Source organism: Bradyrhizobium sp. 2S1 (assembly GCF_011516625.5).
Taxonomy (GTDB): domain Bacteria; phylum Pseudomonadota; class Alphaproteobacteria; order Rhizobiales; family Xanthobacteraceae; genus Bradyrhizobium; species Bradyrhizobium septentrionale.
In genome coordinates this window covers 4,467,389-4,523,274 of the sequence record NZ_CP147717.1, presented here as the reverse complement: position 1 = coordinate 4,523,274, position 55,886 = coordinate 4,467,389, and the positions used below count along the sequence as shown (strand labels likewise).

General features: G+C 63.9%; 54 protein-coding genes and 4 pseudogenes (2 of these 58 running past the window's edge). 35 read left to right on the top strand and 23 right to left on the bottom strand.

The genetic code is table 11. The features are described from left to right. Together HAP54_RS21345 and HAP54_RS21340 are read left to right on the top strand one after the other, a co-directional pair. A protein-coding gene (locus HAP54_RS21345; RefSeq protein WP_414645783.1) for a response regulator crosses the window boundary here: on the top strand, positions 1-477 show its 3' portion. It extends 228 nt beyond the left edge of the window; the window shows 477 of its 705 coding nt (coding positions 229-705); its start codon lies beyond the left edge, outside the window; its stop codon occupies positions 475-477. Between the two features lie 9 nt (positions 478-486). Next, the gene (locus HAP54_RS21340; protein ID WP_166303587.1) at positions 487-1,872 is read left to right on the top strand and encodes an ATP-binding protein; all 1,386 of its coding nucleotides are present in this window, start codon (positions 487-489) and stop codon (positions 1,870-1,872) included. A gap of 38 nt (positions 1,873-1,910) precedes the next feature. Here the strand turns inward: HAP54_RS21340 and HAP54_RS21335 are convergent, their stop codons facing one another. Beyond that, positions 1,911-3,947 carry a TonB-dependent siderophore receptor gene (locus tag HAP54_RS21335; protein WP_224741842.1) on the bottom strand — a complete coding sequence of 679 codons (2,037 nt, stop codon included), beginning with the start codon at positions 3,945-3,947 and terminating at the stop codon, positions 1,911-1,913. 406 nt (positions 3,948-4,353) lie between these two features. On the opposite strand from HAP54_RS21335, the gene HAP54_RS21330 reads away from it, so the two are divergent. Beyond that, a complete protein-coding gene (locus tag HAP54_RS21330) occupies positions 4,354-4,599 on the top strand; it encodes a hypothetical protein (RefSeq protein WP_166303584.1) in 246 nt (81 codons plus the stop codon). A gap of 211 nt (positions 4,600-4,810) precedes the next feature. On the opposite strand, the gene HAP54_RS21325 is transcribed toward HAP54_RS21330, so the two are convergent. After that, complete coding sequence (locus tag HAP54_RS21325; protein ID WP_166303581.1) at positions 4,811-5,368, bottom strand: DUF3617 domain-containing protein; 558 nt, start codon at positions 5,366-5,368, stop codon at positions 4,811-4,813. Positions 5,369-5,412: 44 nt separating this feature from the next. Then, positions 5,413-5,712 carry a hypothetical protein gene (locus tag HAP54_RS21320; protein ID WP_166303579.1) on the bottom strand — a complete coding sequence of 100 codons (300 nt, stop codon included), beginning with the start codon at positions 5,710-5,712 and terminating at the stop codon, positions 5,413-5,415. 164 nt (positions 5,713-5,876) lie between these two features. Here HAP54_RS21320 and HAP54_RS21315 point away from each other — a divergent pair, with 164 nt between their 5' ends. Next, the gene (locus tag HAP54_RS21315; protein WP_166303576.1) at positions 5,877-6,371 is read left to right on the top strand and encodes a hypothetical protein; all 495 of its coding nucleotides are present in this window, start codon (positions 5,877-5,879) and stop codon (positions 6,369-6,371) included. Positions 6,372-6,485: 114 nt separating this feature from the next. Next, entirely contained in the window at positions 6,486-7,172 is a 687-nt protein-coding gene (locus tag HAP54_RS21310) for a ribonuclease T2 family protein (protein ID WP_224741843.1), read from the top strand. 83 nt (positions 7,173-7,255) lie between these two features. Here the strand turns inward: HAP54_RS21310 and HAP54_RS21305 are convergent, their stop codons facing one another. After that, entirely contained in the window at positions 7,256-7,534 is a 279-nt protein-coding gene (locus HAP54_RS21305) for a hypothetical protein (protein WP_166293492.1), read from the bottom strand. Between HAP54_RS21305 and HAP54_RS21300 the strand changes: the two genes are divergently transcribed. Next, the gene (locus HAP54_RS21300; protein ID WP_166303573.1) at positions 7,481-8,341 is read left to right on the top strand and encodes a 23S rRNA (adenine(2030)-N(6))-methyltransferase RlmJ; all 861 of its coding nucleotides are present in this window, start codon (positions 7,481-7,483) and stop codon (positions 8,339-8,341) included. The two genes, HAP54_RS21305 and HAP54_RS21300, sit on opposite strands and share 54 nt — an antisense overlap. A gap of 260 nt (positions 8,342-8,601) precedes the next feature. Continuing rightward, positions 8,602-8,814 carry a cold-shock protein gene (locus tag HAP54_RS21295; protein ID WP_016844477.1) on the top strand — a complete coding sequence of 71 codons (213 nt, stop codon included), beginning with the start codon at positions 8,602-8,604 and terminating at the stop codon, positions 8,812-8,814. Positions 8,815-9,086: 272 nt separating this feature from the next. Here the strand turns inward: HAP54_RS21295 and HAP54_RS21290 are convergent, their stop codons facing one another. Next, positions 9,087-9,710: an outer membrane protein gene (locus tag HAP54_RS21290; protein WP_166303570.1), complete on the bottom strand. Its 624-nt coding sequence runs from the start codon at positions 9,708-9,710 to the stop codon at positions 9,087-9,089. Positions 9,711-9,973: 263 nt separating this feature from the next. Between HAP54_RS21290 and uvrC the strand changes: the two genes are divergently transcribed. The 7 genes and pseudogenes from uvrC to HAP54_RS21255 all read left to right on the top strand — a co-directional run bounded on the left by uvrC (position 9,974) and on the right by HAP54_RS21255 (position 16,131). After that, positions 9,974-12,058, top strand: coding sequence for an excinuclease ABC subunit UvrC (gene uvrC, locus HAP54_RS21285; protein WP_166303567.1), 2,085 nt, complete (start codon positions 9,974-9,976; stop codon positions 12,056-12,058). Between the two features lie 206 nt (positions 12,059-12,264). Continuing rightward, positions 12,265-12,879, top strand: a complete 615-nt coding sequence (gene pgsA / locus HAP54_RS21280; RefSeq protein WP_029081939.1) for a CDP-diacylglycerol--glycerol-3-phosphate 3-phosphatidyltransferase — start codon at positions 12,265-12,267, stop codon at positions 12,877-12,879. Continuing rightward, complete coding sequence (gene moaD / locus HAP54_RS21275) at positions 12,876-13,127, top strand: molybdopterin converting factor subunit 1 (RefSeq protein ID WP_166303564.1); 252 nt, start codon at positions 12,876-12,878, stop codon at positions 13,125-13,127. Before pgsA ends, moaD begins: the two co-directional genes overlap by 4 nt. Positions 13,128-13,135: 8 nt before the next feature. Beyond that, positions 13,136-13,603: a molybdenum cofactor biosynthesis protein MoaE gene (locus HAP54_RS21270; protein ID WP_166303561.1), complete on the top strand. Its 468-nt coding sequence runs from the start codon at positions 13,136-13,138 to the stop codon at positions 13,601-13,603. Continuing rightward, positions 13,603-14,574: a 50S ribosomal protein L3 N(5)-glutamine methyltransferase gene (prmB, locus tag HAP54_RS21265; RefSeq protein WP_166303558.1), complete on the top strand. Its 972-nt coding sequence runs from the start codon at positions 13,603-13,605 to the stop codon at positions 14,572-14,574. Before HAP54_RS21270 ends, prmB begins: the two co-directional genes overlap by 1 nt. Continuing rightward, positions 14,575-15,264 (top strand): annotated as a pseudogene (locus HAP54_RS21260) (EAL domain-containing protein); the annotation flags it as partial. Positions 15,265-15,279: 15 nt separating this feature from the next. Then, positions 15,280-16,131, top strand: coding sequence for a TIGR01459 family HAD-type hydrolase (locus HAP54_RS21255; RefSeq protein ID WP_029081934.1), 852 nt, complete (start codon positions 15,280-15,282; stop codon positions 16,129-16,131). 201 nt (positions 16,132-16,332) lie between these two features. On the opposite strand, the gene HAP54_RS21250 is transcribed toward HAP54_RS21255, so the two are convergent. Together HAP54_RS21250 and HAP54_RS21245 are read right to left on the bottom strand one after the other, a co-directional pair. Further along, positions 16,333-17,279, bottom strand: a protein-coding gene (locus HAP54_RS21250; protein ID WP_166303555.1) for an IS630 family transposase whose coding sequence is annotated in 2 segments (ribosomal slippage) — positions 16,333-16,940 and positions 16,940-17,279 — 948 coding nt in all. Because the reading frame shifts where the segments join, the coding sequence is not laid out codon by codon here. 164 nt (positions 17,280-17,443) lie between these two features. Beyond that, positions 17,444-17,839: a response regulator gene (locus tag HAP54_RS21245; protein WP_016844467.1), complete on the bottom strand. Its 396-nt coding sequence runs from the start codon at positions 17,837-17,839 to the stop codon at positions 17,444-17,446. A gap of 213 nt (positions 17,840-18,052) precedes the next feature. Here HAP54_RS21245 and HAP54_RS21240 point away from each other — a divergent pair, with 213 nt between their 5' ends. The 8 genes from HAP54_RS21240 (at position 18,053) to arfB (ending at position 27,982) form a co-directional block, all read left to right on the top strand. After that, positions 18,053-19,024 (top strand): bifunctional riboflavin kinase/FAD synthetase, encoded by a 972-nt coding sequence (locus tag HAP54_RS21240; RefSeq protein WP_166303552.1) that lies wholly within the window; start codon positions 18,053-18,055, stop codon positions 19,022-19,024. Beyond that, the gene (locus HAP54_RS21235) at positions 19,021-19,572 is read left to right on the top strand and encodes a sugar O-acetyltransferase (protein WP_166303549.1); all 552 of its coding nucleotides are present in this window, start codon (positions 19,021-19,023) and stop codon (positions 19,570-19,572) included. The genes HAP54_RS21240 and HAP54_RS21235 overlap by 4 nt, the downstream gene beginning before the upstream one ends. Positions 19,573-19,785: 213 nt before the next feature. Next, positions 19,786-22,788: an isoleucine--tRNA ligase gene (gene ileS, locus HAP54_RS21230; RefSeq protein WP_166303546.1), complete on the top strand. Its 3,003-nt coding sequence runs from the start codon at positions 19,786-19,788 to the stop codon at positions 22,786-22,788. Between the two features lie 166 nt (positions 22,789-22,954). Next, positions 22,955-23,452 (top strand): signal peptidase II, encoded by a 498-nt coding sequence (gene lspA / locus HAP54_RS21225; RefSeq protein WP_166308204.1) that lies wholly within the window; start codon positions 22,955-22,957, stop codon positions 23,450-23,452. Positions 23,453-23,552: 100 nt separating this feature from the next. Further along, on the top strand, positions 23,553-24,284 hold the full coding sequence (locus tag HAP54_RS21220) for a hypothetical protein (protein ID WP_166303543.1): 732 nt from the start codon (positions 23,553-23,555) through the stop codon (positions 24,282-24,284). A 165-nt stretch (positions 24,285-24,449) separates the two neighbouring features. Further along, positions 24,450-25,841 carry a M16 family metallopeptidase gene (locus HAP54_RS21215; protein WP_175619468.1) on the top strand — a complete coding sequence of 464 codons (1,392 nt, stop codon included), beginning with the start codon at positions 24,450-24,452 and terminating at the stop codon, positions 25,839-25,841. Further along, positions 25,838-27,202, top strand: coding sequence for a M16 family metallopeptidase (locus HAP54_RS21210; RefSeq protein ID WP_166303537.1), 1,365 nt, complete (start codon positions 25,838-25,840; stop codon positions 27,200-27,202). The genes HAP54_RS21215 and HAP54_RS21210 overlap by 4 nt, the downstream gene beginning before the upstream one ends. A 360-nt stretch (positions 27,203-27,562) precedes the next feature. Further along, positions 27,563-27,982 (top strand): alternative ribosome rescue aminoacyl-tRNA hydrolase ArfB, encoded by a 420-nt coding sequence (gene arfB / locus HAP54_RS21205; RefSeq protein ID WP_166303534.1) that lies wholly within the window; start codon positions 27,563-27,565, stop codon positions 27,980-27,982. A gap of 57 nt (positions 27,983-28,039) precedes the next feature. On the opposite strand, the gene HAP54_RS21200 is transcribed toward arfB, so the two are convergent. After that, entirely contained in the window at positions 28,040-28,507 is a 468-nt protein-coding gene (locus HAP54_RS21200; RefSeq protein WP_224741845.1) for a hypothetical protein, read from the bottom strand. Between the two features lie 225 nt (positions 28,508-28,732). Between HAP54_RS21200 and HAP54_RS21195 the strand changes: the two genes are divergently transcribed. From HAP54_RS21195 to HAP54_RS21180, 4 genes are read left to right on the top strand one after another with little or no spacing between them, the layout of a single operon-like run. Next, a complete protein-coding gene (locus tag HAP54_RS21195) occupies positions 28,733-29,053 on the top strand; it encodes a c-type cytochrome (RefSeq protein ID WP_029081924.1) in 321 nt (106 codons plus the stop codon). Further along, positions 29,054-29,449, top strand: coding sequence for a VOC family protein (locus HAP54_RS21190; protein ID WP_166303531.1), 396 nt, complete (start codon positions 29,054-29,056; stop codon positions 29,447-29,449). Between the two features lie 47 nt (positions 29,450-29,496). Continuing rightward, positions 29,497-30,045 carry a gluconate 2-dehydrogenase subunit 3 family protein gene (locus HAP54_RS21185; protein ID WP_166303529.1) on the top strand — a complete coding sequence of 183 codons (549 nt, stop codon included), beginning with the start codon at positions 29,497-29,499 and terminating at the stop codon, positions 30,043-30,045. Between the two features lie 29 nt (positions 30,046-30,074). Continuing rightward, positions 30,075-31,646 carry a GMC family oxidoreductase gene (locus HAP54_RS21180; protein ID WP_166303526.1) on the top strand — a complete coding sequence of 524 codons (1,572 nt, stop codon included), beginning with the start codon at positions 30,075-30,077 and terminating at the stop codon, positions 31,644-31,646. Positions 31,647-31,835: 189 nt separating this feature from the next. On the opposite strand, the gene HAP54_RS21175 is transcribed toward HAP54_RS21180, so the two are convergent. Further along, positions 31,836-32,159, bottom strand: coding sequence for a ribbon-helix-helix domain-containing protein (locus HAP54_RS21175; protein ID WP_166303523.1), 324 nt, complete (start codon positions 32,157-32,159; stop codon positions 31,836-31,838). A 231-nt stretch (positions 32,160-32,390) separates the two neighbouring features. Here HAP54_RS21175 and mutL point away from each other — a divergent pair, with 231 nt between their 5' ends. After that, a complete protein-coding gene (gene mutL / locus HAP54_RS21170) occupies positions 32,391-34,208 on the top strand; it encodes a DNA mismatch repair endonuclease MutL (protein WP_166303520.1) in 1,818 nt (605 codons plus the stop codon). Positions 34,209-34,409: 201 nt separating this feature from the next. On the opposite strand, the gene rsmD is transcribed toward mutL, so the two are convergent. Continuing rightward, the gene (rsmD, locus tag HAP54_RS21165; RefSeq protein ID WP_166303517.1) at positions 34,410-34,964 is read right to left on the bottom strand and encodes a 16S rRNA (guanine(966)-N(2))-methyltransferase RsmD; all 555 of its coding nucleotides are present in this window, start codon (positions 34,962-34,964) and stop codon (positions 34,410-34,412) included. Between the two features lie 6 nt (positions 34,965-34,970). Then, positions 34,971-37,121, bottom strand: coding sequence for a pseudouridine synthase (locus tag HAP54_RS21160; protein ID WP_166303514.1), 2,151 nt, complete (start codon positions 37,119-37,121; stop codon positions 34,971-34,973). 127 nt (positions 37,122-37,248) lie between these two features. On the opposite strand from HAP54_RS21160, the gene HAP54_RS21155 reads away from it, so the two are divergent. Continuing rightward, on the top strand, positions 37,249-37,707 hold the full coding sequence (locus tag HAP54_RS21155; protein WP_166303511.1) for a nucleoside deaminase: 459 nt from the start codon (positions 37,249-37,251) through the stop codon (positions 37,705-37,707). Positions 37,708-37,852: 145 nt separating this feature from the next. Here HAP54_RS21155 and HAP54_RS21150 read toward each other — a convergent pair whose 3' ends face one another. Continuing rightward, on the bottom strand, positions 37,853-38,758 hold the full coding sequence (locus tag HAP54_RS21150) for an alpha/beta fold hydrolase (RefSeq protein ID WP_166303505.1): 906 nt from the start codon (positions 38,756-38,758) through the stop codon (positions 37,853-37,855). A 123-nt stretch (positions 38,759-38,881) separates the two neighbouring features. On the opposite strand from HAP54_RS21150, the gene HAP54_RS21145 reads away from it, so the two are divergent. Then, positions 38,882-40,114, top strand: a complete 1,233-nt coding sequence (locus HAP54_RS21145) for an acyl-CoA dehydrogenase family protein (RefSeq protein WP_166303502.1) — start codon at positions 38,882-38,884, stop codon at positions 40,112-40,114. 123 nt (positions 40,115-40,237) lie between these two features. On the opposite strand, the gene purD is transcribed toward HAP54_RS21145, so the two are convergent. The 4 genes from purD to HAP54_RS21125 all read right to left on the bottom strand — a co-directional run bounded on the left by purD (position 40,238) and on the right by HAP54_RS21125 (position 43,019). Further along, positions 40,238-41,515, bottom strand: a complete 1,278-nt coding sequence (gene purD / locus HAP54_RS21140; protein ID WP_166303499.1) for a phosphoribosylamine--glycine ligase — start codon at positions 41,513-41,515, stop codon at positions 40,238-40,240. A gap of 109 nt (positions 41,516-41,624) precedes the next feature. Further along, complete coding sequence (locus HAP54_RS21135) at positions 41,625-41,924, bottom strand: winged helix-turn-helix domain-containing protein (RefSeq protein WP_166303496.1); 300 nt, start codon at positions 41,922-41,924, stop codon at positions 41,625-41,627. A gap of 4 nt (positions 41,925-41,928) precedes the next feature. Then, positions 41,929-42,480 carry a hypothetical protein gene (locus HAP54_RS21130; protein ID WP_166303493.1) on the bottom strand — a complete coding sequence of 184 codons (552 nt, stop codon included), beginning with the start codon at positions 42,478-42,480 and terminating at the stop codon, positions 41,929-41,931. Beyond that, a complete protein-coding gene (locus HAP54_RS21125; RefSeq protein ID WP_166303490.1) occupies positions 42,477-43,019 on the bottom strand; it encodes a DUF2306 domain-containing protein in 543 nt (180 codons plus the stop codon). Before HAP54_RS21125 ends, HAP54_RS21130 begins: the two co-directional genes overlap by 4 nt. A gap of 150 nt (positions 43,020-43,169) precedes the next feature. On the opposite strand from HAP54_RS21125, the gene xseA reads away from it, so the two are divergent. Further along, the gene (xseA, locus tag HAP54_RS21120; RefSeq protein WP_166303487.1) at positions 43,170-44,795 is read left to right on the top strand and encodes an exodeoxyribonuclease VII large subunit; all 1,626 of its coding nucleotides are present in this window, start codon (positions 43,170-43,172) and stop codon (positions 44,793-44,795) included. On the opposite strand, the pseudogene HAP54_RS21115 reads toward xseA, so the two are convergent. After that, positions 44,792-45,145 (bottom strand): annotated as a pseudogene (locus HAP54_RS21115) (dienelactone hydrolase family protein); the annotation flags it as partial. The gene xseA and the pseudogene HAP54_RS21115 overlap by 4 nt on opposite strands. Before the next feature lie 63 nt (positions 45,146-45,208). Here HAP54_RS21115 and HAP54_RS21110 point away from each other — a divergent pair. Further along, the gene (locus HAP54_RS21110; protein ID WP_166297236.1) at positions 45,209-46,540 is read left to right on the top strand and encodes an IS1182 family transposase; all 1,332 of its coding nucleotides are present in this window, start codon (positions 45,209-45,211) and stop codon (positions 46,538-46,540) included. A 381-nt stretch (positions 46,541-46,921) separates the two neighbouring features. Here the strand turns inward: HAP54_RS21110 and HAP54_RS21105 are convergent, their stop codons facing one another. Further along, the gene (locus tag HAP54_RS21105) at positions 46,922-47,647 is read right to left on the bottom strand and encodes a LuxR family transcriptional regulator (protein WP_166308198.1); all 726 of its coding nucleotides are present in this window, start codon (positions 47,645-47,647) and stop codon (positions 46,922-46,924) included. 966 nt (positions 47,648-48,613) lie between these two features. Between HAP54_RS21105 and HAP54_RS21100 the strand changes: the two genes are divergently transcribed. Beyond that, the gene (locus HAP54_RS21100) at positions 48,614-48,871 is read left to right on the top strand and encodes a hypothetical protein (protein WP_156929091.1); all 258 of its coding nucleotides are present in this window, start codon (positions 48,614-48,616) and stop codon (positions 48,869-48,871) included. 369 nt (positions 48,872-49,240) lie between these two features. Further along, a complete protein-coding gene (locus HAP54_RS21095; protein ID WP_029085042.1) occupies positions 49,241-49,690 on the top strand; it encodes a hypothetical protein in 450 nt (149 codons plus the stop codon). A 597-nt stretch (positions 49,691-50,287) separates the two neighbouring features. Here the strand turns inward: HAP54_RS21095 and HAP54_RS21090 are convergent. The 5 genes and pseudogenes from HAP54_RS21090 to HAP54_RS21070 all read right to left on the bottom strand — a co-directional run bounded on the left by HAP54_RS21090 (position 50,288) and on the right by HAP54_RS21070 (position 55,180). Then, positions 50,288-51,627: pseudogene (locus HAP54_RS21090) on the bottom strand (IS1380 family transposase). A gap of 375 nt (positions 51,628-52,002) precedes the next feature. Further along, a pseudogene (locus HAP54_RS21085) lies at positions 52,003-53,397 on the bottom strand (IS3 family transposase). Positions 53,398-53,449: 52 nt separating this feature from the next. Continuing rightward, the gene (locus tag HAP54_RS21080; protein ID WP_224741846.1) at positions 53,450-54,004 is read right to left on the bottom strand and encodes a zinc ribbon domain-containing protein; all 555 of its coding nucleotides are present in this window, start codon (positions 54,002-54,004) and stop codon (positions 53,450-53,452) included. A 92-nt stretch (positions 54,005-54,096) separates the two neighbouring features. Then, positions 54,097-54,384 (bottom strand): hypothetical protein, encoded by a 288-nt coding sequence (locus HAP54_RS21075; RefSeq protein WP_224741847.1) that lies wholly within the window; start codon positions 54,382-54,384, stop codon positions 54,097-54,099. A gap of 265 nt (positions 54,385-54,649) precedes the next feature. Continuing rightward, complete coding sequence (locus tag HAP54_RS21070; RefSeq protein WP_029085158.1) at positions 54,650-55,180, bottom strand: GNAT family N-acetyltransferase; 531 nt, start codon at positions 55,178-55,180, stop codon at positions 54,650-54,652. A gap of 109 nt (positions 55,181-55,289) precedes the next feature. Here HAP54_RS21070 and HAP54_RS21065 point away from each other — a divergent pair, with 109 nt between their 5' ends. Together HAP54_RS21065 and HAP54_RS21060 are read left to right on the top strand one after the other, a co-directional pair. Next, entirely contained in the window at positions 55,290-55,694 is a 405-nt protein-coding gene (locus tag HAP54_RS21065; protein WP_156929116.1) for a hypothetical protein, read from the top strand. Between the two features lie 2 nt (positions 55,695-55,696). Next, positions 55,697-55,886, top strand: the start of a protein-coding gene (locus HAP54_RS21060; protein WP_166303481.1) for a hypothetical protein. 461 nt of this gene lie beyond the right edge of the window; only the first 190 of its 651 coding nucleotides appear in the window; its start codon is at positions 55,697-55,699; the stop codon falls past the right edge of the window.

The following is a 55,886-nucleotide window of genomic DNA, read 5'->3' as shown; positions in this document are numbered from 1 at the left end:
TTCATCCGCAGTTCCTCGACGGTGCCGATCATCATGCTGACCGCCCGCCACGAGGCGGAAGCCCGCATCGAGGGCCTGCAAATCGGCGCCGACGATTATGTCGCCAAGCCGTTCGAGCCGCGCGAGCTCGTGCTTCGCATCGGCAATATCCTCAAGCGCACCACGCCGCCGCAGGTCGTAACCGTCGAGCAGATCGCGTTCGGCCCCTACATCTTCCACATCGAGCGCAGCGAGCTGCGCCAGGGCGAGGAAATTATCCATCTCACCGATCGCGAGCGCGAGATGCTGCGCATCCTCGCGAGCGCGCCCGGCGAGACCGTGCCGCGCGCCGAATTGACCTCTGGCGGCACCGTCAATGAGCGCGCGGTCGACGTGCAGATCAACCGCCTGCGCCGCAAGATCGAGCACGATCCCGCCAATCCGCTGTTCCTGCAGGCGGTGCGCGGCATCGGCTATCGCCTGGTGGCCTCGCCGTAAGATGCAGCCATGAGCACGCTCGACACCGGCCTGACCCTGATCAAGAACGCCTCGCAGCGCGTCTCGAAGGCGAACGGCTGGATGGGCAATGCGTTCAAGAGCTGGATGCCAACCGGCCTCTACGCCCGCGCGCTGCTGATCATGATCGTGCCGATGGTGATCCTGCAGACCGTGGTCGCGTTCGTGTTCATGGAGCGGCACTGGAACACGGTGACGCGGCGGCTGTCGGCCGCGGTGGTATCCGACATTGCCGCGCTGATCGACGTCTACAAGACCTATCCGCAGGACAAGGATCGCGCGCAGCTGCGCCGCATCGCCCAGAAGCTGCAGCTGGTGGTCGACTTCCTCCCCACCGGCGACATGCCGCCGCCGGGACCGAAGCCGTTCTTCTCGCTGCTCGACCAGACGCTCTCGGTGCAGCTCGGCCGCCAGATCAGCCGTCCGTTCTGGATCGACACCGTCGGCAAGTCCAACCTGGTCGAGATCCGCGTGCAGCTCGACGATTCGGTGATCCGGATCTTCGCCCAGCGCAGCGCGGCCTACGCCTCCAATTCGGAGATCTTCATCTTCTGGATGCTCGGCACCTCGACGATTCTGTTGATCGTCGCAGTGCTGTTCCTGCGCAACCAGATCAAGCCGATCCTGCGGCTTGCCGACGCCGCCGAAAGTTTCGGCAAGGGCCGCGAAGCGCCGAACTTCCGGCCGCGCGGCGCGCGCGAGGTGCGGCGCGCGGCGCAGGCCTTCATCGAGATGAAGGCGCGCGTCGAGCGCTCGATCGAGCAGCGCACCGCCATGCTCGCCGGCGTCTCGCATGATCTGCGCACCATCCTGACCCGCTTCAAGCTCGAGCTCGCCTTGATCGGCGAAGGCCCCGAGATCGACGCGATGCGCAAGGACGTCGACGAGATGTCGATGATGCTGGAGGATTATCTCGCCTTTGCGCGCGGCGATTCCGGCGAGGTCGCGCAGCCGACGGACATGGCGCTGGCGCTTGAGGAATTGCGCAGCGACGCCGAGCGCCACGGCCACACCGCAACCGTCGCATTCCACGGCCTGCCGGTCGTCACGGTGAAGCCGGCCTCGTTCAAGCGCTGCCTCGGCAACCTTGTCTCCAACGCGGCGCGCCACGCCAACACCATCTCGATCACCGGCCACCGCGACCATCGCTATCTCAACGTCACGATCGACGACGACGGGCCCGGCATCCCCGCCGCGATGCGCGAGGAAGTGTTCAAGCCGTTCCTGCGGCTCGACGATGCGCGCAACCAGGACGAGGGCGGCAGCGGGCTTGGCCTTGCGATCGCCCGCGACATCGCCCGCTCGCATGGCGGCGACATCTTGCTCAGCGAAAGCCCGATGGGCGGCTTGCGGGCGGCGGTGCGGGTGCCGGTGTAGCAAAGCTCTGCCTTCGGCTCGAAGCTCAGGAATGGCCGCTACCAGCGATAGGACAAGGTGCCGATGACCTGACGCCGTTCGCCGGCATAACAATAGCCGGACTGGCAGGTCTGATAGTGCTTGTCGAACAGGTTGGTCGCGTTCAGCCGCATCGTGGCTCCGAGCAATCGCCGGTCCAGCTTGCCGAGATCGTAATCGATCACGGCATCGAACAACGTTGTCGCCGCATTCTGGAACGTGTTCTGGTCGTTGCCGAAGTTGGTCCCGATGTAACGGACACCCAGGCCGAGCCCGAGCCCTTCGACGGGGACACCGGACTGGAACGTGTATTTGCCAAAGGCGGCGAAGGAATTCCGCGGAATGCCGGAGAGCTCATGGCCGGTCGTATCGGGATTGCCCTGGGTGATCACCACGTTGAGATGGGTGTAGGCAGCGGTGAGATCGAATCCCTGCTTGAGCGCGAGCTTCGCCTCGAGCTCCACGCCCTTCGATTCGACCTGACCGGTTGCCGCCTGGAATGCCATGTTGTTGGGATCGGTGCGCAGCACATTGTCCTGCGTGATGTCAAACACCGCGGCGGTCAGCAGCACCGGAACGTGCGGCATCTGGTACTTGATGCCCGCTTCCGTCTGCTCGCCGGTGGTCGGCTTGAACGGCAATCCCGATGCGTCGACGCCGACCTGCGGGCTGAATGCCGTCGCGTAGCTGACATAGGGCGCAAGGCCATTGTCGAAGACATAGCTGAGGCCCGCGCGGCCTGTAAAGGCTGTCGCCTTTTGCGTTGACGGCACGCCGTCCAGACCCGCGGTCGTCGTCTGCGACACCCAGCTCTGACGGCCATTGAGTGTCAGAACGAAGCCGCCGAGCTTCGCCTGCTCCTGAGCGTAGACCCCGACCTCGTCGGTCGACTGCTTGTTGAAGATCGAGAATGCCGGCGTCGCGATGGCCTGGGCGCCGTAGTTCATGGTCAGGAGATTGAGATCGGGTGCCGCTCCGTAGCCGATCTTGTCGTTGTAGTAGGAGTGGCCGTAGTCAACGCCGAACAGCGCCGTGTTCCTGATCGCGCCGACCATGAACTTGGCCTCGGCCTGATTGTCGAGGGTCACGGTGTTGAAACTATCGAGGATCCGCCAGGCGGAACGCGACGCGAGATTGGTCCCATAGTCGATGGAATCGATCTGGGTGTATTTCGCGTCCACGTCGACCTGATAGAAGCGGAAATTCTGCCGCACCGTCCACACGTCGTCGACATTGTGCTCGAACGCGTAACCGATGCGATACTGCTTCTGGTCCATGGCGCTGAAGGCCGGATCATTCGAGTAGATGTTGGTCAATTGTCCGTCAGCCGTGCGGAAATTGCCGATGCTCGCGGCGGTGCGGCTGGTTTGATATTCGCTCAGGATGGTGAAGGACGTATCGGCGTCCGGCCGCCAGGTAAAAGCAGGCGCGATGTAGGCACGATCGTCGTCATTGCCGGGATACCAGGTCTTCGCATCACGGAGCAAACCCGTCAGCCGGTAGCACAGTTGATCGCTGCCGGGCACCGGACCACCGATATCGAAACTGCCCTGGTAACGGTCATAATTGCCGGCCTGCAACTGCACCTCGCCGAACGGCGTCAACGTCGGCCGCTTCGTGGTGACATCCACGATGCCGCCCGGAGAGCCGAGACCGTAGAGACCCGAGGCGGGACCACGGAGGATCGACACGCTGTCGAGACCGTAGGGTTCGATCTTGGGAATGGCGAAGTTGCCGCCACCCTGGCGCAGGCCGTCCCGATAGATCCCCGTGTAGGTCGCATCGAAGCCACGGATGTAAAAGCTATCGAACCGCGGATCATAACCGAATGCCGTGGTCGTGACGCCGGGCGTGTAGTTGACGGCGTCCTTGAGTGTCTGAACGTTGCGATCCCTGAGCTCCTTCTGCGTCACCACCGAAAGCGATTGCGGCGTTTCGAGCAGCGGCGTGTTGGTCTTGGTGCCGGCGGTGCTGTTGGTTGCCACGTATCCGGTCGTCACGCCGATCGCCTCCGCCGCCTTGCGCCCGCGGAGCCTGGCTCTGAACGGGCGCCGCATCGCGGCGCTGGTTCGCCGCGGCCGTGCGCGAAGTCCTGGCGCGCTGACTTGAAGCGACGGCGCCGCGCTTCTTTGCCGCATCAGGTTGATCCACCGTCACCCGAGGGAGCACGCTTACATTGTTCGGCGGAGCACTGGTTTGCGCCTGAGCGTTGGCGACGTTTGCTCCCACTGGTAAAAGCAACACCGAACCGAGAAACGCCGCATTGATCGCAGCCGTTGATCCGAGCAAGCCGCGCTTGCCCCGCGACGAAGCCATTCCCACCAAACAATCCCCACACTGCCCCAGTTGATCGTGATCGAGCCGCGTGTTCGCAACTCAGCGGGCATCGATTGGGGCGGACTTCTATCGGCGGGTTGAGCGAAATTCCACACGCGCAAAATAGAATCCATTGAAGCGCGCACGATGCGAAACACTGGAACGATTCAAGATGCGCAACACTGGAGCGATTCAAAACGACATGTAGTCGCAGCACGCTTGCAGCGCGAAGAATTCGATGCGCGTCTTCGCTTTCTTAGATTGCTCGAGCGCGAGGCACGCGGCGATCGTTCAATGATGTTGATTTCGTCCTGCAATGCCCTTGGCATTTTCGCGCGCGATCAAGGCCAGCACCTCGCAAGTGATGCGCGCTATCCATGTCATCGCATCTAACGGGGCGGGCGAACGCGCGCGATGTTCGGCTGCGCGAAGCAGCCATCGCTCCTCGACAAGCAAGCTGCGAATTGGATCGCGTTCGCCTTCGCCGAGCTTCGGCGGACAAGTCGTCGCTTCAGCGCAAAATTGCTTTGCAATTTTGTTGCGAGCTCCTCGCAATGGAGGTGGTGCAAAGCGTCACAGCCTCTCGAGATGAGAGGCGATACATTCAGGCGCGCGACGTCAGTGCGCTGCGCCCTACTTCTGCTTGGGCAAGGCCCTTCAGCTTTTCCATGTCCTTGACGTTCATCTTCATGCCGCCGGGCATGACGATGTCACCGGGCTTCTGGTCGGCCTTGCAGGCGCCAAGCCATTTCGCCTCGATGGTCATCGTGGTGTCGCGGGTGCCCGCCGCGCCGCCCTCGGAATGCGAGGTGCTCTTGACCGTGTAGGCGGAATTGAAATCGCCGACGATCTCGGCGTGGCTCTGCACCGTCATGCCGGCGACGCTGCAGACGGAATCGCTGACATAGCCGGTCGCGGTCTTCTGGATATCCTGCTTGGAGCAGACTTCCTTGGCCATCGGCGATGCCGCCGCGCTCATTTCCTTGTCGGTGGTCTCGTCGGTGCAATGCTGCATGGTGATTTCGGGCATCGGTCCGCCGGTGCGCAGCATTTTCATCTCCCAAAGACCGGCCTTGCGGGTCGGCAGGTCGACGGCACTTGCGGCGCCGGCGGACAAGACGAGGCAAACAGCCGAACCAAGCAAGGCAAGCTGTCGGGTCATGCGGTGAGCTCCCGGCTGAACGATCGGAGAATGGAGCGGCGCGCTCAGTAGAGCGTGCGCACCGGCCTCTCGGCCGCGCCGTAGGGCACCCAGCGGCAGGCAAAGGAGAGATAGCCACCCGGATAGCGCTGCACCGCAAGGAACTTCACCACCTTGCCGTAGGAGGCGCAGTGATCGACGGCGAGCTGCCGGGCGTCGCTCTGGACCGCCAGCGTATAGGCGATAATACCGCCGGTATCATTGCCCTTGAACGGCGGCACCGGCTGCAACCAATCGGCCCGCGCCGGTACAACGGCCAGCATCCCGCAAACGGCAACCAGGCACGCGGCCAATTTCCTTCGCATCGCAGACTCCATTTCGCTTGAAGCAACATAGAGTGCGCCGGCCACCGTGAAAAGAACGAGCCGGCCGCTAGAAGTGGACTTCTCTGCAGGTGTTGCCGCGCTGCACTTGACCTTGCCGGGGCTTCGCGGCACCGTCCGCGCATCGGATCATCGGGTGGATTCCCATGCGCAACCTGTTCAACTCCCGCAATAAACTCGGCCAAAAGCTTGGCCTCGGCGCCGCACTCGTGGTCGGCCTGCTGGCTTTCGGGGGTACGGCCGAGGCCGCCAATCCGTTCGAGCTGAATTTCTGGCTGTCCGGCCCGCGCTATGACGGCAATGTGGCGCCCTGCGAGAGGGCGCTGAGGGTCATCAGCGAGCAATTCCAGGAAAAGGAAGCCACTTTCTGGAATTCGCCGCTCGTGATCACCGGCTTCAACCGGATCCACGAAACCGCCTTCCGCCCTTGGCAGGCCGACAATATTCCGCGCCGCTATTGCTCGGGCGACGTGATGTTGAGCGACGGCAAGGTGCGCGGCGTACACTATTCGATCATCGAGGACGGCGGCTTTGCCGGTGTCAGCGACTCTCTCAGCCTCAGCCCGGGCGTCGAATGGTGCGTGACCGGCCTCGATCGCAACTGGGCCTACAACCCGTCCTGCAAGGCCGCCCGGCCCTGATCTCCGACCAGATTGCTGACAGCAGAAGCCGCCGCCATTCAGACGGCGGCTTCTGTTCTTGAAATGTTCCGGTGGCCTGCTAGGCTCCGGGCGGTCGAGTGAGGGGAGCGTTTGATGCCGCGGTTGGTCACAATTTCCCGACTTCTGATTTCGATTGCCTTTGTTCTATGCGGTGCGGTGGGGGCCTCGGCCCAGGATCGCCGCCAGAATGCGCCGGGTGAGTTCGATTTCTACGTATTGTCGCTGTCGTGGTCGCCTTCGTTCTGCGAGGCGGCGAGCGAGCGCGGCAACAATGGCCGCGGCACGCAGGCCCAGTGCAGCGGGCGGCCGTATTCCTTCGTGGTCCACGGCCTGTGGCCGCAATATGAGCGGGGCTTTCCCGAATACTGCCAGCGGCCCTCGCCGCGGCTCGCCCGCAACATCATGACCTCGATGCTCGACCTGATGCCGGCGCCCGGGCTGATCTACAACGAGTGGGACAAGCACGGCACCTGCTCCGGCCTCGGCGAGCGGGCCTATTTCGAAGCCATCCGCAAGGCCCGCGCTGCGGTGAAGATCCCCGAGGAATTCCTGCAATTGTCGGAGCCGAAGACGATCGCGCCCGACGAGCTGGAGGCGGCGTTCATCAAGGTCAATCCGGGACTCAGCAGCTCGGCGATCGCGGTGACCTGCGACAGCAGGCGGCTCAGCGAGGTGCGGATCTGCCTCAGCAAGGACCTGCAATTCCGTTCCTGCGAGGAAACCGACCGCCGCGCCTGTCGCCGTGATCAGGTGCTGATGCCGCCGGTTCGCGGCGGCTAGCGCGTTTTCGAGCGAACTGGGCACCGGTTCGCGTGAAGAAAATGCGTCAAAACAGGAAGCTGGAGCTTCGGTTCTGATCTCAATCAGAACCGAACATGCTCCAGCCCATCGCTTCCCGTCATTGCGAGCAACTCGCGACAAAATTGCAGGGCAATTTTGCGCTGAAGCGACGACTTGTCCGCCGCAGCCTCGGCGAAGGCGGAGGCAATCGATACTTTCTCGTGGTGAGATGGATTGCTTCCGCCTACGCTCCCCGAGCTTCGGCGGACAAGTCGCTCCCCCCGCAATGACGTGGTAATTGCTATCCCATGAACTACCGTCACGCCTTTCACGCCGGCGGCTTTGCCGATGTCATCAAGCACATCGTGCTGGTGCGCATGCTCACCTATCTGCAGGAAAAGCAGGCGCCGTTCCGCGTCATCGACACCCATGCCGGCGCCGGGCTCTATGACCTGACATCGAGCGAAGCGCAGCGCAGCGGCGAATGGCTCACCGGCATCGCGCGGCTGATGCAGGCGCGACTCTCCGACAAGGCGCTGCCGCTGATCGCGCCGTATCTCGACATCGTCAGGGCATTCAATTCGAGAGGCGAACTGAAAACCTATCCCGGTTCGCCGCTGATCGCGCGTGCGCTGCTGCGGCCGCAAGACCGCCTCACCGCCTGCGAGATCGAACCGACGGCGCGCAAGCAACTGATCGATGCGTTGCGGCGTGACGCGCAAGCGCGCGTCGTCGATCTCGATGGTTGGACGGCGCTGCCCGCATTCGTGCCGCCGAACGAGCGGCGCGGTCTGGTGCTGATCGATCCACCGTTCGAGGCAAAGGATGAGTTCGAACGACTGGCCCGTGCTTTCACTGAAGCGTTCGCGAAATGGCCGACTGGCGCGTATCTTTTGTGGTACCCCGTAAAATCCCGGAGGGTCACCGACGAGCTCGCGCACAGCGTCGCTGCAGCGGCAGCAACAAGCCGGCCTGCCGGCAAATGCTTGCGTTTGGAATTCAGTGTGGCACCGCAAGAAACCGACGGCGGCCTCGTATCCACCGGCCTTTTGATGGTGAATCCGCCGTGGACGTTGGCAGGTGAGCTGAAGATCATCCTGCCCGAACTCGAGAAGCCGCTCGGTCAAGGCGGCGCTGGCCGCTTCAGACTCGAGACGCTCAAGGCGTAATCCGCAGCACCCACTGAAAAGTTCGAATTGATCGTAGGCAACGCGCGCGGAACCGTATTATGCTCATCCTGTTACGACTGGCTTTACGTTCCGCTTCCGCGAATGGTTGCGGCGGAGTGACAAGGCCGAAATAAATCCAGGCAGACCGGCGGCGTGACACCGGCCTGTTCAGGTGGCCAAGCTTCCGACAAGCGAATGTCGGTCAACCGCTACGCGGCGTGCGCGTAGCGGTGGAGCAATACGGGGGAGGAGTTTTCCCGATGGCCATGACTGGGACAGTCAAGTTCTTCAACGGAGAGCGTGGCTACGGCTTCATCAAACCTGACGATGGCGGCCGTGATGTGTTCGTTCACATCACAGCTGTCGAGCGTGCAGGATTGAAGGACCTGACTGAAGGACAGCGCATTACGTTCGAGGTTGAACCGGACAAGAAGGGCAAGGGCCCGAAGGCGGTCAACCTGGTGGTTTCATGAGGAGCGCTCGCGGCGCGCGGCTCGTGATGAACGCCAAATGAAGCGTTGCGTGTGAGTTGACCGCCGAGCGCGGGGCTCGCGCTCGCTGCTTGACCATCTGCATGATGCGGACGCGACTGGCGGTGCCCGCATAACCGACACGTGCGGCGCGATTGGCTTCGCGAGCGCCGCGGCGTGCGTGCAGCTGCGCATGATGTCCACGTCATCAGCACAAAGAAAAACCCGACCGCGCGACGCGCGGCCGGGAGTTGATATCTGACGTTTTCTTGTTCTCAGAAGTGATAGTTGATGCCGGCGCGAACCAGGCTGAAGCTGTAGCCGTTCGACGCGCCGCCGGTGATCGTGAAGTTGCTGTTGGCGAGATCGACGTAGAGATACTCGATCTTGGCGCTCCAGTTCGGGGCAAAGCCCATTTCGGCGCCGGCGCCGACGGTGAAGCCCGCATTGGTATGCGTCTCCGAAATGCCGAAGGTTTCGCCGCGCAGCTCGCCGAAGGCGAGACCGCCGGTTACGTAGAACAGCACGTTGTTGACCGCATAGCCGGCGCGGCCGCGCACCGTGCCGAACCACGGGTTGGAGAACTTCCAGGGCGCGAACCGATCGTCCGCGGCGGAGCCCTGGATATCGGCTTCGATACCGAACACCCAGGGGGTGCCGTTCTGGAAATTGTAGCCGGCCTGCACGCCGCCGGCGAAGCCGGACGGCTTGGTCGGGTTGTTCTCGACCGAACCCCAGCCATAGCCGATGTTGCCGCCGAGGTAGGGGCCGGCCCAGCTATAGGCGTTGAGCGGCTGATGGACGGTATAGGGCGATCCGTAGTTGAGGTCGGCCGACGCCGCCGAAGTCGTCCAGCCTGCGACGATCAGTGCCAGCGCACGCGCAACCAACCGGGTCATTGTACTCTCCACCACGCAACTGCCGGAGCCCGCCGGCCAAGGCCGGCGTGGTTACGGAATTCCACTTTTTTCGCTAAGGTTTATCGAGAGTTTTAAGTTAAAGGGCTGTTAAGCCCGGTTACCGCGGCGCTCATCAATCTTAACAATGTGTTACCCACCCGCCCGGGTCGGCCCGCGGGGTCCGTAACCTCCTGCGATCGGGCTTGTTTTTCCGGCGCCGCCAACGCTGGCGAGCGGTCGCCCAAGCGCTTAATTTACGGCCCATGGTTCACGATTCTCCCGAACGCCCGACGCCGGCCCCGAAGCCACGGCGCGGTTCAAAGTCCGACCTGCCGCAGGACGATCTGACGCTCGACACGAGCGACGTCGATCCGGAAACCTCCGCAGCCGAGGAGGAGGATGAGGCGCGTCTGCCGGACGCTTCCGACGACGCCACCGAGGCGGTTGCCGAGGGGACGCTCTCGGTCGGGCATGCCGCGATCGAGAACGCGGTTCGCCTCGCCCCGACCTCGCCAGGCGTCTACCGCATGCTCAACGCCGCCAACGACGTGCTCTATGTCGGCAAGGCGAAGAACGTCAAAAAGCGGCTGTCGTCCTATGCGCGGGCCAACGCGCCGCTGCCGGCGCGGATCCTGCGCATGATCGCAGCAACCACGCATGTCGAGATCGTCTCGACCACGACCGAGACCGAAGCACTGCTGCTCGAAGCCAATCTGATCAAGCAGCTTCGCCCGCGCTTCAATGTGCAGCTGCGCGACGACAAGTCGTTTCCCTATATCCTGATATCAGGCGATCACTGGGCGCCGCAAATCCTCAAGCATCGCGGTGCGCAGTCGCGGCCCGGACGCTATTTCGGTCCGTTCGCCAACGCCGGCGCGGTCAACCGCACCATCACGGCGCTGCAGCGCGCCTTCCTGATCCGCTCCTGCACCGACGGCTTCTTCGAAAGCCGCACCCGGCCCTGCCTGCTCTATCAGATCAAGCGTTGTGCCGGCCCCTGCACGCGCGAGATCGATTTCCCCGGCTACAGCGAGCTGGTCCGCGAGGCGACCGAATTCCTCTCCGGCCGCAGCCACGCCGTGAAGGAGTTGCTCGCGGCCGAGATGGAGAAGGCCTCCGGCGAGCTCGAATTCGAGACCGCGGCACTGTACCGCGACCGTCTCGCGGCGCTGTCGGCGATCCAGTCGCAGCAGGGCATCAACCCGCGCACGGTCGAAGAGGCCGATGTGTTCGCGATCCATCAGGAAGGCGGCTATTCCTGCGTCGAGGTGTTCTTCTTCCGCACCGGCCAGAACTGGGGCAACCGCGCCTATTTCCCGCGGGCCGAGAAGAGCTTTACGCCCGAGGAGGTGTTGTCCTCGTTCCTCGCGCAATTCTACGATGACAAACCGCCGCCGAAGCTTATCCTGCTGTCGCACGAGATCGAGGAAAGCGCGTTGCTCGCCGACGCGCTGTCGGTCAAGGCCGGATCCAAGGTCGAGGTCTCCGTGCCCAAGCGCGGCGAGAAGAAGGAACTGATCGGCCACGCGCTCACCAACGCGCGCGAGGCGCTCGGCCGCAAGCTCGCCGACACCGCGACGCAAAGCCGGCTGCTCGAGGGTATGGTTACCACGCTTGGCCTGCCGCATACGCCAAAGCGCATCGAGGTCTACGACAACAGCCACATCCAGGGCACCAACGCGGTCGGCGCAATGATCGTGGCCGGCCCCGACGGCTTCATGAAGAACCAGTACCGCAAGTTCAACATCAAGTCCGAGGGTCTGACGCCGGGCGACGACTATGGGATGATGCGCGAGGTGCTGGAGCGCCGCTTCAAGCGGCTGCTGAAGCCGCCGGAGGGCGAGGCCGCCAGAGCCAAGGAAAACGACAAGGCGGACGACGATTCGTTCCCGCAATGGCCCGACCTCGTCATCATCGACGGCGGCCGCGGCCAGCTCAACGCGGTCAGGGAAATTTTCCAGAATCTCGGGCTGACCCAGGTCTCGCTGATGGCGGTGGCCAAGGGACCGGAGCGCGATGCCGGGCGCGAAACCCTGTTCATGCCTGACCGCGAGGCCATCAAGCTGGAGCCGCGGGACCCGGTGCTCTATTTCATCCAGCGGCTGCGCGACGAGGCCCACCGCTTCGTGATCGGCTCGCACCGCAAGCTGCGCAAAAAGGACATCCGCGAGGCCGGCCTGCAGGAGATTCCCGGCATCGGCCCATCGCGCAAACGTGCCCTGCTGCACCACTTCGGAACTCTCAAGGAGATCGAGCGGGCCTCGATCGCCGACCTCGGCAAGGTTCCCGGCGTCAGCGCCGAGAGCGCCCGCAAGATTTTCGAGTTTTTCTACGCCCAGCCGGGTTAAACGAAAGACGAGTCATCAGGGCGTCGCCTGCGACGGGGCATCTGGGGCATGATGCGGGCAATGTTCCCTCGCGACAAACGCGAGGCGTTTGCGCGGAGATCATGCATAAACAAGGAGCTAAAGTGCCATGAGGATTCGGCGTAATCTCACCGCGCTTTGGCCTGCGCACGGTTGACCTTCTTGCTTCAGCGGTATTGGTAGAACGGATGAACATCGCCACGACCCGGGGACAGCCCAAGACCTTGTCCCTCCCGAATATCCTGACCTATGCCCGGATCGCCGCCATCCCGGTGGTGATCGGCTGCGTCTACTGGCAATCGATCCTGGACGGCCCGCTTTGGCTGCGCTGGGTGGCGCTGGCGGTATTCATCGCAGCGGGGATCACCGATTATCTCGACGGTTACTACGCCCGGATGTGGGACCAGCAGTCGGCGTTCGGCCGGATGCTCGATCCAATCGCCGACAAGCTTCTGGTCGCCTCCAGCCTGTTGATGCTGGCCGCCGACAACTCGATCCATGGCTGGACGCTGTGGGCAGCGATCGTGATCCTGTGCCGCGAGATCCTGGTCTCGGGCTTGCGCGAATATCTCGCAGGACTGCGGGTCAGCGTTCCCGTCACCAAGCTTGCGAAATGGAAGACGACTATCCAGCTGGTGGCGATCGGTTTCCTGATCGCCGGCGAAGCGGGCGAGCAGGTCGTTCCGGCGACCACCCTGATCGGCATCGTGTTGCTTTGGATGTCGGCGATCTTCACCATCTACACCGGCTGGGATTACTTCCGCGCCGGCATCCATCACCTCATCAAGGAGGATGAGGGATGAAGCTGAAATATTTCGCCTGGGTCCGTGAACGCGTCGGCAAGGCCGAAGAGGTCATCGAGCCGCCGGCCGAGGTGCGCACCGTCGGCGACCTGATCGGCTGGCTTGCCGCGCGCGACGATGCCTACGCCTATGCCTTCGAGAAGCCCGCGGTGATCCGCGCCGCGATCGACCACGCCCACGTCAAATCGGACGCAGCGATCTCCGGCGCCCGCGAGATCGCGTTCTTCCCGCCGATGACCGGCGGCTAAATCTCATCATGGCTGTCGCAGCGACCATCCGCATCCAGGAAGCCGACTTCGATGTCGCGCGGGAGATTGCGGAGTTGAGCAAGGGCCGCACCGATGTCGGCGCGGTGGTCAGCTTCAGCGGCATCTGCCGCGGCAGCGAACAGGGCGAGCCGATCACGGCGCTGACGCTCGAGCATTACCCTGGCATGGCGGAAGCCGAGATTGCGCGCCATGCCGACGAGGCACTGTCGCGCTGGCCGTTGCAGGGCCTCACCGTCATCCATCGCTTCGGCCGCATCGCGCCGGGCGAGAACATCGTGCTGGTCGTGACCGCCTCGGCGCACCGGCAGGCCGCGTTCGAGGCAGCCGAGTTCCTGATGGACTACCTCAAGACCAACGCACCGTTCTGGAAGCGCGAGGAAAGCGCGCGCGGCACCGGCTGGATCGAGGCGCGCGACCATGACGATGCGGCCACCGCGCGCTGGACCAAATCCTGATGGCCAAGCGCAGCAAGGTGCCGGCCAGGCGCGGCCCCGCCGCGCCGAAAGCGCCCAAGAAAGCACCCAAGGTCGGCGCCGGCGAGCTTCACACCCTGTTCGATTTCCTGCGCTACGCGGTCAGCCGCTTCAACGCGGCAAAGCTCGTGTTCGCGCACGGCACCACCGATCCGGTGGCCGAGGCCGCATTCCTGATCTGCGAGACGCTGCACCTGCACCCCGACCAGTTCGAGAGCTTTGCCAACGCGCGCGTCACCGTTGCCGAAGGCAGGCAGATCCTCGACCTGATCGAGCGGCGGATCGCGACGCGAAAGCCGGCCGCTTATCTCGTCAACAAGGTCTATATGCGCGGCCTGCCGTTCTATGTCGACGAGCGCACCATCGTGCCGCGCTCCTTCATCGGTGAATTGCTGGACTCGCATTTCGGCGGCGATGAGGACGGCACCTCATTGATCGGTGATCCCGCCGACGTCGAAAGCGTGCTCGACCTCTGCACCGGCTCCGGCTGCCTTGCGATTTTGGCCGCCCGGCATTTCGCCAACGCCGCGGTCGACGCGGTGGATATTTCGAAGGATGCGCTGGAAGTCGCCGCGCGCAACGTCGCCGACTACGGCCTCGATGATCGCCTGACGCTCCATCGCGGCGACCTGTTCAAGCCGCTCGGCGTCCGGCGCTACGATCTCATCATCTCGAACCCGCCCTATGTCGACGCTAGAGGCATGGCGGCGCTGCCGCGCGAGTGCCGCGCCGAGCCGAAGATCGCGTTCGACGGCGGCGCCGACGGGCTCGATATCGTCCGCCGCCTGCTCGACGAGGCCAGGCAACATCTGACCCCGCAGGGCGGCCTGCTCTGCGAGATCGGCCGCGGCCGCGACAATCTCGAGGCCGCCTATCCGAACCTGCCGCTGCTCTGGCTCGACACCGAGGACTCCGAGGGCGAGGTGTTCTGGATCGCCGCCGCGGACCTCTGACGTATCGACCACATGGTGATGCTTCGCTGCGTCCAGGTGCTGCGACGCCTGATGATCCGCAGCAAGGATGTCGGCGTGTTCTGCAACGTGGCGTCGGCGACGTTGTCCAACCCGGCGCATTTCACCCAATGCCTCGATTTCCTCGAGGCCAACCGCGCGCTGGCGCCGTCCTTCGTGCTCGAGTTCAAGCAGGCGACCTTCCGCAATCTCGGCCCGGTCGAAAGCGAGAACCTCGCAGCGCTGGCGCAGCGCGGCTACCGCTTCTCGATCGACCATGTCAGCGACCTCCGCCTCGAGCCGCGCGAGCTCGCCGATCGCGGCGTCCGCTTCATCAAGGTGCCGGCCGCGCTGCTGCTCGACGCCAGGCAGAGCGCGACCACCGATATCCATCCCTCCGATCTGTCCGACCTGCTCGGCCGCTACGGGATCGACCTGATCGCCGAACGGATCGAGGGCGAGCGCTCGGTGGTCGATTTGCTCGACTTCGATGTCCGGTTCGGCCAGGGCTTCCTGTTCGCCCCGCCGCGGCCGTTGCGGCCGGAAGGGGCATCTGCTACCGCCGAGACTGCACAGACCAAGCCCCAGGACCTCAATGGCGCCAGCACTTCCGCACCCGTCTCCAGCCCCGCAGCGCCACCGCGCACCACCGGCAGCGCTGCGCTGGCGCGCCGCGCGCTCGGTCCGAACTAACCAACGGTTCGCCTCATGACGCTGCGTTTTGTGGAGCGGCTGCGCGATCTCGTCGACGGCGTCGACGTCGTGCTGTCGGACATCTGGGGCGTCGTGCACAACGGCCTCGAATCCTTTCCCGAGGCCTGCGCGGCGCTGCACACCTTCCGCCAGCAGGGCGGCACCGTCATCCTGATCACCAACGCGCCGCGGCCGGCCGATTCCGTGCAGCGGCAGTTGCGCAAGCTCGGCGTCGCCGACGAGACCTATGACGCGATCGTCTCCTCGGGCGACCTGACGCGTCATTTTGTTTCTGATCATCCCGGCCAGAAGATCTTCTGGATCGGCCCAGAGCGCGACAGTTCGATCCATCGCGGCCTCGACGCCACCATGGTGCCGCTGGAGCAGGCCGACTACATCATCTGCACCGGCCTGTTCGACGACGAGACCGAGTCCGCCGAAGACTATCGCGACACGCTGTTGAAGGCACTCGAGCGCAAGCTCACGCTGATCTGCGCCAATCCCGACATCGTGGTCGAACGCGGCGACCGGCTGATCTATTGCGCCGGCGCGGTCGCCGAACTCTATCGCGAACTCGGCGGCGAGGTGATCTTCTACGGCAAGCCGCACCGGCCGATCTATGAACGCGCCATGGCGCTGGCCACTGAGCGCCGCGGGCGTCCGACCGAACTCAGCCGCGTGCTCGCGATCGGCGATTCCGTGCGCACCGACCTCACCGGCGCCCATGGCTTCGGCATCGATCTGCTGTTCGTCACCCGCGGCATCCATTCCGATCAGTTCGAGGGCATCGAGCAGCTCGATCAGGCCTCGGTGAAGGAATTGTTCGGCCATCCGCCGCGCGCGCTGATGCGCGACCTGAAGTGGTAGCGGCGCTTCACAGCCAAAATATCGAAAACAACCCCATGCAAAGTAGCCGCCGGCGGCTGACGGTCGACCCGGCGACTTGACACGTCGGGCAACTCAGGGACATTCTTCCAATATTCCGAAATCGTGCAGGCACACCCTCCCGGCAGGACTATCGCATTGGCATTTGACGCAAATGCCCGGGACATCTAGAGCATTTTCCGATCACGTTGCGTCGTAACCAGCCGCGACGAGATAATTTTGGCATTCCTCGGGTGAGAAGCGCTTGAGAGCGTTGGCGATTGCTTGCCAGAGATCGGGCATGGTGCGCGCTGCGGCGGCCCGCAACAGGGCTTTCAGTTTAGAGAAGGCCATTTCGATCGGGTTGAAGTCTGGACTGTAGGGCGGAAGATAGAGCAGGCTTGCTCCGACCGCCCGGATGGCCTCTCGAACGCCATGGACCTTGTGAGCGGGCAAGTTGTCCATGATAACGGTATCGCCCGGCCGCAGCGATGGGGCGAGCAATTGCTCGACGTAGGCCAGGAAAGCGTCGCCATCCATTGGACCGTCCAGAACAAGCGGCGCGATCAGACCGTCGGAGCGCAATCCAGCGGTGAATGTCGTCGTCTTCCAATGTCCGTGTGGGATAGCTGCACGACATCGCTCGCCGCGTGGCGAGCGGCCGTAAAGCCGCGCCATTTTGGTGTTGGCGCTGGTTTCGTCGATGAAGACGAGACGCTCAGGGTCAAGATCGATTTGCCCTTCGAACCACTCCTCACGCGCGGCATTTATATCGCCGCGCCGTTGCTCGGCGGCGTGCGCTGTCTTTTTTTAAGTGTGATCTTTCTGCGCTGGAAAAAACGCCAGAGCGACGCGATGCCGGTCGATATTCCACGACGTTTCAACAGTTCTCGCAACTCGGCGAGCGTGATATCCGGCTTCGCTGTCACTGCCTCCAGAATCAATTGCGAATGCGCTTCGATGCGCTGCGATTTGCGGTCACCGCCCTGGCGTTTAGGAACGATGTCGCCAACTTCCTTGAGGCGACCGCGCCAGCGGATCGCACTGGCCGCGCTGACACCAAAGCGCTCAGCAGCCTGTCGACAGGACATGCCACCGTCAATCGCGGCTATCACCCTTTGACGAAGATCAACCGAAAGCACCCTGGCCATACATGCTGGCCTCCCTCGCCAGCATGCAGCTTGAATCTGACTCGCGCCGTTTTGGGAATCCCCACCCGATTCATTCCGGTCGGAAAATGCTCTAGCGCGAAGACGCGCTTCGCGCTTCTGCCCGGGCATGACGAGATATTCAGTTGGCGCGATGAACGGGCGTCTTACGCCGTCGCCATATCCGGGAAGACCGCCTCGATCTTGGTCTTCAGCGTGGCGGCGTTGAACGGCTTGACGATGTAATTGTTCACGCCGGCCTTCTTGGCCGCGATCACGTTCTCGGTCTTGGACTCCGCCGTGATCATGATGAAGGGCGTGGTCGCGAGGTTGGGATCGGCGCGGACTTCCTTGAGCAGGTCGTAGCCGGTCATCGGCTCCATGTTCCAGTCGGAAATCACCAGGCCATACTTCTTGCCGCGCATCTTGTTCAGCGCCGCAGAGCCGTCGGAGGCATCGTCGATATTCTCGAATCCAAGCTGCTTGAGAAGATTCCGGATGATGCGGATCATGGTGCTGTAGTCATCAACCACCAGAACCGGCATGGACAAATCAACCGCCATCTTTTCCCCCAAAACAACTGACGCAACTGGCTTCTGCGCAAACGCAGCTTTCCGCCAACGACTAACAGCAGGCGTTAAACAGCGCGTTAACCGGCTGAATCCGGATTGTTACGGATTTGACGCGATTTTCGCTACGCTTGACTTCCACGCCGCCGCCGCGTCACGGTCCGGCCCGCAACAATCATCCTTAAGAATCCTTGAAGAATCCCTGAAATGAGCACCGGCTTTACCGTTATCCGCGACAACACCCCCGCCAGCGCCATTCCGAAGGGCGCCGTGGTCGCGATGGGAAATTTCGATGGCGTCCATCTCGGTCACCGCGCCGTGATCGGCGCGGCGCTCGCGATGGGCAAGGCACATGGCGTGCCCGCGTTGGCCGTCACCTTCGAGCCGCATCCGCGCTCCTTCTTCAGCCCGAACACCCCGCAATTCCGCCTCACGGACGAGACCAACAAGCTGCGGCTGCTCGCGGCCACGGGGCTTGCCGGCGCGGTCGTCATGACCTTCGACAAGGCGCGCGCCGGCACCACGGCACAGGACTTCATTCATCATGACCTGATTGACCGGCTCGGCATCAGCGGGATCGCGGTCGGCTACGACTTCCATTTCGGCAAGGGCCGGGTCGGCTCGCCGAGCCTGCTGGTCAGCGAAGCGCCGCGGCTCGGCATCGAGGTCGATGTGCAGGCCCATGTCGATATCGAGGAGCGTCCGGTTTCCTCCAGCGCCATCCGCATGGCGCTCGCCGAGGGCCAGGTCACTGACGCCACCACGATGCTGGGCGGACCGTGGTTCGTCACCGGCAAGGTGATCCACGGCGAGAAGCGCGGCCGCGACCTCGGCTACCCCACCGCCAACATCCGCCTCGACAAGCATTGCGGCCTGAAGCACGGCATCTATGCGGTGCGGGTCGGCAAGGGCTCGCAACGTTTCGACGGGGTCGCAAGCTTCGGGCGGCGTCCGACCTTCGACAACGGCGCGCCGCTGCTCGAAGTGTTCCTGTTCGACTTCAAGGGCGATCTCTACGACACGGTCCTTGATGTCGCATTCATCGGTTTCATTCGCGAAGAGCTGAAATTCGACACCATCGAGGCGTTGATCCGCCAGATGGACGACGACAGCGCCAAGGCGCGCGCGGTGCTGGCCGCGGCACCCGATGCGTTCCCGCAGCTCGGAGCGATTGGTTGAACAGGACTGAGAAGCAGAAGATGCTGGCGGGCGAACTGTATCGCCCCGATGCCGAGCTCGCCGCCGACCATACCGCGGCGGAACATTGGATGACGCGCTACAACGCGTCAGGCGCCTCTTCCGCAAGCGAGCTGCACGCGCTGCTCGCCGAGCGCTTCCGCAGGGTCGGCAACGATGCCGTGATCCGCCCGCCGTTCTTCTGCGACTACGGCAGCAATATCAGCCTCGGCGACGGCGTGTTCCTGAACTTCAATTGCGTCATCCTCGACGTGGTCGAGGTCGCGATCGGCGATCGCACCCAGATCGGGCCCGCGGTGCAGATCTATACCGCCGACCACCCGCGCGACGCCGCGACCCGGCGCGCCGGGCTGGAATTCGGCCGCCCGATCCGGATCGGTAGCGACGTCTGGATCGGCGGGGGTGCCATCATCCTGCCCGGCGTCACGATCGGCGACGGCGCGCTGGTCGGGGCCGGCAGCGTGGTCACCCGGGACGTCGCCCCGGGCGCCATCGTGGCCGGAAATCCGGCCCGGCCGCGGCAGGCCTAGAACACCCCGGCGGTCCGGATTTGCCGGCGGCGGGGGGCTTTGCGATTTCCCTGCCCGGCTGCTATGGAAACCCCATGTTTTCGCGGCGCATCATACGGATTAGCGGCCCGGCTTCCGCCTGAGCCTGAAGGCTCGGCGCAAGACCGGGACTTTCGCCGTTTCACCCGCGATTGATCGCGTATCCGCGCCCTCACCTGCCAAATCAGAGCCTTCATGTCCGACAAGCCGCAAAAGACCGACGCCAACGACTATTCCAAGACCCTTTACCTGCCGCAGACGGAATTCCCGATGCGCGCCGGCCTGCCCCAGCGCGAGCCGGAAATCCTGAAATACTGGAACGACATCGGCCTCTACACCAAGCTCCGTCAGGAAGCCGAGGGCCGCGCCAAATTCGTGCTGCATGACGGCCCGCCCTACGCCAACGGCAACATCCATATCGGGCACGCGCTGAACAAGATCCTCAAGGACGTCGTGACCAAGAGCCAACAAATGCTCGGCTTCGACTCCAACTATGTGCCGGGCTGGGATTGCCACGGCCTGCCGATCGAATGGAAGATCGAGGAGGAGAACTACCGCTCCAAGGGCAAGCAGAAGCCCGACTTCCGCGACTCCGCCGCGATGGTCGCTTTCCGCAAGGAATGCCGCGCCTATGCGACGCACTGGATCAACGTGCAGCGCGAGGAGTTCAAGCGGCTCGGCATCATCGGCGACTGGGACCACCCCTATCAGACCATGAGCTATCCGGCGGAAGCTGCGATCGCCCGCGAGCTGATGAAATTCGCCGCCAACGGCACGCTCTATCGCGGCTCGAAACCCGTGATGTGGAGCGTGGTCGAGAAGACCGCGCTTGCCGAAGCCGAGGTCGAATACGAGGACTACACCTCCGACATGGTGTGGGTGAAATTCCCGGTCACCTCGCCGGCGCATGGCGTGCTGGCCAATGCCTCGGTCGTGATCTGGACCACCACGCCGTGGACGCTGCCGGGTAACCGCGCGATCTCGTTCTCGCCGAAGATCGCCTACGGTCTCTACAAGGTCACGGATGCGCCTGCGGACAATTGGGCGAAGACGGGCGATCTCCTGATCCTGGCCGATGCGCTTGCCGCCGAGGTGTTCAAGCAGGCGCGCGTCACGGCCTATGAGAAGGTCCGCGATATCCCCGGCGACACGCTCGACGCCGTGGAATGCGCCCATCCGCTGCGCGGGTTCGGTGGCGGCTACGAGTTCACCGTGCCGCTGCTCGCCGGCGAGCATGTCACCGACGACACCGGCACCGGCTTCGTCCACACCGCGCCGAGCCACGGCCGCGAGGACTTCGACGTCTGGACCGCCAACACCCGCGAGCTCGACGCGCGCGGCATCCCGACTGCGATCCCCTACACGGTCGACGAGAACGGCGCCTACACCGCACAGGCGCCGGGCTTCACCGGAAAGCGCGTGATCAACGACAAGGGCGAAAAGGGCGACGCCAACGAGGCCGTGATCAAGGCGCTGATCGAGGCCGGCAAGCTGCTGGCGCGCGGCCGCCTCAAGCATCAGTATCCGCATTCCTGGCGCTCCAAGAAGCCGGTGATCTTCCGCAACACGCCGCAATGGTTCATCGCGATGGACAAGGACGTCGCGGAGAACGGCCATGCGAAGAAGGGCGACACGCTGCGCGCCCGCGCCCTGCACGCGATCTCGGTCACGCAATGGGTACCGCCGGCCGGCGAGAACCGCATCAACGGCATGATCGCCAACCGTCCGGACTGGGTGATCTCGCGGCAGCGCGCCTGGGGCGTGCCGATCGCCGTGTTCGTGCGCGAGAACAGCGACGGCTCGGCCGAGATCCTGCAGGACGAGGTCGTCAACCAGCGCATCGCCGAGGCGTTCATGGAAGAAGGCGCCGACGCCTGGTACATGGACGGCGCCCGCGAGCGCTTCCTCGGGGCCCGCGCGTCGGAGAACTGGAAGAAGGTCGACGACATCTGCGACGTCTGGTTCGATTCCGGTTCGACGCACGCCTTCGTGCTGGAAGACCGCCAGAACTTCCCGCAGCTCGGCAACATCGTTCGCAAGATCGATGGTGGCGACGACACCGTGATGTATCTGGAAGGCTCGGACCAGCATCGCGGCTGGTTCCACTCCTCGCTGCTGGAAAGCGCCGGCACGCGCGGGCGCGCGCCGTACGACATCGTGCTCACCCACGGCTTCACGCTCGACGAGAACGGCCGCAAGATGTCGAAGTCGCTCGGCAACACGGTCGAGCCGCAGAAGGTGATCAAGGATTCCGGCGCGGATATCCTGCGGCTGTGGGTTTGCGCCACCGACTATGCCGATGACCAGCGCATCGGCCCGGAGATCCTGAAGAACACCATCGAGACCTACCGCAAGCTGCGCAACTCGATCCGCTGGATGCTCGGCACGCTGCATCACTTCAAGCCGAGCGAGAAGGTCGGATTTGCCGAGATGCCCGAGCTCGAGCGGCTGATGCTGCACGAATTGGCCGGGCACGCCGAGACCATCCGCAAGGCCTATGCGGAGTTCGACTACAAGACCGTGGTCGCCAGCCTCGCGGCCTTCATGAACTCCGAGCTGTCGGCGTTCTATTTCGATATCCGCAAGGACACGCTGTATTGCGATCCGCCGTCCTCGGTGGCGCGCAAGGCGGCGCTGACCACGATCGACCTGCTGTGCGACGCGATCCTGAAATGGCTGGCGCCGATCCTGAGCTTCACCACCGACGAAGCCTGGCGGATGTACCGGCCGAACGCGGAGCCATCGGTGCACCTCACGCTGTTCCCCGAAGGTCTCGAGCGGTTCCGCGACGACGCCCTCGCCGCAAAGTGGGAGACGATCCGCAACGTCCGCCGCGTCGTCACCGGCGCACTCGAGCTCGAACGCGCCGCCAAGCGGATCGGCTCCTCGCTCGAGGCATCGCCGGTGATCTACGTCGCCGACCGGCAGATGTTGGCAACCCTGTTCGACATCGACCTCGCCGAAGTCTGCATCACCTCGAACTACGAGGTGCGCGAGGGCGAGGCGCCGGCCAATGCCTTCCGCCTCGATGCCGTGCCCGGCGTTGCCGTCGTGGTCGAGAAGGCGGTCGGCACCAAATGCGCGCGCTCGTGGAAGATCCTGCCCACGGTCGGCGAGGATCGCGAATATCCCGACGTTTCGCCGCGCGACGCGCAAGCGCTGCGCGAATGGAAGGCGCTGGGGGTCAGCATCTCCTGACTGTCCGTGGTCCCGGCCTAGTGCGCAATTGCGCACGGGGGCCGGGACCCATAACCACCGCTGTCTCGAATGGACGAAGGTTGATGACCCCGAGTCATTCAAACAATACCCGGCACGGCGTATGGGTCCCGGCCTTCGCCGGGACGACGCCTTTGGCGGCAAGCCGATGACCCCTGCTGTCCGCACCGGCGTGATCGCGGCAGTCATCACCCTGATCGCCGACCAGGCCTCCAAGCTCTGGCTCCTGTACGTCTTCGGCATTGCCCACCGCGGCGCGGTGCAGGTGACGCCGTTCTTCGACCTGGTACTTGCCTGGAATCCCGGGATCAGTTTCGGCTGGTTTCAGAGCGAGACCCCGGCGGCCCAGATTCTGCTGATGGTGGTCAAGGCGGCCGCCGTGATCGCCCTGGCGATCTGGATGGCGCGGTCGCGGACCTGGCTGGCGACGCTGTCGCTGGGGCTGATCATCGGCGGCGCGATCGGGAACGGCATCGACCGCTTCGCCTACGGCGCCGTGGTCGATTTCGCCCTGTTTCATGTCGAGATCGGGGGAAAAACCTTCAATTGGTACGTATTCAACCTCGCCGATGTGGCGATCGTTGCTGGCGTGGCGGCCCTATTGTATGATTCCGTGATGGGGACCCCCGCCGTAAAAGCGCCCTGATCCCGGCCGATACGAGCCGGTCGGCGGCCGACTTGCACCCAGCGGAACTGAGCGCTAAGCCAGTGATCGCTCGGGCGAATTTTGAGATGGGAATAGCGCGATGCGCAACACCAAAGCCCGCGGTTACCTGATCGAGACCTCCCGGATGCCGCTGATGCGCGGCCTCCGCCTGGCGTTCGTTGCGGCCGGAATCGGCCTCGTCATGACGGCCGGCCCGGTGCGCGCCGGCGACGATGACGACGATGGCGATGACGGCCTGACCTTCGAAGAGCGGATCGTCGACAATCTGATGACCGGGCTCGGCGCCAAGAGCGCGGCCAGCAAGGGCATCGACTACCGCGAGCGCTCGCCGCTGGTGGTGCCGCCGAAGCTCGACCTGCCACCGCCCGCTTCGGCCGCCCAGGTCAATGCGCCGAACTGGCCGAAGGACCCCGATATCGCCAGGCGCAAGGCCGCGATCGCGGCGCGCAAGAAGGAAGTCAAGAAGGAGTCCTGGGAGTCGGCGATGCCGCTGACGCAGGCCGAGATCGAGGCCGGCCGCAAGCAGCAGACGGCCACCGACGGCCGGAAAGAGCCGCTCGAGCCTGGCGTGAGCACGAATCCGGCGCTGTCGCCGAGCCAGCTCGGTTACAATGGTGGCCTGCTCGGCATATTCAAGGGAAACAGCAGCGAGTCCAAGCCGTTCAAGGGTGAGCCGACGCGCGAATCCCTGACCGAGCCGCCGCCCGGCTACCAGACGCCATCATCGGGCTTTGCCTATGGCACTGGACCGATGCAGCCGGTGGCGAAAGAGGGCCAGTACGACGTCATGTCCGGAAAACCGGTGCAGTGATCGATTGGCCCGATCACTTGGCCTCTGCGGGCGAAGGCTGACATGAGCAAAGCTTAATGCGGGGTGACGCGTGTCTCTCCGCTTCGTGACGACGGGCACGGATGCGACCGTGTACGATGGCTTGCTTTCGCGCCCCGGCTGTGTGTCCGGGCTTCAACAAGGATCATGATGCCCTCACGCCGATCGATTGCCCTGTTTGCTGCCGCATTTGTTTCCACGATCCCGCTGTCGGGCGCCAGCCTCCGCGCCCAGACCACCGTCACCTCGGAACGCCCCGCCAGCTTCACGCTCGATAACGGCCTGCAGGTCGTGGTGATCCCCGATCGCCGCACGCCGGTCGTCACGCAGATGATCTGGTACAAGGTGGGCTCCGCCGACGAGACGCCCGGCAAATCGGGGCTGGCGCATTTCCTCGAGCATCTGATGTTCAAGGGCACCGCCAAGCATCCGGAGGGCGAGTTCTCGAAGACCGTGCTGCGGGTCGGCGGCAACGAGAACGCCTTCACCTCGGTTGACTATACCGGCTACTTCCAGCGCGTGCCGCGCGAGCAGCTCGCCTCCATGATGGAGTTCGAGGCCGACCGCATGACCGGCCTGATCCTGAAGGACGAGAATGTGCTGCCCGAGCGCGACGTCGTGCTCGAAGAGTACAACATGCGCGTTGCCAACAACCCGGACGCCCGGCTCACCGAGCAGATCATGGCCGCGCTCTATCTCAACCATCCCTACGGCCGGCCGGTGATCGGCTGGCACCAGGAGATCGAGAAGCTCGACCGCGAGGATGCGCTCGCCTTCTACCGGCGCTTCTACGCGCCGAACAACGCGATCCTGGTCATCGCCGGCGACGTCGACGTCAAGGATATCCGCCCGCTGGTCGAGAAGAATTTCGGCCCGATCCCGGCGCAGAAGGCAATTCCCGAGAAGCGCGTCCGGCCGCAGGAGCCGACGCCGGCCGCACCGCGCACCGTGACGCTGTCCGATCCGCGTGTCGAACAGCCGGGCCTTCGCCGCTATTATTTGGTGCCCTCGGCGACCACAGCCGCATCGGGCGAAAGCCAGGCGCTCGATGTGCTCGCGCAGTTGATGGGCGGCGGCGCCAACTCCTACCTCTATCGCTCGCTGGTGATCGACAAGGGCCTCGCGATCTCGGCCGGCGCCGGCTACCAGGGCACTTCGCTCGATCCGTCGCAATTCTCGATCTCGGTGACGCCCAAGGCGGGCGTCGAGTTCGCCCAGATCGAGGACGCGATCGACAAGGTGATCGCCGACCTCGCGCAGAACCCGGCCCGCGCCGAGGACCTCGAACGGGTCAAGACCCAGCTCATCGCGGAAGCGATCTACGCCCAGGACAATCAGGCGACGCTGGCTCGTTGGTATGGCGGAGCGCTGACCACCGGGCTCAGCATCGACGACATCAGGAGCTGGCCGGATCGCATTCGCGCCGTGACCGCCGAGCAGGTGCGTGCCGCGGCCGCCACCTGGCTCGACAAGAAGCGGTCGGTGACCGGCTATCTGATCAAGGATACTGCGCCGAAACGCGAGGAGAAGCGCTCGTGATCTATTCCCTGACCCGCCGTGCAGCGCTGATCGGTGGCGCCTGCGCCGCGCTGCTTTCGCTGTCATCGGCGCCCTCGCAGGCCGCGGCCAAGATCCAGCGGCTGGTGTCACCCGGCGGCATCGAGGCGTGGTTCGTGCAGGATGCGACCGTGCCGCTGATCGCGATGGAATATTCCTTCAGCGGCGGCGCCAGCCAGGATCCGCCCGGCAAGCCCGGCGTCGGCAATCTGGTCGCCGACCTACTCGACGAGGGCTCCGGCGATCTCGATTCCAAGACCTATCACGAGCGGCTCGAGCGCCGCGCCATCGAGCTCAGCTTCCAGTCGAACCGCGATCAATTCCGCGGCTCGCTGCGCATGCTCAAGGACAACAAGGACGAAGCCTACGACCTGTTGCGGATGGCACTGACCTCGGCGCGGTTCGAGCCGAAGGACGTCGAACGCATCCGCGCTCAGGTGATCTCGAACCTGCGCCGCGAATCGACCAATCCGTCGTCGCTGGCCGGCCGCAAGTTCCTCGAGCTCGCATTCGGCGATCATCCCTATGCCAGGACCGCCACCGGCACGCTCGAGAGCGTACCGACCATCGAGATATCGGACCTGAAGGACTATGTCCGCCGCATCATCGCCAAGGATACGCTGCGCATCGCCGTGGTCGGCGACGTCGACCCTGAGACGCTCGGCAAGCTCCTGGACAAGACCTTCGGCGGCCTGCCCGCGAAGGCCGAATTGGCGCCGATTCCCGACGTCGCGGCGACCAAGCCGCCACAGCGCGCCTTTGTCCCGCTCGACGTGCCGCAGACCGTCGTCACTTTCGGCGGCCCCGGCATCAACAGGCACGACCCGGATTTCATGCCGGCCTATGTGGTGAACCACATTCTCGGCGGCGGCGGGTCGTCGTCGCGGCTCTACAAGGAAGTGCGCGAGAAGCGCGGGCTGGCCTATTCGATCTATGAAGCGCTGGTCTGGATGGATCACTCCGCGCTGTTCATCGGCAACACCGGCACCCGCGCCGATCGCGCCGGCGAGACCGTCGATGCGATCGATGCCGAAGTCCGCCGCATCGCCGAGGAAGGCCCGACGCAGAAGGAACTCGACGAGGCGAAGTCCTATCTGAAGGGCTCGCAGATGCTGGCACTCGACACCTCCTCCAAGCTCGCGCAGGCGATGCTGCAGTACCAGCTCGACAAGCTGCCGATCGATTACATCGAGAAGCGCAACGCCATCGTCGATGCGGTGACGCTCGACGACGCCAAGCGGGTCGCCAAAAAGCTCTGGGGCAACGGCCTGCTCACCGTAATCGTCGGCCGCTCCCCGCAAGCCGCGGCGCAGCCGGTGTCGGCGCCGCCGAAGGCGAACTGACGCGCTTCGGCACGTACCGACTTCTACACACACCTCCGTTGTGGCCACCCCTCTCCCCCAACCCTCCCCCGCAAGGGGGGAGGGAGCCTGACAGGCGTGCTCACCTCACATCGTGTTCTCGCATCACGTCACAGCTGGCGATTTGGCTGGATCGTTAGGGACGCACCGGCGGATGGGCTCCCTCCCCCCTCTTGTCCGCCGAAGCCTCTTGGCGAAGGCGGATGCGGGGGAGGGTTGGGGAGAGGGGTGGCCCCGCACTCCGGTAGCAGACGTAACGCAAATCCTATCAACACCGCCCGAGCACGCCCAGCGCAAACCCGCTATCCTGCGGCCGCCGATTCTTCCCCACCGGGTGATGTCATGCTGCGGGTGTCCCGCGACCTTACGATCGACGAGAACGACATTGAGATCGTGTTTGTCCGCGCCTCCGGACCGGGCGGACAGAATGTCAACAAGGTCTCGACCGCAGCGCAGCTCCGCTTCGACACGCACAAGATCACGCTGCCGCCGGACGCGGCGCAGCGGCTGGCGCGCCTCGCGGGCAGCCGCATGACCAAGGACGGCGTGATCGTGATCCAGGCCTTCCGCTTTCGCACCCAGGAGCGCAATCGCACTGACGCGATCGAGCGGCTGCTTGAGATGCTGAAGGAAGCAATGGTGCGGCCGACACCGCGCCGCCCGACCAAGCCGACATTCGGCTCCAAGCAGCGCCGGCTCGAGGGCAAGAAGCACCGCAGCGACATCAAGGCCGGCCGCGGCACCCGCCGTTTCGACGATTGAGGAGCACCGGACGCAGCGCACGCGCGGCGCTGCATCCGGTATCCGATCATTGCGGGATCAATATTTTTTGGTCCCCGGCGCCATCTCGGAACCGCTGGACTTCGGCGTGGCGTGGCCGCTGCCGACCGTTCCCTTGCTGCCCGCCTTGGCGTTGGCCCCGCTCTTCTGCGTCGGAGCAGTCGGTTGCGCTGCCATCTCCTCATCGCCGCTGCCGGACATGCCGCCGCCTTGCTGCATGGTACCCCTGCCCTGTGCACCGCCGCGAAGCTGGGTATCCGATGCAGCCCCTTGCGCCAGAACGGGGCCGGCCATCGCGGCTGAGACGGCAAGGGCGAGCACGCTGGTTTTCACAAACGTCATCCATTTCTCCTGGACTTTAATTGACGATGGACGGAGCGGCGCAGGACGTGCGCCGTTTGCAGCGCCGACCCTGAACCCCATCGCGCGAGACTGAATTTTCCGCAAACGGCGCACGCGCAATGCAAGCTGCGTCGTGTGGTGATCGTGCAGGGATTTCGCGGTCATTTTGCGGATTTGTCGTTCGCATATGCGGCAACGATCGGTTCCGCGCCAGATCACCGCCCATCTTTGTTCTGCGGTGAAACAGCCCGCTACTACCAATGGCCGATTTCAGCCTCCTACAGTCACCGCACAGAGGCGGTGATGTATATGACAAAGCTGCGGGCCAAGTGGACGTTGGCGCTGGGATTTTGCAGCGCGATGTTTGCAGTGCAAATGGCCGGCGCGCAAATGCCATTGCCTGCCGCCAAGCCGCCCGACGGGGCGACGCTGTTCAAGCAGCAATGCGCGACCTGCCACACCACCAACACATCGGATCCCGTCCGGCAGGGACCGTCGCTCTTCAAGATCGTCGGCCGCCATGCCGGCCAGGCCGACGGCTTCAAATATTCCGCGGGCTTTACCAAGGCGGATTTCGTCTGGGACGACGCCAGGCTCGATGCCTGGCTGGCCAATCCGCAGGAGGTGATCCCTGGCGCCGTGATGGCCTATCGGCAGGCCAAGCCGGAAACCCGCGCCATGATCATCGCCTACCTGAAGGAGCTGAACTGAATGGCGAAACCCGTGCACTCGATGATCCGCGTGTTCGACGAGGCCAGGGCGCTCGACTTCTACAAGCGCGCGTTCGGCCTCGAGATCGCGGACAATCTGCGATTTCCCGATTTCGCGCTGATCTATCTGCGCCATCCCTCCTCGCCGTTCGAGGTCGAGCTCACGGTGAATTTCGATCGCAAGGAGCCCTATGCGCTCGGCGACGGCTACGGCCATCTCGCCGTCGTGGTCGATGACGTCGACACCGAGCACGCACGCTTCGAAAAGGAGAAACTGTCGCCCGGGCCGCTGCGCGACTTCAAGCATGACGGCAAGACGCTGGCGCGCTTCTTCTTTGTCTCCGATCCCGACGGCTACAAGATCGAGGTGATCCAGCGCGGCGGGCGGTTCGGTTAGAGCAATAACAATACAATTGCACAAACAAAAATTGACGGAGGAAACCCATGAGAGAAATCGATCGACGCAGCAAATATGACCGGCGTGTCTTCCTCAAAGGCGCGGCCGCCACCGCACCGGCAGTCGCGATCGCGACCTCCACCGGGCTCGGCATCACCGACGCGTGGGCCGATGAGGCCTCGACGCTGCCGCCGGCCACGCTGAAGACGCTGTTGAAGATGGCGCGCGACATCTATCCGCACGACTTCCTCGGCGACAGCTATTACATCACCGCGGTCAAGCCGTGGGATGCGAAGGCGGCGAAGGATCCGGCGGTCAAATCGCTGATCAATAACGGCGTAGCGCGGCTGGATCAGGCGGCCAACGACCGCCACAAGATGCCCTATGTCCAGGTCGCCTGGGAGAACGATCGCGTCGCGCTGCTGCAGCAGATCGAGGGAAGCGCGTTCTTCCAGCAGATCCGCGGCGACCTCATCGTCTCGCTCTACAACAACAAGGAGGTGTGGCCGAGGTTCGGCTACGAGGGCTCCTCCGCCGAGCATGGCGGCTACATCAAGCGCGGCTTCGCCGATATCGACTGGCTGCCGAAAGCCTGAATCGGACAACGAACGCTCGGGAGGAAACAATGGCAAAATTCGATCTGAATGACAGCGGCGTTGTCGTGATCGTCGGCTCCGGCGCCGGCGGCGGAACGCTCGGCAATGAACTGGCGCAGAAGGGCGTCAAGGTCGTGATCCTGGAGGCCGGTCCGCGTATCGAGAACCAGGACTTCATCAATGACGAGTGGGACAGCTTCACCCAGCTCGCCTGGGCCGACGCGCGCTCCACGTCGGGAAGCTGGCGCGTCGCCAAGGACTTTGCGGGCCTGCCGGCCTGGATCGTGAAGGCGGTCGGCGGCTCGACCACGCACTGGGCCGGCGCATCGCTGCGCTTCGACGAGCATGAGTTCAAGATCAAGTCCGCCTACGGCAACATCCCCGGCGCCAACTTGATCGACTGGCCGATCACGCTCGCCGAAATGGAGCCGTGGTACGCCAAGGCCGAGGACAAGATGGGCGTCACCCGCACCAACGGCATCCCCGGACTTCCCGGCAACAACAACTTCCAGGTGATGGAGGCCGGCGCCAAAAAGCTCGGCTACAAGGAAGTCCACACCGGGCGGATGGCGATCAACAGCGAACCGCGCGACGGCCGCGGCTCCTGCCAGCAGATCGGCTTCTGCTTCCAGAGCTGCAAGTCGGGCGCCAAATGGTCGACGCTCTACACCGAGATTCCGAAGGGCGAAGCCACCGGCAATCTCGAGGTGCGCCCCGGCAGCATGGTGATCAAGATCGAGCACGACCAGTCCGGGAAAGTCACCGGCGTGGTCTATGCCGATACGAGCGGCGCGATACAGCGCCAGAAGGCGCGCGTGGTCGCGGTCGCCGGCAACTCGATCGAGAGCCCGCGGCTGCTGCTCAACAGCGCCTCCAGCATGTTCCCCGACGGGCTCGCCAACTCGTCCGGCCAGGTCGGCCGCAACTACATGCGGCACATGACCGGCAGCGTGTATGCGAGCTTCGAGAAGTCGGTGCACATGTATCGCGGCACCACGATGGCCGGCATCATCCGCGACGAGGCCAAGAACGATCCGAAGCGCGGCTTCGTCGGCGGCTACGAGATGGAGACGCTGTCGCTCGGCCTGCCCTTCATGGCGGCGTTCCTCAATCCCGGCGCCTGGGGCCGCAGCTTCACCAGCGCGATCGAGGGTGGCTATCCGCGGATGGCCGGCATGTGGCTGGTCGGCGAGGACATGCCGCAGGAGACCAACCGCGTCACGCTGGACCCGAAGATCAAGGACAAGTTCGGCATGCCGGTCGCCAGCGTGCATTTCGACGATCATCCGAACGACGTCGCGATGCGCGATCACGCCTACAAGCAGGGCTCCGCGGTCTATGAAGCGGTCGGCGCCACCGTGACCTATCCGACGCCGCCCTATCCCTCGACCCACAACATGGGCACCAACCGGATGAGCGAGAAGCCGCGCGACGGCGTGGTCAACAAGTTCGGCCAGACCCACGACATCAAGAACCTGTTCGTCTCCGACGGCAGCCAGTTCACCTCGGGCGCGGCGTGCAATCCGACGCTGACGATCGTGTCGCTGGCGATCCGGCAGGCCGACCACATCGCCGGCGCAATGCAGCGCAAGGAGATCTAGAGCGTTTTCGAGCGAAGCGGGCACCGGTTCGCGTGAAGAAAACGCGTCAAAACAAGAAGCTAGAGGTTCGGTTCTGATTCAATCAGAACCGAACCTCCAGCAAGAAAATCCAATTCCCCTCTCACTGAAACGGCCTTGCCCAACAGGACAAGGCCGCTTTTCTCTTGCGTGATGGGTTGGCGCGAACGCCTATTCCGCCGCGTCCAGGATCGGCGCCGCCGTGCCGCGATAGTCGGGAACGACCGCCGGCGCATTCGCCTTGGCGCGGTAGATCAGGCAGGAGCAGCGCAGCAGCGACGCGAAATTGTTCACCTCGCCGTGATGGTCGAGCACCTCGTTGTGCAAGGTGGTGAGGAACTTGGCCAGCGTCATGCCTTCCTTGGCCGCGATCTCCTCCAGCGTGTCCCAGAACGACATTTCCAGCCTTATCGAGGTGCAATGGCCGTCGATCCGCAACGATCGGGTGTGCGATTCATAGTCGCGTTGCGGCTGGTGCGCGAAAAGATGGCACATGGCGTTCCTCCGGCAAGAACTTATAATTTATCTAAACGATATACCGGCGCGCGCGGCCCCACAATCGCGACGTAGGGGGTAACGCGCCGGTCGCTGAAGATGAGCGTCTTCAAGGCGATAGGCCGGAATCATCCCCAGCTGGATCGGGCAGGCGCAGCGCTCCCATGCATTTGCCGGCGCGGCCATTTATAGTGGCGACCAGGCTCGAATCGCTCATCCGACATCCAATCCATGCCCGTCCGCCAGCTCCCAGAACAGCTCGTCAACCGCATCGCCGCCGGCGAAGTGGTCGAACGCCCGGCGAGCGTGGTCAAGGAACTGGTCGAGAACGCGATCGACGCCGGCGCGAGCCGGATCGATGTTTTCACCGATGGCGGCGGGCGGCGTCGGATCGGCATCACCGATGACGGCAGCGGCATGACCCGCGCCGACCTCGCGCTTGCGGTCGACCGCCACGCCACCTCCAAGCTCGACGACGAAGATTTGCTGCGCATCCGCACGCTCGGGTTCCGCGGCGAGGCGCTGCCGTCGATCGGCTCGGTTGCAAAACTCGGCATCACCACGCGTCATGCCAGCGAGCCGCACGCCTGGTCGCTGTCGGTCGAAGGCGGCGAGAAGTCGGCGATCATGCCGGCTGCGCTCGGCCAGGGCACCCGCGTCGAGGTCAACGAACTGTTCTACGCAACGCCGGCGCGGCTGAAGTTCCTCAAGACCGACCGCACCGAGGCGGAGGCGATCCGTGAAGTGGTGCGGCGGCTGGCCATGGCGCGCCCCGACATTGCCTTCACGCTGGCCGGCGAAGAGCGCGCACCGGTGACCTGGGCCGCGGCGCTGCCCGGGGCGGCCGGCCGGCTGACGCGGCTCGGCGATATCCTGGGTGCGGATTTCCGCAGCTCCGCCATCGAAGTCCGCTCCGAGCGCGAGAGCGTCGTGGTCGAAGGTTTCGCCGCCGCGCCATCGCTGACCCGCGCCAATGCGCTCGGGCAGTATCTGTTCGTCAACGGCCGCCCGGTGCGCGACAAGCTGATCCTCGGCGCCGTGCGCGCGGCCTATTCCGACTATCTGCCGCGCGACCGCCATCCCGTCGTGGCGCTGTTCGTGACCTGCGACCCGCAAGAGGTCGACGCCAATGTGCATCCGGCCAAGACCGAGGTGCGCTTCCGCAATGCCGGCCTGGTCCGCGCGCTGATCGTGCACGCTTTGAAGGATGGCCTGGCGCGCGAGGGCAGACGCACCGCGGCCAACACCGCCGACGGCGCGACGTTGCAGGCGTTCCGGCCTGCCTTCACGCCGCCGCGCCCGGGCAATTGGGACTGGCGCGGCTCGCCGTCATATCCGGTCAATCCGATGCGCGCGTTCGAGGGCGCGGCGGCGGCCGCGTTCGCCGAGCCCGGACAGGCCGCCTTCGATGTCGGCACGCCGACCGCCGATGTGCGTTTCGAGGCGGCGCCCGCGCCCGATCTGCTCGACCGCCCGCTCGGGGCCGCGCGCACCCAGATCCACGAGACCTACATCGTCTCGCAAACCCGCGATGGCCTGATCGTGGTGGACCAGCACGCGGCGCATGAGCGCATCGTCTATGAGAGACTGAAGGCCTCGCTGGCGAAGAACGGCGTGCAACGGCAGATCCTGCTGATCCCCGAGATCGTCGAGCTCGACGAGGCGACCGTCGAGAAGCTGCTCGACCGCGCCGAGGAGCTGGCGTCGTTCGGGCTCGCGATCGAATCCTTCGGTCCCGGCGCGGTCGCGGTGCGCGAGACGCCCTCGCTGCTCGGCAAGGCCAATGCGGCGGGCCTGTTGCGCGACCTCGCCGAACACATGGCGGAATGGGACGAGGCGCTGCCGCTGGAGCGCCGCCTGATGCATGTCGCCGCCACCATGGCCTGCCACGGCTCGGTCCGCGCCGGCCGCCGTCTCAAGCCGGAAGAGATGAACGCGCTGCTCCGCGAGATGGAAGACACGCCGAACTCCGGCCAGTGCAACCACGGCCGTCCGACCTATGTCGAGTTGAAGCTGAGCGATATCGAGAAGCTGTTCGGGCGCAGGTAGGACTGCACACTCCGCTGTCATCGCCCGGCTTGCCGCCTTCGCTAAAGCTTCGGCGTGCCTGGGATCATAGGCCTCGTCGAAGCCTTGGCGTAGACGGGACCGAGCGATCCAGTACGCCACGGCGATCGTGATCAGTCGAGAGGCCTCGGCGTACTGGATCACCCGCATGCGCGGGTGATGACAGCACATCAAGCGGTAACATCACGGCCTGCGCAAAAACACGAACTCCGTGTCGTCATACGCACGCCGCTCGAGCTCCTCGAAACCCGCGGGCGGCGCGAACGCTGCGGCCTTCGCCTCCTCGACCACGAGCAGCGCGCCCGGCGTCAGCCAGCCGCCATCGCGCAGCGAGGCGAGCGCCTTGTCCGCGAGCCCCTTACCGTAGGGCGGATCGAGAAACACCAGCGAGAACGGCTCGACCGGATGCGCCGGTCCGAGATCGGTGGCATCGCGGCGATAGACCTTGGTCGTGCCGCCAAGCCCGAGCGACTCGACATTGTTGCGCAGCAGCGCCCGCGCCTCGGCGCCATTGTCGACGAACAGCGTGAACTTCGCGCCGCGCGAGACGGCCTCGATACCGAGCGCACCGGTGCCGGCAAACAGGTCGAGCACGCGCGCGTCCGCGATCGGATTGTCGTAGGCGTGGATCAGGATGTTGAACACGGACTCGCGCAGGCGATCCGCGGTCGGGCGGATCTCGCGGCCCGACGGCGACGCGAGATTGCGGCCCTTCAGCCTGCCCCCGACGACGCGCATCGACCGTTACTCGTCCTTCGGCGTGAGATCGCGCTTGCCGTGATAGCCGCGCTTGGGACGGCGCGGCGGGCCGTAGCCGCTGGCCTCGTCCTCGTTGCGCGCGCGGGCTTCCTCGCTGCCGGTGCGCTGCACCAGCACGCGGCGGCCCTTGCGGTCATTGATCACCGCCCGCTTCGCCACCGGCTTGGACGGCTTGCGCGTATCGTCACCGTCGCCGGCGTCGCGCTGCTCCGGCCGCGCGAAATCGGCGCCCGCGACCTTGGCGATCTTCTCGCCGAGCTGTTCGCGCAGCACCTGCGTCTTGACCTCCTCGACCTTACCCTCCTCGAGCTCGCCGAGTTGGAACGGACCGTAGGAGATCCGGATCAGCCGGTTCACCTCGAGCCCGAGATGCGCCATCACGTTGCGCACCTCGCGGTTCTTGCCCTCACGGATCGCGAACACCACCCAGACGTTGGAGCTCTGGTCGCGCTCCAGCGTTGCATCGATCGGCCCGTATTTGACACCGTCGACCTCGACGCCGTTCTTGAGCTGGTCGAGCTGGCCCTGCGTCACCTCGCCATGCGCGCGCACGCGGTAGCGGCGCAGCCATCCGGTGTCGGGATGCTCCAGCGTCCGCGCCAGCCCGCCGTCATTGGTCAGCAGCAGCAGGCCCTCGGTGTTGAAATCGAGCCGGCCGATCGAGATCAGCCGCGGCAGGCCCTCGGGCAGATTGTCGAACACGGTCGGCCGTCCCTCGGGATCGGCATGCGTCGTCATCAGCCCGCGCGGCTTGTGATACATGAACAACCGCGTCCGCTCGCGCGGCGGCAACGGCTTGCCGTCGACCGCCACGACATCGTTGTCGGTGATATCGAGCGCCGGCGAATTGATCACGCGTCCGTTGACGGTGACGCGCCCCTGGGTGACGATCTCTTCGGCATCGCGGCGCGAGGCGAGACCGGCGCGTGCCAATACCTTGGCGATGCGCTCGCCGGATTTCTTCGGCTTCGGCTCGGGACGCTCGCGGCGATCGTCGTAGGAACGTTCACGATAGGCGCCGCGGCCGCCGAAGGCCGGACGCTTCGCAAAAATCTCGCCGTCGTTTTCATTGTCGCGGCGCGGGCGATCGCCGAAACGGCCCTCGCTGCGCGGATGCTCCTGCCAGTCGGTGCGGCCTTCGGGCCGTTCGCGTCGGCGCTCGCCGCCTTCCTCGTCACGACTCCAGCGCGGCCGGCTGAACTTCGGCCGCTCATGACGGTCACCTTGCTCGCGATCGTCGCGGGAACGCGAGAACCTGGGCCGCTCGCCGCCGCGATCATCGCGCGGCTTGTCGTAACGCGGCTTGTCGAAATTGCGCGGGCCGTCGCGGAACGGACGCGAACCACGCTCGGGACGATCGGAGCCGCCCTCGCGCTTCTGCCACGGCTTGGATTCGCCGCGCGGCGGCCGATCGCCAAAGTCCTTGCGCGGGCCGCGGTCACCACGATCACGATCGCCCCCGCGATCCGCCGCACCGCGCTTGAACTTGCTGTCGCCGCCGAATTTCCGTTCGGGCCGATCGCCGCCGCGCGAAGGACGGTCGCCAAACGATCGCTCGCCACGCGGCGTATAGGGCCGCTTCTCGCCGTCACGCTCGCGCGCTGCGTAAGGCTTCTTGTCACCGAACTTCCGATCGGAAAAGCGCCCCGCCGCGCGGGCGTCATCGCGATCGCGACGCGGCGCGCGGTCGTCGCGATTGTAGTTCGGGCGGTCGCCACGGGGGGGGTAGGGGCGCTTTTCGCCGCCGCGGTCGTCGCGCGGCTTGAACGTGCGCTTCTCGGCATCGCCGCCGCGATCAAATCTCGGCCGGTCGCCACGCGGCTTGAAGCTGCGCTTCTCGCCGTCGCCGTCACGCGGGGGACGATCGCCACGGGGACGATCGTCCCGGTTGAACCTCGGCTTGTCGCCGAACTCGCGGCGCGGCGGACGGTCCTCGCGGTCGCCGCGATAGGGCCGCTTCTCGCCATCGCCCTTGCCGGCAAACTTCTTGTCGCCAAAGCCGCGCTTGGCGAATTTCTTGTCCGGTCCACGGGCAGCGCCGGAGCGGCCCTTGCCGCCGCCGGCGCGGCCTTGACCACCGCCGGGCCGATCACGCCGGCCGCGGGAATCGTTGTTTTTGTCGCTGTCGCGGGGCATGAATAATCTCGCTGGACGTTCAATTGGGGTGCAAGGGGACGGGCCGTACGCGCCTGTTGGCAGCGCATTTGACGCAAAACCGGCATCCACTTTTGCTGAAGGCGAAGCTACTAGCAGGTTTCTGGCAATGATACGAGGCATGACAGCCCCTTCTTTCATGGATTTGGCGCTGAAAACGGCCGAAAACGCCGGAAAATCGGGCGAAGTTCCGATCGGATGCGTGATTGTTAGGGGTTACGAGGTGATCGCCACCGCCGGTAACCGCACCCTGACCGACCGCGACCCCACCGCCCATGCCGAAATCCTGGCGATCCGGCAGGCCGCGGACGCGATCGGCACCGAACGGCTGGTCGACTGCGACCTCTACGTGACGCTGGAGCCCTGCACCATGTGCGCCGGCGCGATCTCGTTTGCCCGCATCCGCCGGCTGTATTACGGCGCCGCCGACCCCAAGGGCGGTGCGGTCGAGTCAGGTGTGCGGTTCTTCGCGCAGCCGACCTGCCACCACGTGCCTGAGGTCTATGGCGCCGTCGGCGAGCGTGAGGCCGCGCGCCTCTTGCGCGAGTTCTTCAGGGAGCGGCGCTGACGAACTTGTAGCCGAGTATCCATCCCCGTCATCCTGAGGTGCGAGCTCTTGCGAGCCTCGAAGGATGCACGGCCACCGGCCGGGCCGATTCATCCTTCGAGGCTCGCAAGAGCTCGCACCTCAGGATGACGGTACGCGCACCGCATTATCCCGCCAGGAAAAACTCCCGCAGCAGCTTCGCCGTTGCGTCGGGAGCTTCCTCGGGCAGAAAATGCCCTGACGCCACCGGCGCGCCGGTCACATTGGTCGCCCAGTTCTTCCAGGTGTCGAGCGGCGTCGTTGCGGCGCTGGCAACCCCCGCATCGCCCCACAACGCCAGCATCGGGATCGTGATCTTCTTGCCGGCGTCGACATCGGCCTTGTCGATCTCGTAGTCGGCATAGGCGCCGGCACGATAGTCCTCGCACATTGCATGGATGCGGGCGGGATCGCGGAACGGCGCGAGGTAATGCTCGAGCGCGCGCGGATCGATGGCATCGAGCGTCTTGCTCCTGGTCTGGCTCGCCATCTTCTCCTTGAGGAAGAATTCGCCGTGGCCGGAGATCAGCGTCTCCGGCAGCGGATAAGGCTGCGCCAGGAAGGCCCAGTGGTAGATCTTCAGCGCCGAGAGGCGATTGAGCTTCTGCCAGTAATCATAGGTCGGCGCGATATCGAGCACCGCGAGCTTCGACAGCCGACCGGGATGGTCGAGCGCGAGCCGATACGACACCCGGCCGCCGCGGTCGTGACCGGCAAGTGCGAAATGCACATGGCCGAGCCGCTCCATCACCTCGACCATGGTTTTCGCCCAGACCCGCTTGGTGTAGGGCGTATGGTCCTTGTCGCTGTCCGGCATGTCGGACCAGCCATAGCCCGGCAGGTCGGCAATGATCAGCGTGAACTTGTCGTCGAGTTTCGGCGCCACCGTGTGCCACATCACATGGGTCGAGGAGAACCCGTGCAGCAACAGCAGCGGCGGCCCCTTGCCGCCGACGCGGGCGAAGATGCGGCCCTGCGAGGTGTTGACCCATTCGGAGGCATAGCCGGGAAAAAGATCAGCGAGATCAGGCATCGGTGGCTCCCTTCCCTGTCGCGGCCGCGCTGCTTCAAACTTTGTTCGGCGTTGCCGCTGCTTTCGGCGAGGTTTATGCCATCCTCAAGCCAAGCCAACAACAACATGAAACGAGGAAGTGCCATGTCGATCGATTTCGAGATTCCAGCCGAAGCCAAGGCGATCCGCGAGAAGGTCCGCAAATTCGTCCACGACGAGTGCATTCCGGCGGAAAAGGAACTCGACACCAAGCCGCTTGCCGAGGTGCTGGGGCCGCTGCGCAAGAAGGCCCGCGCGCAGGGTCTGTGGTGCCCCTTCGTGCCGAAGGAGTATGGCGGTATGGGCCTCGGCCCGCTGGCGAACGCGCTGGTGCAGATGGAGCTCGGCGAGAGCATGCTCGGCGCGCTCTCGATGAACACACAGGGGCCGGACGACGCCTCGATGATGACGATCCTGGCGCACGGCACCGAGTATCAGAAGGAAAAATTCCTTAAACCCCTGTTGAACGGCGAGAAGCGCATCTGCTTTTCAATGACGGAAAAGGCCGCCGGCGCCGACGCCACCGGCATGCAGACCACGGCGGTGAAGGACGGCAACGAGAATTACATCCTCAACGGTGAGAAATGGTTCTCGTCGTCGGCGAGCGTCGCCGACATGGCGCTGGTGATGGCGAAGACCGATCCGAACGCGCCGCGCCACAAGCAATACTCGACCTTCATCGTCGAGCTGCCGAATCCCGGCTACCGCATCAAGCGCAACGTCGCGAACATGGCGATCGAGGGTCCGCACGACGACGTGATCCATGGCGGCCACTCCGAGATCGAGATCAAGGATCTGAAGGTGCCGGCCGACAATCTGCTCGGCGGCGAGGGCAACGGCTTCAACATGGGCCAGCACCGCCTCGCCTACGGCCGGCTGCGGCACGGCATGCACAACGTCGCCAAGGCGCAGCGCGCGCTCGACATGGCGGCGTCCCATGTCACCAAGCGCTCGACCTTCGGGCAGTTGCTGGCCGACCGCCAGGCGGTGCAGTTCATGCTCGCCGACTGCGCGAGCGAGCTCTATATCGGCCGGCTGATGCTGCTGCACATCGCCTACAAGGCGGAGAAGGGCCTCGATATCCGCCAGGAGAACTCGATCGCGAAGATCTTCCACGCCCACATGGTGCACAAGGTGATCGACACCGCGATCCAGCTCCACGGTGCACTCGGCTTCAGCCAGGATACGCCGCTGGCGAAATGGTACACCCAGGTGCGCTCGCAGCGGCTGGTCGACGGCCCCGACGAGGTGCACAAGTGGAAGATCGGCAAGAACGTCATCAAGGCGTTCCGCGAGCACGGCACCACCGCATCAGCGGCGGGCGGGGATTTGCTCTGACCCACTTCGTCATTCCGGGGCGGCGCAACGCGGCGAACCCGGAATCTCGAGCTGAGGGACGACGGTGCTTACAACATCGAGATTCCGGATCGACGCGCGATGCGCGTCGTCCGGAATGACGAGTTAGCCCCTCTCCGCCTCCACCGCCTGCCACCCAATATCGCGCCGGCAGAATCCGTCGGGCCATTTGATGCGATCGACCGCCTGATAGGCGCGGTCGCGCGCCTCGGTGACCGTCGTGGCCATCGCGCAGACGTTCAGCACCCGCCCACCATTGGCGAGAATGGCGCCGTCCTTGGCAACCGTGCCGGCGTGGAAGATCTCGACGCCCTCGACTTTGGCGGCGTCATCAAGGCCTTCGATCCGCGTGCCCTTGATGTAGTCGCCGGGATAGCCCTTCGCCGCCATCACGACCGTTAGCGCCGGTTCGTCGTACCAACGCAGATCGAAATGTTTCAGCTGCCCCTCGCAGGCGGCATGCAGCGCCGGCACGATGTCCGACATCATCCGCAGCATCAGCACCTGGCATTCGGGATCGCCGAAGCGGACATTGTATTCGAACAGTTTTGGGCCCTGCGCGGTCAGCATCACGCCGGCATAGAGCACGCCCTTGAACGGCGTACCGCGACTCTTCATCCCGGCGACGGTCGGCAGGATGATCCGCGCCATGATCTGGTCATGCACCTCGGGCGTCACGAACGGCGTCGGCGAGTAGGCGCCCATGCCGCCGGTGTTCGGTCCCTGATCGTGATCGAACACGCGCTTGTGGTCTTGCGCCGAGGCCAGCGGAATCGCGGTCTCGCCGTCGCACAGCGCGAAGAAGCTGATCTCGCGGCCGGAGAGGAATTCCTCGATCACGACCTCGGCGCCGGCCGAGCCGAACGCGCCCTCGAACATCATCGCGATCGCAGCTTCCGCCTCGAGTAGCGTCTGCGCCACCACGACGCCCTTGCCGGCCGCAAGCCCGTCCGCCTTGACCACGATCGGCGCCCCCTGCGCGCGGACATAGGCGACCGCGTCCTTCGCATTGTCGAAGCGGCGATAGGCGCCGGTCGGAATGTTGAACTCGCTGCAGAGGTCTTTTGTGAAACCCTTGGAGCCCTCGAGCTGGGCGGCCTGCTTATTGGGCCCGAATGCCTTGATGTCGACGGCGGCGAGATCGTCGACGATGCCGGCGGCGAGCGGCGTCTCGGGGCCGACCACGACCAGATCGACCGCGTTGCGCCGGCAGAATTCGATCACAGCGGCATGGTCGGCGACATCGAGCGCGACGCATTCCGCCTCGCGTGCGATCCCGGCATTGCCCGGCGCGCACCACAGTTTCGTCACCAGCGGGGATGCTGCGATCTTCCACGCCAGCGCATGTTCGCGGCCGCCGGAACCGAGCAAAAGGATGTTCATCTGATACGGGCTCGAAAGGGTGCAAGAAACGGGTGCAAGACCCGTGTCGGTCGCACGAATCCCCGCCGGCCTGCAAGGGGCGAGGCGGCCGATTCCCCGTCATTCCGGCTCACGGCTGCTTGCCGGCGATGATCTCCTGCAAGGTCGCGACATGGCGGGCGAAGGCGCCACGGCCGGCCGCGGTCGCGGTCACCGTGGTCTGCGGCTTCTTGCCTACGAAGGCCTTGTCGACCGAGACATAGCCGGCCCTCGCCAGCGTCTCGATATGGGCGCCGAGATTGCCGTCGGTGGCGCCCGTCAGCTTCTTCAGCCGGGCGAATTCGAGCCCGGTCGAGACCGGCAAGGCGTTGAGCGCCGCCATGATCCGCAGCCGCAGCGGCTGGTGGATGATCTCGTCGAGTTCGGCCATCGCGTTAGATCCGGCGCATCCAGAGGCCGCCGAGCATCAGCCCGCCGCCATGCACCACCGCCATCCATAACAGGAACGCCGGCCCGATATAGTAGTAGCCGATCAGCGTCAGCGCGCTGGTGCAGGCCGCGATCACGATGAAGGCGTAACCGAACCACACGCCGGCGATGGCGTAAAACAGCATGCCGTAGAGCACCCAGAACACGATCATCTGGCGCGGTCCGAAATGGCCCAGCATGACCGAACAGTAGACGCCGAATACGCTGATCAGCAGGAAGCTGATCGTCGAACGGATCGGAAAGGTGCGATTGCCGGAGCGGAGGTTGATGACGAAGCCAACCGCGGTGCTGATCGCAAGGCCGCTGAGATTGGTGACGGTCCAGATCGTGTAACCCTGCCGGGGCCAGAGATGGTTGGCGATGTAGGCCACGAATAGCAGCACGCCCCACAGCGTGATGATGATGCTCGCGATCTGATAGATCCGCGACTGACGGACGCGCTGGACGACGTCGTTGATGTCGGCCAGCGCCGCGCTGGCCTGCTTGCTGTCGATCATATCGGCGCCCCACCCTGCTCGGCGAGCTGGGCGGACACCGGCGGCGCTTCCGCCGGCGGGCGATATTTGCCGATCAGGATATAGCCGATCGTCATCGTCACGATCGACAGGACGAGAGCGGTCAGCCCAATTTGCCCGCGCGTCATCGGCGGCAGCAGACGCACCACGATTTCCGTCGACGCCGCCGACATCAGCGACACATAGGACCAGGAGATGAAGTAGTAGTGCTTCAGTTTCCAGTTGGCCGGCCGCGGGCTGCGCAGCAGCGGAACAATCGCTGCCACGATGCAGGCGAAGTTCACGATCGCGCCAACATGGAACAGGTTGAAGCGGCCGCTGAACTGATAGACCAGCATCGCCGTCCCGTCGGCGACCAGCATGGCGTAGACGTAGAGATAGCCGCGCGCCCGGTGGCCCGCACCGCGCTTCGGGCGCAGGAACTGGATCAGCCCGACACCGATGCAAAGGGTTGCCACAACGGCATGCACCGCGCCCGCCGCGGAATGGACAAAACCTGCCAACGTGACATGCGGGATCATCGGTCTGCCCCCCAAACGAGGATCGTCATCGGCTTTATGCAGAGAACTCTGTATCACAGAGTATATGAACAAACAAGCCCTCGGATTGGCGATGTCCCGCAAAAGTCCCTACGTTGCGTTGAAGCTCACAAACAGCCGAATCACCTGCAAATGACTGCTGCCGCGCCTAATCTCGTCAACGCGCCTGAATTCACCGTCTCGGAACTCTCCTCCGCGCTGAAGCGGACGGTGGAGGACCGGTTCGGCCATGTCCGCGTCCGCGGCGAGATTTCCGGCTTTCGCGGCCCGCACTCCTCCGGCCACTGCTATTTCGCGCTGAAGGACGAGAGCGCCAAGATCGAGGCGGTGATCTGGAAGTTCGCCCACGCCCGCATGCGCTTCAAGCCGCAGGAAGGGCTCGAGGTCATCGCCACCGGCAAGCTGACCACCTATCCGAACTCCTCGAAATACCAGATCGTCATCGATTCGCTGGAACCGGCCGGCGTCGGCGCGCTGATGGCGCTGATGGAGGAGCGCAAAAAGAAGCTCGCGGCCGAAGGCCTGTTCGACGAGGCGCGCAAGCAGCTGCTGCCGTGGCTGCCGGAGGTGATCGGCGTCGTCACCTCGCCGACCGGCGCGGTGATCCGCGACATCCTGCATCGCCTCGAGGACCGCTTTCCCCGCCGCGTCCTGGTCTGGCCGGTCAAGGTGCAGGGCGACGGCTCGGCCGAGCAGGTCGCGACCGCGATCCGCGGCTTCAACGCGCTGCCGGAAGGCGGCAGGATTCCGCGGCCCGATCTGTTGATTGTCGCGCGCGGCGGCGGCTCGCTCGAGGACCTCTGGTCATTTAACGAGGAGATCGTGGTCCGCGCCGCAGCCGAGAGCCATATCCCGCTGATCTCGGCGGTGGGTCACGAGACTGATATCACGCTGATCGACTTCGTCGCCGACAAGCGCGCGCCGACGCCGACCGCCGCCGCCGAAATGGCGGTGCCGGTGCGCAGCGAGCTGTTCGTCGAGGTCGAAAGCCTCGCCCGCCGCACCATGGTGTGCTGGCAACGGGCCCAGGAGGCCCGCCGCACCGAGCTGCGCGCCGCGGCGCGTGCGTTGCCGGCGGCGAACGAGCTGCTGGCGATCCCGCGGCAACGGCTCGATCATCTCGGAGCCGGGCTGCCGCGCGGGCTGAAGGCCAATACGCACGCGCATTTCCGCCGCTTTGCCGCGACGAGCTCCCGGCTCACCATCGGCGTGCTGCGCGGCCAGGTCGCGCATGCCAGGCAGCGGCTCACCGTCTCGGGCGAGCGCATCACGCTGTCGGCGCGCGCGCTGCTGCATCGCCGGCGCGAGCGTTTTGGCGGGCTCGAGATCCGGCTCAAGGCCTCGAAGCTCGCCAATGCCAAGGCCCAACGCAACGCGATCGCGCGCGATCTCGAGCGCACCCACCGCCTCGCCGAACGCGCCCGGCGCGCGCTGCTGACGACGATGCAGCGGCTGGAGGCGCGGGTCGCCCATCGCGGCCAGCTGCTGTCGGCGCTGTCCTATCGGGGCGTGCTGGCGCGCGGCTTTGCGCTGGTGCGCGACGATCAGGGCCACGCACTCCATTCCGCCGCGGCAGTCGGCCCGAACGCCGGCCTTTCGATCGAATTCGCCGATGGCCGCGTCGCCGCCACCGTGAATGCCGATCAGCCGCCGGCGACGGTGGCGCCCGAGAGCCAGGGCAAGCCGCAGCCGCGCGAGGCAAAACCCGCTGCGCCGAAGCGGGTCGCAAAGCCAGTCGATCAGGGCAGCCTGTTTTAGCGCGCCAGCCACTCGGCGACTTGCTTCTGCGCACCCTTGCGCGCGTCCGCATCAGTGCCGATGTGACCGCGCTCGGCGATGTCGGCATCGGAGGCGGCGACCGCGTGCAGCGGCAGGTTGGCACGGTCGAAGTCGTGATACGCCTCGGGATAGACCACGATCCGCGCCAGCGCGCTGCGGCCATGCGCGGCCTCGACCATCTGGTGGCAGGCCGATGGCGATGTGACATCGTCGCGCGCGCCGATCAACACCAGCGTCGGCACCCGCGCGCTCCAGCCGAGACCGAACGAGGCGCGGCAATCCGGATAGAACGCGACCGCCGAGCGGAAATCCGGCTCGGCATTGCGCGACCCTAGGAGCTTGTCTGGATAGTCGCTGTTCAAATCTGGTCGGGTCTGATTCAACATTGGGCGATGAGCAAGTATTTTCGGCCTTGGAACATCGATCAGACGCTGCTTCTGCCGCCGAATGTGCAGGACTTCGTGCCGAAAGGCCATGTCTCGCGGTTTATGGTTGATCTGGTGCGGGAGAGCCTCGATCTCAGGGAGATCATGGGCAGCTATGTGAGCGGGCTTGGGCAGCCGCCGTTTGATCCGCGGATGATGGTGGCGCTGCTGCATAGCTATGCGAGTGGGCTGTATTCGTCGCGTCGGATTGCCAAGGCCTGCCGGGAGCGGAACGATTTTGTGATGATCGTGGCGCTGGATGCGCCGGATTTTCGGACGATCAGCGACTTTCGCAAGCGACATTTGAAGGCGCTCGGCGCGCTATTCGTGCAGGTTCTGAAGTTGTGCGAGACGGCCGGGCTGGTCAAGCTCGGTCATGTCGCGCTGGATGGTACGAAGATCAAGGCGAACGCGTCGAAACACAAGGCGATGAGTTATGAGCGCATGAAGAAGCGCGAGGCGGAATTGAAGGCCGAGGTCGCTCGCATGCTGGCGGCCGCCGAGGCGGCGGATGCCTCGGAGGATGAGACTTTCGGCAACAGCGACGAACTGCCGGACTGGACCGTCGACAAGCAGAAACGGCTGGCGAAGATCCAGCAAGCGATGGCGGCGCTGGAAGCGGACGCCAAACTGGCGGCGGAGGAAGAGCGCCGCATCGAGGCCGAAAAGGAACAGCAGCGCCAGGCCGAAGGCCGCAAGAAGCCGGGCAAACCGGCGGCGCTGCCATCGGAGGAACCCAATCCCAAGGCGCAACGCAACTTCACCGATCCGGAAAGCCGCATCATGAAGTCGAAGGATGGCTTCGTTCAGGCCTATAATGCCCAGGCGGCCGTCGATGCACATGCCCAGATCATTGTCGCGCAAGAACTGACCCAGCACGGCAGCGATCAGGGCCAGTTGGTGCCCCTGATCGAGGCCATCGAGAGCAATCTTGGCCGCAAGCCGCGGCAGGCCTCAGCGGATTCCGGCTACTGCAGCGAAGCCAATCTCGAAGCGCTCGACACACGCAGCATCGATGGCTATGTCGCGCCCGGACGCGCCAAGCACCCGACAGTAGCGAACGGAAAAGTCGGCGGCCCGCTGACACAGGCCATGCGAAAGAAGATCGACGATGGCGGCTTCGAAACACCCTACCGATTGCGAAAGCAAGTGGTGGAGCCGGTGTTCGGGCAGATCAAACAGGCAAGAGGCTTCCGCCAGTTCCTGTTGCGGGGCATCGAGAAAGTGCGCGCCGAGTGGACAATGATCTGCACCGTCCATAACCTCCTCAAGCTGTTCAACCTCGCAAACGCAGCCTGAGCCTGCTACTCTACAACAAATGCCCGTCACGAAAACATATCTGGACGGGCTCCTAGGCGATCGTATTGAAGCGATGCTTCGAGCGACACGTTGTTGTTGGGGGCGTCGGCATCACGACCAATACGATGCGGCGATGTCTCAAAGGCGGAGCGTTGGACGAGCCGCTTCTGTACTCGCCCCGCGGGTCTGGGGATCTCATCAGTTCCGCACGCATTACCTTTTCAAGGGCCTTTTCATCCGACATTGGCACGTAGCGGATCCGAAGTTGACGCGGCGTCAGATTTCAATGCGCTTTTTCCCGATCGATCGTTGCGCGGCAGTTTCGGTGGCAAGCGCCACATTGAAAGTTGTGAAACAGCCGGCGTTTGCTCCCAGCTGGTATCAAAGGACATTGAGTCGAACGGCCATGATGGCGGCCTGGATTCGACTCGTCGAGCCCAGCTTTCGCATCACATTCTTAATATGAAAGTTCACAGTATTCTCGCTGATTTGCAAGATGATCCCGATTTCCCACGACGATTTACCCTCGGCCACCCACCGTATGCAGCTGGTTTCCCGCTGTGACAGCGCAACTTTCCTGTCGCAGTCAGCATCCGCGCGGCGCGCGATTTCGCCATAGGCAGTGTGAAATTGCCAAGCCAGAGCGTTGAGGTGACTGATGCAATGCTGAGGATCAATATCCTCTGATAGAGACGCAAACGAGGCGACAGATACCCGGCCCAGCGGACCAAACAATGGCACGCTCATACCATGCTTCAGACCTGCCTCTCTAGCCTCGTCAAGCACCCGTCTTTCGTCCGGCTGAAGTTGATATTGTTGGCCGAGCTGATCCCACAGATAAGGCCGCGAAAGCAGCGGAGTGCGCCGGACCACCGGATCGATGGTATGGTACTTGCGTTTAAAATAGCGGTCGCACCAGTCTATTGGCCATTTCACGGCTACGGTCGGGGGTGGGTAGTCCGCCAGCCGAAGTGGCTCGACGAAGTTGAGAGATCCATAGGAAACTTCAGTAAAGCCCTCCTGGCTCGCACAGCTTACAAGAAGGTCGAACAGGGCTCTGAGAGAATGTGTCCGGTTTGCGCATTCAGTGAAGCTAAAAAGATCCATAGGCGCCTCAGGACGCCCATCACCATCGGTGTTGGTGTGTTCGATTGCGCTTGTTTCAGGCGGAGCCAAGTTTCTTTCCATGACCTGAACTCTTGGGTTGCTCTTCGTCAAGGCCGGAGCGCTCGGATGCTGCGCCAGATCTGCCATTGCCGAACTTGTCCCCCTCCCGTCCGCTGTGGTCGCGTGACGCATCCTTCAAACATTGCGAGGTGCCGCCGCTATCCTTGATCAAAGGTTGAACCGCACGCGGCAACCGCCGCGCCGATGCCCCCTCAATATGGTCTGTCCGGCTCATCCGATGATGCATGGGCACATTGACGATTGCCCAGCTCGCCCTGGGTTGGGGGGGCCGGCCCGCGGCTAAAACGTCGGCTCTGCTCAGACTGGGCCGTATGAAACCGATGTCCCACCGAATGAAGCTTCGCCGCGCGATCCAGGTGAGATAGAGCACATCGATCGTTTTGGCGGCGCCAGGATCGAACTGCGCGGTGTGGTCATCGATCTTCTGCGTGCCAGTAACAACGACAGCAACCTTATTCTTCCTCCCAATCCAGCGAATTGGCGCCGTTAGCCCGTGAGTGGTCCTCTCCTTTCGACTGCCTCGAAGAGGTGATCGATGAGCTTTACGGGGTACTACCCGAGGCAGAAGGTAGCCGCCTAGCATCAGTGCCCCGTGTCGGACGGGGAAGGTCGGGCAGGTCCAGCGCGAATGGGTTGTGCCTGCAAATTTTGGCCGCGACGGCGGCGCAACTTTACATGCGCGGAGGCGCGAGGCTCGCGTGATGCAGACGACACTTTGCATACACATCTCCAGAAAGGAGAGGACGTGGCATCTGAACAGCAAGCGTCGTACCAATTGCCGGCCACGCGAAACCATCCGTCTGATCAATGGCTTGAAAGACGGACGACGCGTTCGCGCGCCTTAGGCACATTGAAGCGATCGCGACATCGGGAGGAAACGCGACAATGGCGCAGCACGAATCAATCGAGATCAGTCAGCCCAATTGCAGCTCTCTGCGCTGGAGCGAGCTGCTCGCGCTGCTGCTCACGCATTATACGCTTGAACGGCTCCATCGCATCCAGCATCCGCGAGGAACACCACCCGCTTGTCTTGAAGGGCGCGAAACTCATGCGCGATTGGCTCGAAGGTCCTCATTGTACCTATGCAGAGCCATCGATCTGCTCGAGTTTGGCGAAATCGATCCTATCGATAGTTCAAAGTGATCGGGGTCACGGCGACAGCTCGCAATTCGCGCCGCAACATAGGGGGACTCGACAGATCATTCTGCCCGAATTCGGCGAGCGCGAGACGCCGTCGAACCAAGGCGCCCCGACGCACTTTGCCGGGGTTGGAAGTGCGCCGGGTCCGCCCCAACATCATCAGTACATCCGTGATGATGCTTGTGGCAATGAGACAAGCAGCGTGGCGGAATTGAGGCTCGTCGATTGCTTTGACCTCCAGTCCGAATTGTTTTCATGCGCGCTCCCAGAAACTTGTATCGGACGTAGCGTCGGGTTGTACAATTCTCTATTGGGGTCTTCGTCGCACAAGCAGCTTCTTGTTCATGACTCGCCAGACGTCGAACGAAACGCATGCTGGGCATCTGGAGGAGAGATGCCGAGCATGGTGAGCATAAGCGGCGAGAGGCAACTCGCCTCGCCAAGTTGCACTTCCAGATTCCCGCCGCCGGCTACCGCGTGGACATTGTGGTTAAAAAGATAAACGTTCAGCCCTTCTCTCTAGGAGGAGCTCCTATTCGGCACTCCCAAGCCCAGATTGGCTTGCCGGCCGGCAACTCGTTCATCGACACATTCAGACTAGGGTTGCACGTTCAAAAACAAGGCGCGATGAAAACATCGTGCGGCACCTATCCGCGCGATGAAGTCTTAGCGGTTCCGACGCTTGTCATCGAATTCCATCACCGCTCAGGAAGAGCATCCCTTGCAGATATCGGGAATGAACTCTTCCGCGCGGAAGCCCGGAGTGGCGCTGAACTGACGCTTGGGGCCGGCTTTCCGGATCGACATCACCGGATCGGATGACTTCGCTTGACTCGCCGCAAAACACCACCAGCATTTGCATGCTGAAGCCGCGGCAGCGGAGCCGCATTCGCACCGGCATCTCCACGAGCCGCTTCGCCACAAGCATTCGCACTATCCAGATTTGCATTATCGACATCAACACTGTTGCGACTACGCTCTCCGCAGATAACGGCTGCTTCGCGACGGCTCGGGTCCGAATCGGACGAAGGCGATACATCGCATCACCTTCGCAGATAGCGGCTGAACCGAAAACGCTGCGTGTTGCCGCTGGGGGTAACATGATCGTGCCGCTTGGAATCGACCAGGTCGAACTCGGGTCCAAGCGCGGAGGCGCGGCAGCGCAATGGGGACGCAGAAAATTGGGCCCCACGCCTTCCGGGACCGCAGACCTCGTCAGCTTCTCGAAAGTTTGCCCGATTAGGCTGTTTAGCCCGTCCTATTCGTGAGAGTGCTTTTTTTAGTCCGCTTGATGTGGCCGCACATCTGCTCTGACAAGGCGCGCGGGATTGCCTTCGGCTTTTCACCGCCTGACGACCCGTACTTTGCAACGCGCTTGAGGTGTAGGTTGGGCGAACGGGGGGGCGGACGCCCCGCCGGTCAAGGACCGAGCGGCAGCAGCGCGCCTGGCAAGCCGCGGATCAGGTCGGCTTCGGGACATGCCGCGGCAAACGCAAGGCGAATGCGGCTCGTGGTTTCGACGACACGGGCAGCGAGTTTCAAGAGCCGAAGACGCAGCGTCGCGAACTCGGCTGTGGCCAATTCCCGGGCTTTGGGAATCGCGTCGCGCACGGTCAGCATCAGCCAATAAGCGGCGGTGTGGAGAACGAGGCGGACTTGATTGGCGAGCGCCGAACGGCAGCTGGTGCGATCGGAGGCGAGCTGTGTCTTATGCAGCTTGATCAGATTCTCGGCTTGGCCGCGCGCGCAATACAGGCTGTCGTAGATCCACTCGGCCGAACCGACATCGAGGCTGGTGACGACGAAGCGGATGTCGAGGCCGAGCATTGTCGCCTCAATACGGGCGACGGTGCGTCGTTCGCGATCCCAGGACTTTGCCTTGTGGCGCGTCTCGGTATAGCCACGCAGAACCGGCAGGTTCTCGATGGCGCGTCGCGTGCGGATGTCGTCGGCGGCCTCGTCGAGTTTTCTGGCGAGCGGCTTGGTGCCGGACAGACCGAAGATGTAGTCGATGCCGTTGGTCTCGCACCACGCCATTGCCTCCGGCCGAGCATAGTGCGCCCGTCGCCACGGAACGTAATTCGCGTGTTGTGCCACCGCGTCCGGATATGCCGTATCAGGCGGCGCAGATGGGCACGCACCTCGACGCCGCCCGGCGTCTTGCCGGGCCGCAGCACGACCGCCACGGGCCGGCTCTTCTCCGTGTCGTAGACGTGGATCGGCAGGAAGCAGCGTTCGTCATAATGAGCGTTGAACAGCGAGAGCTGCTGATGGCCGTGGACGACATCGCAGGTATCATCGAGCGTGACGGATGCCGGCTCGCGCGGGTAGCTATCCATCCATGCGTCGACCAAAGTGTAGGTCAGTCGGATCACGTCGCGCAGGCGCGGAGCATTCTCCAGCCGCGACAGCGTCGGTTGGGAACACAGATCGCGACCCGTGTCCGGCAGCCGTCCGCAGGCCAGCTTGAATGCCGGATCGGACCGCAGATGATCGAGGTCGTCGGCGTCCTCGTAGCCGCAGCAGATCGCGAACATGCGCGCGCGGAACATATCGACAAGGCCGTGCACGACCCGCGTCGGATCGCGCCGATCCGGGAACACCCGGGCCAAATTGTCGGCCAAGCCGAGACGCCGCTCGGCCATCGCCAGAAGCATCACGCCCCCGTTCGAGGCCAGCCGACCGCCATCGAAGGCAGCTGTGACTTTCTTGGCGTGAACGGCTGGAAACGAGAAGGGCAGAATCGTATCATCGGTCATGGCGGGCGTGGTGTTCGCGGCTGAAGGTGATGGGGTTGGCTTTGCAACCGAATCCTACGCCGCATCAGCGCTTTACACCACGCTCGCCAGCCTCTCAGGCGCCCTCTGACGAATAAGACGGGCTAGTTGCCGGTATATCAGCACTATCCCACTGCTAAACAAGCAATCGAGTTGCCGCGAACGTGCAATCGCAACGCTGTCGCCGCACATCGGAACATACAGCGGCGCATCGCGGCAGCTGCGTGGGGTAAGAGAAAATGATCGAAAGACGCGTGCTTTGGTTCGGTCTCGGGCTCGGGGGGGTCCGTCGTCAGATAATTTGAGATTTATCGGGCGTTTCGAGAAGGGAGGCTCTGGCTCATCAGGGGTTAGAGTTTAAGCGGCCTGCAGCTGATGCTGCAATAGCGGCGGTTTGCGATAGTGACAAGCTTGATGCGTTTGCGTTCTGCAAGGATCGCTTCGGCCCTGCCGAAGTAGACATCGGCAGGTGTGAGGTTATCGATGCTCTCATGATAGCGGACATGATTGGAGTTGTCGACGAAGGCGCGTACCTGCCGTTCGAGATCGCCAGGCAGGTAGTAATTGTCGAGCAGAATGCGATTCTTCAGAGTCTGATGCCAGCGCTCAATCTTTCCCTGGGTCTGGGGGTGATGCGGAGCACCGCGCACGTGCTGCATGCCCTTCTGGTCGAGCCACTTGGCCAGATCGTCCGCGACGTAACTCGAACCATTGTCGCTGAGAAGCCTCGGCCGGTGCGCGACGGTGATATGGTCAAGGCCGGAGGCCGCGAGTGCCTGGTCGAGCGTGGCCGTGACGTCGGAGGCGCACATCGTGGGACCAAGCCTCCAGGCCACGATGTAGCGCGAGAAGTCATCGAGCACGGTCGACAGGTAGTACCAACCCCAGCCGCTTGAGGTAGGTAAAGTCGGTCTGCCAGAGCTGGTTGATGGCGGTGGTCTTGTCCTTGAACTCGTCCGCCGCCTTGATCACCACATAGGCCGGGCTGGTGATGAGGTCATGCGCCTTCAGCAGCCGATGGACCGAAGCCTCGGAGACAAAGTACTTTCTCTCATCGGTGAAGCGCACCGCCAGCTCATGCGGCGACAGTTCCGGCAGTTCCAGTGCAAAATCGATGATCTGGTCACGGACGTCATCCGGGATGCGATTCCACACCCGAGCCGGCCTTGATCGATGATCGGTCAGGGCCTCAACGCCACCTTCCCGGTAGCGATCATACCAGCGATAGAACGTGGCGCGCGGGATGCCGAGTTTGTCCAGCGTGCGCTTGGCCGGCAGATGCGATTGCTCGACCAGCTGGATGATCTCGGCCTTCTCTGAGGCGGGATACCTCATGCCTCGTTCTCCCCATCACTTACCCGACTTGGTGAATGCAAGGCATTCACCGAAAGGGGCCCGTTCATGCTTTTTTTTTGAGCAGCCGGTTTTCCAGGGTGAGGTCGGCCACAACTTCCTTCAACGCGGCCGTCTCACGACGCAGATCCTTTACCTCACCGGAGGTTGCCGCACGCGCCGTATCGCCCGTCAGGCGACGCTTGCCGGCCTCGAGGAAACTCCTTGGACCAGCCGTAATACATCGAGGCGGCCATGCCCTCGCGCCGGCACAGCTCGGAGATATTCTCCTCGCCCCGCAGGCCCTCCAGCACAAATGCGGATCTTCTCTTCCGCCGCGTGGTGCCGACGGGTCTGACGCCGAATGTCCTTTAGCACTTGTTCTGCCGGCGCTTTGCCCGGTCCGGACTTCTGCTTCATCTTCGCTCCTGGTGGCTACGATGAACCAGAAATCCTCCCTCCGCAAAATCCCTCAATTTGTCTCACAGGCCCTGACGGCGAACACCGCCGCGTCATGCGCGGCAATCTCCACCTCCGCGACGCGGGCAAGCGAGCGATTCCGGCGCCCCTCAAGCTCAGCGGCAACCAGGCGGTTTGCCGGATCAGCAGCGTCATATTGCCGGAAGGCGCGATCGGCAGCGTAACGGGCCGCTTCAAGATCACGGCCGAGCGCTTCGCGAACTTGTTCCTTCTGATGTGTGGCCTCGGCTGCGGCGACCGTAGCCGCCGCGACGGCGCCGGGGCCGACGACGCCGAGCAGTGCCTCTTCGATTGCATCATCGACGCGCAAGCCTCCGAACGCGATGCAGCGCGGTTCGCCGTTGTCCATCCAGCCGCGCGAGCAGCTGTAACGGGGGATGTGATGCTTCATACCGCTGTAGCACAGCGTCAGCTTGCGGCAACAGCGCCGACAGCGGATGAGCCCAGCGAGCAGCGCCTCGCCATGCTTGGGCGCGCCATGATGCCGGCTGGTTGGCAAGTTACTGGAGACCATTGTGCGGATCGCTTCGAACCTCTCCCAGTTCACATAGCCGTCGTGGGCGCCCGGCTTGAGGGCGCGCCTTCCGGCGGCTCTTCGCGCCTGTACCATGGGCGCCACAACCCGTCGTTACGGCTGTTCTACCAGGCTGTATCGCCGTTCGGCTGCTTCACCGGTAGGTCGAGGCCGTGCTCATGGAACCACAGCAGCGTCTGCCGCGCGGTCCCGAGCTCCTCAATCTTGTCGAAGACGAGCGTAATAACGTCCTGCACACGCCGGTCCGGATCCTTCTCGTAGCGATCACCGACCTTCACAAAGCCGACGGGCGTGGCCACAACCAGTTCGCTGCGGCGGGCCTTCTCGTAGCGTGCCGAGAGCGACCGTTGTCGTAAAAGGTCCAGCTCATACTCGTTGAGGCTCCCCTTCAACCCCAGAAGCTGTTCGCCTAAACCACCCTCGGTAGGCCAATGTAGTAGCCGCGCCTGCGAAGCTCTGGCTCGGACCTATTGAGCGCTTCGCAAATGGATTCCACAGGCGCGCCTGCATCAACCAGCTCGCGCAGCAGTTCGTCTTCTCGTTTGATCCAGCGGGGAGAGCCGAGAGTCACCTTCAATCAACCTCTTAGCTTCGATTTCATGCGGTTCTCATATTTGAGTTGCGATCCGAAAGTTTTACTACTGTTGATCTTCGACGTTACAATTGCTTGTAGAAAAATGTTGCTGCCGCGTGCTTCCCGTCCGCCATTAGGACGCATCCTGGCACTACACCTATGCGTTGCCAGCCTTCGCTGTGATAGAGCTGCTCCGCCACCGATCCTGTAGCCGTACTCAGCACCAACAAGGTTTTCCGCTCACGTCGTGCCAGCTCCGTTACCGCTGAAAGCAGACGGCGCCCGACACCGCGACCGCGTGCGTCCTTCTCGACCAATACCTTAGTGACCTGCGCCATGTGCGGTTGATTTTCAGATGGCATGTGCACCATTTGAATTGAACCGACTGTCCGGCCCGTCCTATCCTCAGCTACGAGCAAGATTCGATCGTTGCGGGACAGCTCCTTGGACACGCGACGCCAATAATCCACCGCGCGTTCGCGCGGCAACGGCGACAAGAAACTAACTGACGCCCCCCCTTGCACGCACTCAATTAGGATTTCGGCTAGCCTACTCACACGGTGATCGTTCAGCTCTGCGGCACTGATACGCCGTATACGAATCTCGCTTTTCATCTGCACTCGATCGAGCTATCGCTGAATGTGGGTGACGGCGGAAATTGGGAAGGCGGCATATCGTGGGGGTGCTTGACGCTCCACTTCTCCACCGAAGGAGCGGTATGCCGTGTCCAAAGGTAACATTCAACCTGATTCACCAGGAAACGTCGACGATCAACCGGGGCGGCGTCTGCGCTGGCGCCGCTTTACATCATTCTCACCCGAACGCCTTGCCCCGATCCTGGCCCGGGAAGTCGCGCGTCGCAGGCCGGTACCGCTGACCTTCCACATGCGGCATGTCGAGAGGGATTGGGTGGGCATCCATTGCGTCCTGGTCGTTCGGGTCGATCAGGCGGGCATCCACGTCATCGATTCGCTGGGGCGGCGCGGTCGTAACGCAGAGAATTCGACCATCCTTCCGCATTGGCACGGTGACGGCTGGCGTATGGCCGGCGCGCCGCTGATCGTGGTCCCTCGCCCTGCACGAATTCTTCTCGGCTTACCCGCGCTCACCGAAAGGGCCGCCAGATGACAATGAAGGTCGTGCCAAAGGCCCTGTCGGGCCTTGCCTCGAAACCTGCTTTCAAGAAGGCCCATAAAGCTTGCGGCGCCGACTTCAATGGCCATCTCGAGCGGTTCCTGACCGCTACGATGGATGAAGTTCGGCTGACGACATCCGGCCGCGTGGTTCAGAGCATCCTGAACATGATCGGGCTCGCCGACT

Excerpts from the sequence above, each read along its gene's own strand:
- HAP54_RS21340 (WP_166303587.1), top strand. The coding sequence starts at position 487 with ATGAGCACGCTCGACACCGGCCTGACCCTGATCAAGAACGCCTCGCAG.
- HAP54_RS21335 (WP_224741842.1), bottom strand. The coding sequence starts at position 3,947 with ATGCGGCGCCCGTTCAGAGCCAGGCTCCGCGGGCGCAAGGCGGCGGAG.
- HAP54_RS21330 (WP_166303584.1), top strand. The coding sequence starts at position 4,354 with ATGCGAAACACTGGAACGATTCAAGATGCGCAACACTGGAGCGATTCA.
- HAP54_RS21325 (WP_166303581.1), bottom strand. The coding sequence starts at position 5,368 with ATGACCCGACAGCTTGCCTTGCTTGGTTCGGCTGTTTGCCTCGTCTTG.
- HAP54_RS21320 (WP_166303579.1), bottom strand. The coding sequence starts at position 5,712 with ATGCGAAGGAAATTGGCCGCGTGCCTGGTTGCCGTTTGCGGGATGCTG.
- HAP54_RS21315 (WP_166303576.1), top strand. The coding sequence starts at position 5,877 with ATGCGCAACCTGTTCAACTCCCGCAATAAACTCGGCCAAAAGCTTGGC.
- HAP54_RS21310 (WP_224741843.1), top strand. The coding sequence starts at position 6,486 with ATGCCGCGGTTGGTCACAATTTCCCGACTTCTGATTTCGATTGCCTTT.
- HAP54_RS21300 (WP_166303573.1), top strand. The coding sequence starts at position 7,481 with ATGAACTACCGTCACGCCTTTCACGCCGGCGGCTTTGCCGATGTCATC.
- HAP54_RS21295 (WP_016844477.1), top strand. The coding sequence starts at position 8,602 with ATGGCCATGACTGGGACAGTCAAGTTCTTCAACGGAGAGCGTGGCTAC.
- HAP54_RS21290 (WP_166303570.1), bottom strand. The coding sequence starts at position 9,710 with ATGACCCGGTTGGTTGCGCGTGCGCTGGCACTGATCGTCGCAGGCTGG.
- uvrC (WP_166303567.1), top strand. The coding sequence starts at position 9,974 with ATGGTTCACGATTCTCCCGAACGCCCGACGCCGGCCCCGAAGCCACGG.
- pgsA (WP_029081939.1), top strand. The coding sequence starts at position 12,265 with ATGAACATCGCCACGACCCGGGGACAGCCCAAGACCTTGTCCCTCCCG.
- moaD (WP_166303564.1), top strand. The coding sequence starts at position 12,876 with ATGAAGCTGAAATATTTCGCCTGGGTCCGTGAACGCGTCGGCAAGGCC.
- HAP54_RS21270 (WP_166303561.1), top strand. The coding sequence starts at position 13,136 with ATGGCTGTCGCAGCGACCATCCGCATCCAGGAAGCCGACTTCGATGTC.
- prmB (WP_166303558.1), top strand. The coding sequence starts at position 13,603 with ATGGCCAAGCGCAGCAAGGTGCCGGCCAGGCGCGGCCCCGCCGCGCCG.
- HAP54_RS21255 (WP_029081934.1), top strand. The coding sequence starts at position 15,280 with ATGACGCTGCGTTTTGTGGAGCGGCTGCGCGATCTCGTCGACGGCGTC.
- HAP54_RS21245 (WP_016844467.1), bottom strand. The coding sequence starts at position 17,839 with ATGGCGGTTGATTTGTCCATGCCGGTTCTGGTGGTTGATGACTACAGC.
- HAP54_RS21240 (WP_166303552.1), top strand. The coding sequence starts at position 18,053 with ATGAGCACCGGCTTTACCGTTATCCGCGACAACACCCCCGCCAGCGCC.
- ileS (WP_166303546.1), top strand. The coding sequence starts at position 19,786 with ATGTCCGACAAGCCGCAAAAGACCGACGCCAACGACTATTCCAAGACC.
- lspA (WP_166308204.1), top strand. The coding sequence starts at position 22,955 with ATGACCCCTGCTGTCCGCACCGGCGTGATCGCGGCAGTCATCACCCTG.
- HAP54_RS21220 (WP_166303543.1), top strand. The coding sequence starts at position 23,553 with ATGCGCAACACCAAAGCCCGCGGTTACCTGATCGAGACCTCCCGGATG.
- HAP54_RS21215 (WP_175619468.1), top strand. The coding sequence starts at position 24,450 with ATGATGCCCTCACGCCGATCGATTGCCCTGTTTGCTGCCGCATTTGTT.
- arfB (WP_166303534.1), top strand. The coding sequence starts at position 27,563 with ATGCTGCGGGTGTCCCGCGACCTTACGATCGACGAGAACGACATTGAG.
- HAP54_RS21200 (WP_224741845.1), bottom strand. The coding sequence starts at position 28,507 with ATGACCGCGAAATCCCTGCACGATCACCACACGACGCAGCTTGCATTG.
- HAP54_RS21195 (WP_029081924.1), top strand. The coding sequence starts at position 28,733 with ATGCCATTGCCTGCCGCCAAGCCGCCCGACGGGGCGACGCTGTTCAAG.
- HAP54_RS21190 (WP_166303531.1), top strand. The coding sequence starts at position 29,054 with ATGGCGAAACCCGTGCACTCGATGATCCGCGTGTTCGACGAGGCCAGG.
- HAP54_RS21185 (WP_166303529.1), top strand. The coding sequence starts at position 29,497 with ATGAGAGAAATCGATCGACGCAGCAAATATGACCGGCGTGTCTTCCTC.
- HAP54_RS21180 (WP_166303526.1), top strand. The coding sequence starts at position 30,075 with ATGGCAAAATTCGATCTGAATGACAGCGGCGTTGTCGTGATCGTCGGC.
- HAP54_RS21175 (WP_166303523.1), bottom strand. The coding sequence starts at position 32,159 with ATGTGCCATCTTTTCGCGCACCAGCCGCAACGCGACTATGAATCGCAC.
- mutL (WP_166303520.1), top strand. The coding sequence starts at position 32,391 with ATGCCCGTCCGCCAGCTCCCAGAACAGCTCGTCAACCGCATCGCCGCC.
- rsmD (WP_166303517.1), bottom strand. The coding sequence starts at position 34,964 with ATGCGCGTCGTCGGGGGCAGGCTGAAGGGCCGCAATCTCGCGTCGCCG.
- HAP54_RS21160 (WP_166303514.1), bottom strand. The coding sequence starts at position 37,121 with ATGCCCCGCGACAGCGACAAAAACAACGATTCCCGCGGCCGGCGTGAT.
- HAP54_RS21155 (WP_166303511.1), top strand. The coding sequence starts at position 37,249 with ATGATACGAGGCATGACAGCCCCTTCTTTCATGGATTTGGCGCTGAAA.
- HAP54_RS21150 (WP_166303505.1), bottom strand. The coding sequence starts at position 38,758 with ATGCCTGATCTCGCTGATCTTTTTCCCGGCTATGCCTCCGAATGGGTC.
- HAP54_RS21145 (WP_166303502.1), top strand. The coding sequence starts at position 38,882 with ATGTCGATCGATTTCGAGATTCCAGCCGAAGCCAAGGCGATCCGCGAG.
- purD (WP_166303499.1), bottom strand. The coding sequence starts at position 41,515 with ATGAACATCCTTTTGCTCGGTTCCGGCGGCCGCGAACATGCGCTGGCG.
- HAP54_RS21135 (WP_166303496.1), bottom strand. The coding sequence starts at position 41,924 with ATGGCCGAACTCGACGAGATCATCCACCAGCCGCTGCGGCTGCGGATC.
- HAP54_RS21130 (WP_166303493.1), bottom strand. The coding sequence starts at position 42,480 with ATGATCGACAGCAAGCAGGCCAGCGCGGCGCTGGCCGACATCAACGAC.
- HAP54_RS21125 (WP_166303490.1), bottom strand. The coding sequence starts at position 43,019 with ATGATCCCGCATGTCACGTTGGCAGGTTTTGTCCATTCCGCGGCGGGC.
- xseA (WP_166303487.1), top strand. The coding sequence starts at position 43,170 with ATGACTGCTGCCGCGCCTAATCTCGTCAACGCGCCTGAATTCACCGTC.
- HAP54_RS21110 (WP_166297236.1), top strand. The coding sequence starts at position 45,209 with ATGAGCAAGTATTTTCGGCCTTGGAACATCGATCAGACGCTGCTTCTG.
- HAP54_RS21105 (WP_166308198.1), bottom strand. The coding sequence starts at position 47,647 with ATGGATCTTTTTAGCTTCACTGAATGCGCAAACCGGACACATTCTCTC.
- HAP54_RS21100 (WP_156929091.1), top strand. The coding sequence starts at position 48,614 with ATGGCGCAGCACGAATCAATCGAGATCAGTCAGCCCAATTGCAGCTCT.
- HAP54_RS21095 (WP_029085042.1), top strand. The coding sequence starts at position 49,241 with ATGCTGGGCATCTGGAGGAGAGATGCCGAGCATGGTGAGCATAAGCGG.
- HAP54_RS21070 (WP_029085158.1), bottom strand. The coding sequence starts at position 55,180 with ATGAAAAGCGAGATTCGTATACGGCGTATCAGTGCCGCAGAGCTGAAC.